The sequence below is a fragment of the Pseudotenacibaculum sp. MALMAid0570 genome, assembly GCF_040151415.1.
Classification (GTDB): Bacteria; Bacteroidota; Bacteroidia; order Flavobacteriales; family Flavobacteriaceae; genus Polaribacter.
Genome location: NZ_JBDKWF010000049.1, coordinates 345,200 through 402,870, shown reverse-complemented (window position 1 = coordinate 402,870; position 57,671 = coordinate 345,200). Strand labels below are relative to the sequence as shown.

General features: G+C 32.8%; 59 protein-coding genes (2 of these 59 running past the window's edge). 17 read left to right on the top strand and 42 right to left on the bottom strand.

The features are described 5' to 3' along the window. From AAON49_RS12210 to queG, 9 genes are all read right to left on the bottom strand, one after another. A protein-coding gene (locus AAON49_RS12210; RefSeq protein WP_349554968.1) for an energy transducer TonB crosses the window boundary here: on the bottom strand, positions 1-175 show its 5' portion. The gene continues 569 nt to the left of window position 1, outside the view; the window shows 175 of its 744 coding nt (coding positions 1-175); its start codon is at positions 173-175; its stop codon lies beyond the left edge, outside the window. 98 nt (positions 176-273) lie between these two features. Then, complete coding sequence (locus tag AAON49_RS12205) at positions 274-993, bottom strand: energy transducer TonB (protein WP_349554966.1); 720 nt, start codon at positions 991-993, stop codon at positions 274-276. A gap of 100 nt (positions 994-1,093) precedes the next feature. After that, complete coding sequence (locus AAON49_RS12200) at positions 1,094-1,813, bottom strand: energy transducer TonB (RefSeq protein WP_349554964.1); 720 nt, start codon at positions 1,811-1,813, stop codon at positions 1,094-1,096. 64 nt (positions 1,814-1,877) lie between these two features. Continuing rightward, positions 1,878-2,264, bottom strand: a complete 387-nt coding sequence (locus AAON49_RS12195; protein WP_349554962.1) for a VanZ family protein — start codon at positions 2,262-2,264, stop codon at positions 1,878-1,880. Further along, positions 2,230-2,610 (bottom strand): glycine cleavage system protein GcvH, encoded by a 381-nt coding sequence (gcvH, locus tag AAON49_RS12190; RefSeq protein ID WP_349554960.1) that lies wholly within the window; start codon positions 2,608-2,610, stop codon positions 2,230-2,232. The genes AAON49_RS12195 and gcvH overlap by 35 nt, the downstream gene beginning before the upstream one ends. 16 nt (positions 2,611-2,626) lie before the next feature. Beyond that, the gene (sov, locus tag AAON49_RS12185) at positions 2,627-9,754 is read right to left on the bottom strand and encodes a T9SS outer membrane translocon Sov/SprA (RefSeq protein WP_502942973.1); all 7,128 of its coding nucleotides are present in this window, start codon (positions 9,752-9,754) and stop codon (positions 2,627-2,629) included. Between the two features lie 4 nt (positions 9,755-9,758). After that, entirely contained in the window at positions 9,759-10,340 is a 582-nt protein-coding gene (gene ruvA / locus AAON49_RS12180; RefSeq protein WP_349554956.1) for a Holliday junction branch migration protein RuvA, read from the bottom strand. 30 nt (positions 10,341-10,370) lie between these two features. Next, entirely contained in the window at positions 10,371-12,650 is a 2,280-nt protein-coding gene (locus tag AAON49_RS12175; RefSeq protein WP_349554954.1) for an NADP-dependent malic enzyme, read from the bottom strand. Between the two features lie 63 nt (positions 12,651-12,713). Beyond that, positions 12,714-13,640, bottom strand: a complete 927-nt coding sequence (gene queG / locus AAON49_RS12170) for a tRNA epoxyqueuosine(34) reductase QueG (protein ID WP_349554952.1) — start codon at positions 13,638-13,640, stop codon at positions 12,714-12,716. Positions 13,641-13,800: 160 nt separating this feature from the next. Between queG and AAON49_RS12165 the strand changes: the two genes are divergently transcribed. Together AAON49_RS12165 and AAON49_RS12160 are read left to right on the top strand one after the other, a co-directional pair. After that, on the top strand, positions 13,801-16,269 hold the full coding sequence (locus AAON49_RS12165) for a DUF5686 and carboxypeptidase regulatory-like domain-containing protein (protein ID WP_349554950.1): 2,469 nt from the start codon (positions 13,801-13,803) through the stop codon (positions 16,267-16,269). A 26-nt stretch (positions 16,270-16,295) separates the two neighbouring features. Beyond that, complete coding sequence (locus AAON49_RS12160) at positions 16,296-16,538, top strand: MoaD/ThiS family protein (RefSeq protein ID WP_349554948.1); 243 nt, start codon at positions 16,296-16,298, stop codon at positions 16,536-16,538. Here AAON49_RS12160 and AAON49_RS12155 read toward each other — a convergent pair. Continuing rightward, the gene (locus AAON49_RS12155) at positions 16,535-16,810 is read right to left on the bottom strand and encodes a DUF3817 domain-containing protein (RefSeq protein ID WP_349554946.1); all 276 of its coding nucleotides are present in this window, start codon (positions 16,808-16,810) and stop codon (positions 16,535-16,537) included. The genes AAON49_RS12160 and AAON49_RS12155 overlap by 4 nt on opposite strands. A gap of 118 nt (positions 16,811-16,928) precedes the next feature. Between AAON49_RS12155 and AAON49_RS12150 the strand changes: the two genes are divergently transcribed. Continuing rightward, complete coding sequence (locus AAON49_RS12150; RefSeq protein WP_349554944.1) at positions 16,929-17,351, top strand: molybdenum cofactor biosynthesis protein MoaE; 423 nt, start codon at positions 16,929-16,931, stop codon at positions 17,349-17,351. Here the strand turns inward: AAON49_RS12150 and AAON49_RS12145 are convergent. The 13 genes from AAON49_RS12145 to rplU all read right to left on the bottom strand — a co-directional run bounded on the left by AAON49_RS12145 (position 17,348) and on the right by rplU (position 26,934). Then, entirely contained in the window at positions 17,348-17,773 is a 426-nt protein-coding gene (locus AAON49_RS12145) for a c-type cytochrome (RefSeq protein ID WP_349554942.1), read from the bottom strand. The two genes, AAON49_RS12150 and AAON49_RS12145, sit on opposite strands and share 4 nt — an antisense overlap. A 1-nt stretch (position 17,774) precedes the next feature. After that, entirely contained in the window at positions 17,775-18,848 is a 1,074-nt protein-coding gene (locus tag AAON49_RS12140) for a ThiF family adenylyltransferase (RefSeq protein ID WP_349554940.1), read from the bottom strand. Positions 18,849-18,859: 11 nt separating this feature from the next. Next, complete coding sequence (gene mobA, locus AAON49_RS12135; RefSeq protein WP_349554938.1) at positions 18,860-19,987, bottom strand: molybdenum cofactor guanylyltransferase; 1,128 nt, start codon at positions 19,985-19,987, stop codon at positions 18,860-18,862. Next, positions 19,980-20,453, bottom strand: a complete 474-nt coding sequence (gene moaC / locus AAON49_RS12130) for a cyclic pyranopterin monophosphate synthase MoaC (protein WP_349554936.1) — start codon at positions 20,451-20,453, stop codon at positions 19,980-19,982. The genes mobA and moaC overlap by 8 nt, the downstream gene beginning before the upstream one ends. A gap of 32 nt (positions 20,454-20,485) precedes the next feature. Continuing rightward, positions 20,486-21,091 (bottom strand): hypothetical protein, encoded by a 606-nt coding sequence (locus tag AAON49_RS12125; protein WP_349554934.1) that lies wholly within the window; start codon positions 21,089-21,091, stop codon positions 20,486-20,488. Positions 21,092-21,105: 14 nt separating this feature from the next. Further along, the gene (locus AAON49_RS12120; protein WP_349554932.1) at positions 21,106-22,341 is read right to left on the bottom strand and encodes a molybdopterin molybdotransferase MoeA; all 1,236 of its coding nucleotides are present in this window, start codon (positions 22,339-22,341) and stop codon (positions 21,106-21,108) included. Between the two features lie 27 nt (positions 22,342-22,368). Further along, positions 22,369-23,364 carry a GTP 3',8-cyclase MoaA gene (gene moaA / locus AAON49_RS12115; RefSeq protein WP_349554930.1) on the bottom strand — a complete coding sequence of 332 codons (996 nt, stop codon included), beginning with the start codon at positions 23,362-23,364 and terminating at the stop codon, positions 22,369-22,371. Beyond that, entirely contained in the window at positions 23,345-23,776 is a 432-nt protein-coding gene (locus tag AAON49_RS12110) for a hypothetical protein (RefSeq protein ID WP_349554928.1), read from the bottom strand. The genes moaA and AAON49_RS12110 overlap by 20 nt, the downstream gene beginning before the upstream one ends. Position 23,777: 1 nt before the next feature. Beyond that, a complete protein-coding gene (locus tag AAON49_RS12105) occupies positions 23,778-24,191 on the bottom strand; it encodes a DUF6691 family protein (protein ID WP_349554926.1) in 414 nt (137 codons plus the stop codon). A gap of 3 nt (positions 24,192-24,194) precedes the next feature. After that, positions 24,195-24,752 (bottom strand): YeeE/YedE family protein, encoded by a 558-nt coding sequence (locus AAON49_RS12100; RefSeq protein ID WP_349554924.1) that lies wholly within the window; start codon positions 24,750-24,752, stop codon positions 24,195-24,197. Continuing rightward, on the bottom strand, positions 24,752-26,005 hold the full coding sequence (locus AAON49_RS12095; protein ID WP_349554922.1) for a 3-deoxy-D-manno-octulosonic acid transferase: 1,254 nt from the start codon (positions 26,003-26,005) through the stop codon (positions 24,752-24,754). Before AAON49_RS12095 ends, AAON49_RS12100 begins: the two co-directional genes overlap by 1 nt. A 77-nt stretch (positions 26,006-26,082) precedes the next feature. Beyond that, entirely contained in the window at positions 26,083-26,343 is a 261-nt protein-coding gene (rpmA, locus tag AAON49_RS12090; RefSeq protein WP_349554920.1) for a 50S ribosomal protein L27, read from the bottom strand. Positions 26,344-26,370: 27 nt separating this feature from the next. Beyond that, positions 26,371-26,934, bottom strand: a complete 564-nt coding sequence (gene rplU, locus AAON49_RS12085) for a 50S ribosomal protein L21 (protein WP_349554918.1) — start codon at positions 26,932-26,934, stop codon at positions 26,371-26,373. 267 nt (positions 26,935-27,201) lie between these two features. Between rplU and AAON49_RS12080 the strand changes: the two genes are divergently transcribed. Together AAON49_RS12080 and AAON49_RS12075 are read left to right on the top strand one after the other, a co-directional pair. Further along, the gene (locus AAON49_RS12080; RefSeq protein ID WP_349554916.1) at positions 27,202-28,521 is read left to right on the top strand and encodes a M16 family metallopeptidase; all 1,320 of its coding nucleotides are present in this window, start codon (positions 27,202-27,204) and stop codon (positions 28,519-28,521) included. Positions 28,522-28,547: 26 nt separating this feature from the next. Beyond that, positions 28,548-30,596 carry a M16 family metallopeptidase gene (locus AAON49_RS12075; protein ID WP_349554914.1) on the top strand — a complete coding sequence of 683 codons (2,049 nt, stop codon included), beginning with the start codon at positions 28,548-28,550 and terminating at the stop codon, positions 30,594-30,596. 53 nt (positions 30,597-30,649) lie between these two features. Here the strand turns inward: AAON49_RS12075 and AAON49_RS12070 are convergent, their stop codons facing one another. Continuing rightward, positions 30,650-31,522 (bottom strand): DMT family transporter, encoded by an 873-nt coding sequence (locus AAON49_RS12070; protein WP_349554912.1) that lies wholly within the window; start codon positions 31,520-31,522, stop codon positions 30,650-30,652. Positions 31,523-31,619: 97 nt separating this feature from the next. Here AAON49_RS12070 and AAON49_RS12065 point away from each other — a divergent pair, with 97 nt between their 5' ends. Both AAON49_RS12065 and AAON49_RS12060 read left to right on the top strand, forming a co-directional pair. Continuing rightward, a complete protein-coding gene (locus AAON49_RS12065; RefSeq protein WP_349554910.1) occupies positions 31,620-31,988 on the top strand; it encodes a heavy-metal-associated domain-containing protein in 369 nt (122 codons plus the stop codon). 89 nt (positions 31,989-32,077) lie between these two features. Beyond that, positions 32,078-33,103: a COX15/CtaA family protein gene (locus AAON49_RS12060; RefSeq protein WP_349554908.1), complete on the top strand. Its 1,026-nt coding sequence runs from the start codon at positions 32,078-32,080 to the stop codon at positions 33,101-33,103. Here the strand turns inward: AAON49_RS12060 and AAON49_RS12055 are convergent. The 5 genes from AAON49_RS12055 to mutY form a co-directional block, all read right to left on the bottom strand. Then, the gene (locus AAON49_RS12055; protein ID WP_349554906.1) at positions 33,092-33,562 is read right to left on the bottom strand and encodes a hypothetical protein; all 471 of its coding nucleotides are present in this window, start codon (positions 33,560-33,562) and stop codon (positions 33,092-33,094) included. The genes AAON49_RS12060 and AAON49_RS12055 overlap by 12 nt on opposite strands. 223 nt (positions 33,563-33,785) lie before the next feature. Beyond that, complete coding sequence (gene gldD / locus AAON49_RS12050; RefSeq protein WP_349554904.1) at positions 33,786-34,337, bottom strand: gliding motility lipoprotein GldD; 552 nt, start codon at positions 34,335-34,337, stop codon at positions 33,786-33,788. Further along, entirely contained in the window at positions 34,330-35,619 is a 1,290-nt protein-coding gene (gene gldE, locus AAON49_RS12045; RefSeq protein WP_349554902.1) for a gliding motility-associated protein GldE, read from the bottom strand. The genes gldD and gldE overlap by 8 nt, the downstream gene beginning before the upstream one ends. A 71-nt stretch (positions 35,620-35,690) precedes the next feature. Next, positions 35,691-36,125 carry a single-stranded DNA-binding protein gene (locus AAON49_RS12040; RefSeq protein ID WP_349554900.1) on the bottom strand — a complete coding sequence of 145 codons (435 nt, stop codon included), beginning with the start codon at positions 36,123-36,125 and terminating at the stop codon, positions 35,691-35,693. A gap of 30 nt (positions 36,126-36,155) precedes the next feature. After that, entirely contained in the window at positions 36,156-37,205 is a 1,050-nt protein-coding gene (gene mutY / locus AAON49_RS12035) for an A/G-specific adenine glycosylase (protein WP_349554898.1), read from the bottom strand. A gap of 131 nt (positions 37,206-37,336) precedes the next feature. Here mutY and AAON49_RS12030 point away from each other — a divergent pair, with 131 nt between their 5' ends. Next, positions 37,337-37,627, top strand: a complete 291-nt coding sequence (locus AAON49_RS12030; RefSeq protein WP_349554896.1) for an HU family DNA-binding protein — start codon at positions 37,337-37,339, stop codon at positions 37,625-37,627. A 299-nt stretch (positions 37,628-37,926) separates the two neighbouring features. Next, positions 37,927-39,453 carry an Rne/Rng family ribonuclease gene (locus tag AAON49_RS12025; protein WP_349554894.1) on the top strand — a complete coding sequence of 509 codons (1,527 nt, stop codon included), beginning with the start codon at positions 37,927-37,929 and terminating at the stop codon, positions 39,451-39,453. Positions 39,454-39,525: 72 nt separating this feature from the next. On the opposite strand, the gene AAON49_RS12020 is transcribed toward AAON49_RS12025, so the two are convergent. The 3 genes from AAON49_RS12020 to uvrC all read right to left on the bottom strand — a co-directional run bounded on the left by AAON49_RS12020 (position 39,526) and on the right by uvrC (position 43,967). Further along, positions 39,526-39,879 (bottom strand): toxin-antitoxin system YwqK family antitoxin, encoded by a 354-nt coding sequence (locus AAON49_RS12020; RefSeq protein ID WP_349554892.1) that lies wholly within the window; start codon positions 39,877-39,879, stop codon positions 39,526-39,528. Between the two features lie 76 nt (positions 39,880-39,955). Continuing rightward, positions 39,956-42,136, bottom strand: coding sequence for a patatin-like phospholipase family protein (locus AAON49_RS12015; RefSeq protein ID WP_349554890.1), 2,181 nt, complete (start codon positions 42,134-42,136; stop codon positions 39,956-39,958). Positions 42,137-42,170: 34 nt separating this feature from the next. Further along, entirely contained in the window at positions 42,171-43,967 is a 1,797-nt protein-coding gene (uvrC, locus tag AAON49_RS12010) for an excinuclease ABC subunit UvrC (RefSeq protein ID WP_349554888.1), read from the bottom strand. Positions 43,968-44,199: 232 nt separating this feature from the next. On the opposite strand from uvrC, the gene AAON49_RS12005 reads away from it, so the two are divergent. The 5 genes from AAON49_RS12005 (at position 44,200) to AAON49_RS11985 (ending at position 47,844) form a co-directional block, all read left to right on the top strand. Then, positions 44,200-44,676, top strand: coding sequence for a hypothetical protein (locus tag AAON49_RS12005; protein WP_349554886.1), 477 nt, complete (start codon positions 44,200-44,202; stop codon positions 44,674-44,676). A gap of 758 nt (positions 44,677-45,434) precedes the next feature. Then, the gene (locus AAON49_RS12000; RefSeq protein ID WP_349554884.1) at positions 45,435-46,190 is read left to right on the top strand and encodes a hypothetical protein; all 756 of its coding nucleotides are present in this window, start codon (positions 45,435-45,437) and stop codon (positions 46,188-46,190) included. A gap of 162 nt (positions 46,191-46,352) precedes the next feature. Continuing rightward, the gene (locus AAON49_RS11995) at positions 46,353-46,667 is read left to right on the top strand and encodes a histidine kinase (protein ID WP_349554882.1); all 315 of its coding nucleotides are present in this window, start codon (positions 46,353-46,355) and stop codon (positions 46,665-46,667) included. Between the two features lie 42 nt (positions 46,668-46,709). Continuing rightward, positions 46,710-47,144: a sensor histidine kinase gene (locus AAON49_RS11990; protein WP_349554880.1), complete on the top strand. Its 435-nt coding sequence runs from the start codon at positions 46,710-46,712 to the stop codon at positions 47,142-47,144. 13 nt (positions 47,145-47,157) lie between these two features. Continuing rightward, positions 47,158-47,844, top strand: coding sequence for a response regulator transcription factor (locus tag AAON49_RS11985; protein ID WP_349554878.1), 687 nt, complete (start codon positions 47,158-47,160; stop codon positions 47,842-47,844). Here AAON49_RS11985 and AAON49_RS11980 read toward each other — a convergent pair. From AAON49_RS11980 to AAON49_RS11950, 7 genes are all read right to left on the bottom strand, one after another. Continuing rightward, on the bottom strand, positions 47,834-48,484 hold the full coding sequence (locus tag AAON49_RS11980; protein WP_349554876.1) for a lipoprotein signal peptidase: 651 nt from the start codon (positions 48,482-48,484) through the stop codon (positions 47,834-47,836). The genes AAON49_RS11985 and AAON49_RS11980 overlap by 11 nt on opposite strands. Positions 48,485-48,524: 40 nt before the next feature. Next, a complete protein-coding gene (locus AAON49_RS11975) occupies positions 48,525-49,175 on the bottom strand; it encodes a hypothetical protein (RefSeq protein WP_349554875.1) in 651 nt (216 codons plus the stop codon). 92 nt (positions 49,176-49,267) lie between these two features. Further along, positions 49,268-49,390, bottom strand: a complete 123-nt coding sequence (locus tag AAON49_RS11970) for a hypothetical protein (RefSeq protein ID WP_349554874.1) — start codon at positions 49,388-49,390, stop codon at positions 49,268-49,270. A gap of 144 nt (positions 49,391-49,534) precedes the next feature. Then, positions 49,535-49,705, bottom strand: a complete 171-nt coding sequence (locus tag AAON49_RS11965) for a hypothetical protein (RefSeq protein WP_349554873.1) — start codon at positions 49,703-49,705, stop codon at positions 49,535-49,537. A 262-nt stretch (positions 49,706-49,967) separates the two neighbouring features. Then, positions 49,968-50,345 carry a TraR/DksA family transcriptional regulator gene (locus tag AAON49_RS11960; RefSeq protein WP_349554871.1) on the bottom strand — a complete coding sequence of 126 codons (378 nt, stop codon included), beginning with the start codon at positions 50,343-50,345 and terminating at the stop codon, positions 49,968-49,970. Positions 50,346-50,349: 4 nt separating this feature from the next. Next, positions 50,350-53,754, bottom strand: a complete 3,405-nt coding sequence (gene ileS / locus AAON49_RS11955) for an isoleucine--tRNA ligase (protein ID WP_349554870.1) — start codon at positions 53,752-53,754, stop codon at positions 50,350-50,352. A gap of 77 nt (positions 53,755-53,831) precedes the next feature. Further along, positions 53,832-54,587 carry a TerB family tellurite resistance protein gene (locus AAON49_RS11950; protein WP_349554869.1) on the bottom strand — a complete coding sequence of 252 codons (756 nt, stop codon included), beginning with the start codon at positions 54,585-54,587 and terminating at the stop codon, positions 53,832-53,834. A gap of 82 nt (positions 54,588-54,669) precedes the next feature. Between AAON49_RS11950 and AAON49_RS11945 the strand changes: the two genes are divergently transcribed. Continuing rightward, positions 54,670-55,080, top strand: coding sequence for a BrxA/BrxB family bacilliredoxin (locus tag AAON49_RS11945; protein ID WP_349554867.1), 411 nt, complete (start codon positions 54,670-54,672; stop codon positions 55,078-55,080). 71 nt (positions 55,081-55,151) lie between these two features. Here AAON49_RS11945 and AAON49_RS11940 read toward each other — a convergent pair whose 3' ends face one another. Genes AAON49_RS11940 through AAON49_RS11930 form a run of 3 tightly spaced genes read right to left on the bottom strand, consistent with a single transcriptional unit; the run spans position 55,152 to position 56,393 of the window. Then, positions 55,152-55,358 carry a helix-turn-helix domain-containing protein gene (locus tag AAON49_RS11940; protein WP_349554866.1) on the bottom strand — a complete coding sequence of 69 codons (207 nt, stop codon included), beginning with the start codon at positions 55,356-55,358 and terminating at the stop codon, positions 55,152-55,154. 4 nt (positions 55,359-55,362) lie between these two features. Further along, complete coding sequence (locus AAON49_RS11935) at positions 55,363-55,869, bottom strand: DUF2975 domain-containing protein (protein WP_349554865.1); 507 nt, start codon at positions 55,867-55,869, stop codon at positions 55,363-55,365. A gap of 2 nt (positions 55,870-55,871) precedes the next feature. Next, on the bottom strand, positions 55,872-56,393 hold the full coding sequence (locus AAON49_RS11930) for a DUF2975 domain-containing protein (RefSeq protein ID WP_349554864.1): 522 nt from the start codon (positions 56,391-56,393) through the stop codon (positions 55,872-55,874). Between the two features lie 96 nt (positions 56,394-56,489). On the opposite strand from AAON49_RS11930, the gene AAON49_RS11925 reads away from it, so the two are divergent. Then, positions 56,490-57,146 (top strand): HD domain-containing protein, encoded by a 657-nt coding sequence (locus AAON49_RS11925; protein WP_349554863.1) that lies wholly within the window; start codon positions 56,490-56,492, stop codon positions 57,144-57,146. 207 nt (positions 57,147-57,353) lie between these two features. Continuing rightward, positions 57,354-57,671: the 5' portion of a peptide deformylase gene (gene def / locus AAON49_RS11920; RefSeq protein WP_349554862.1), read on the top strand. It continues 270 nt past the right edge of the window; only the first 318 of its 588 coding nucleotides appear in the window; the start codon lies at positions 57,354-57,356; its stop codon lies beyond the right edge, outside the window.

Below are 57,671 nucleotides of genomic sequence, written 5' to 3'. Positions count from 1 at the left end.
TATCAAATAATCCATCCATTTCATAAGGCTTTTGCACAATTGCTATTCTTTTTTCGGCAATAATATTCTCTATAAGAACATGCACTATAAAAAGTACAAGTACAAGAGATATTTGCATAAAGATTATCGAATATTTTTCTAATTGTTTTTTAGGATGTTTCTTCTGTGGAATCATAGCTATTTTTTTAATGGTTTATTTCTTTATGAAAACAAATAATATGCCAACAAAAAACCCAACTTAAAAGTTGGGTTTTTAATATTTTAAAATCGTATTTATTCTACTAACACTTTCATTGGTAGTGTATATTTAACTCCTACTGGCTTTCCTCTTTGTTTTCCGGGAGTCATTTTTGGCAACAGGTTGATAATTCTTTTCGCTTCTTTTTCTAACCTTGGGTGTGGCGCCATTACTCTAACATCTACAATATTTCCTTGATGGTCAATCTTAAATAACATTGTAATTCTTTTCTTTCCTGGAGATAGGCCTAATTCATTGGGAAGGTCTGAGTTAAACTTTTTCCCAAAGTGTTTTTGCATTTTTTTATTAAAGCAGTCTTTTAACGCTTCGTTATTTCCAACACACCCAGGAAAAACAGGTACATCTTCAATCACATGAAAAGGCACATCTTCTATGATATCATCATCTGGTTCATCTTCTTCAACAATATCTTCAATTTCTATTGCATCATCTTCATTAATTTCAGTTGTATCTAATATGTCTTCTACAACATCCTCTTCATCATCTACAACTTTTGGTTCTGTTGGAATTTGAGGTTTTGCTTTTGGAACTTCAGGCTCTTTTGGCTTTATAATAGGAGGTTCTATTTCTATAGGGCCTAACATTGTTACATCAGCAAATTCTCCAAAATGACGCTCAAAGGTTTTCTTTTCAATAACTGTATAGGTTATGAATAGTGCCAACACCAAGCCTATTTGCATGAATAATTTACTGTAACTCTCTAAATTGAATTTTGGGTTTTTCTTTACTTGCATTTTTAAGATTTTTAATAGTTCTCTTAGATAATGCAAATTATATGCCAACAAAAAAGCCCAACTTTCTAAGTTGGGCTTTTGATATTCTTTAGGTAGATTTTTATTCTACGTCAATTCTCATTGGAAGTGTATATTTCACACCTACTGGTTTTCCTCTTTGTTTTCCAGGAGTCATTTTAGGAAGTAATTTGATAATTCTAATTGCTTCTTTTTGTAATCTTGGGTGTGGAGCTTTAGCTCTAATATCTACTATATTTCCTTGTCTATCTATTTTGAAAAGCATGATAATTCTTTTCTTTCCAGGTGATAAACCTAATTCATTTGGAAGATCAGAATCAAACTTTTTACCAAAATGCTTTTGCATTTTCTTATTGAAACAAGCTTTCAGTTGTGCTTTGTTTCCTTTACATCCAGGAAATACAGGTACATCTTCAATAATTGTAAAAGGTACATCCTCAATTACTTCTTCTGCTTCTTCTACTTCTTCAATTTCCTCTACTTCTACAGCTTCAGTTTCATCAGTTTCAGTAGATTCGATTACAGTTTCTTCAACTTCCTTCTCATCTTCAACAACTTCAATTTTTTCTGGAGTTGGTGGTGGTGGAGTTTTTGGAATTTCAGGCTCAATACGCTCTGTAATTGGAATTTCTTCTTCTAAATCGGCATTCATTACAACATCACCTAAGTCTCCAAATTGACGATCAAAGGTTTTCTTTTCTATTGCCACATAAGTAATAAAAAGGGCTAAAACCAAACCTAGTTGCATAAACAACTTGCTGTAGTTTTCTAGATTTGCCTTTGGGTTTTTCTTAATTTCCATCTCTGAAAGTTTTTAATAGTTCGCTAATTTAACTAAATTATTATATGATTTACAATATTTAACATTAAATAAGGCGAATTTTTTTTTCGAACAAATGAAATGCTAAAGTTGCTATTATAATCCCTACAGAATTTGCAACTATATCGAGATAACTTGCTGTCCTATAAGGTGTAATAGTTCCTTGTAAAACCTCAATAATTGTGCCGTAAATAAAGCATCCTAATAACACATACCAAACAACAGATATAATATTAACTTTTTTTACAAAAGTGTATAGCCAAGAAAGCGTTAGAAAAAAATACGCAATTGTATGGTAGGTCTTATCTGAAAAAGGGACAGACAACCCTTTAACTGGGACTTTGATAAAGCTCAATACCGTTAAAGTAATTGTAATTAATAAAGCAAAATATATTGCTTTATCCAGCAATAAGCTCTTTATACGCTTCAGCATCTAATAATCCTTCTATTTCAGACTCGTCAGAAATGGCGATTTTAATCATCCATCCATCTCCATAAGGATCTTTGTTAACTAATTCTGGTTCGTCTTCTAATTGTTCGTTAAACTCTACGACTTCACCAGAAAGTGGCATAAACAAATCAGATACAGTTTTAACAGCTTCCACAGAACCAAAGACTTCATCTTTGTCTACATTATCATCAAGAGTGTCTACATCAACATAAACGATGTCTCCTAATTCTCCTTGAGCAAAATCTGTAATTCCCACAGTAGCGGTAGTTCCATCAATTTTAATCCACTCATGGTCTTTTGTATATTTTAAATCAGCTGGAATGTTCATTGTAATAATAGTTTTTTTAGTTTCCTCCTAAATTATATATAAAATTAAATCCTGCGTTTATTGACTGTCTAGGGAATGTTGTTGAAATTGCATATCTAGACGTTTGATGATTGTAATAAAACGACGCTGTTAAATTACTACTTAATCTATAATCTGCCGTTAGTTTTAACGAAAATAATTTTTGCCCACCACTAATTTGGTTGTTATCTTCTGCTACAGATCTTATAAGTGTTATATTATCTCTTAGAGAAAGGTCGGCTCTAAGATTTATATCTCCTTTTAGCGTTTGTTTTTTTCCTGTAAAAGAGGTCTTCATTTTTACATCTTTAAACACATATCCGAATCCAAATATATATTCAGTTCCTTTGATATCTGTTAAAGTACTATTATTGAAATTCATTGTAAGTGTTCGATCTCTTTTTACTTCTCCTTTGAAAGAGAATGAATTTTTCATTTTCATTTCTACTTTTACCAAAGGATTAAACTCATCAATTAATGTTGCAGCTGAAATAAGAAGCTCAGGGTTGTAATTGCCACTTAAAGGATTTACTCCTCCTAAAAGCTCTGTTGTATCGTATTGCAAATTACTTGTATAGTTTGACACTGTATATGAAGATCTATATCCGTGCGTTAAGCTAAAACTGTTAAAGTTCTTTTTAAACCATTTATATTTCATCAACCCAGTATAGCGAATCGTCCAGTTAGGAATTGGGATATCTCTAAATGGGCCCAATTTAACTTTGTTAGGGTCTTTTCCAGAATAAGTAGCAAGAAATGCCGGTAACAATACTTGCTGGCTATTTAGTCCGAAAGCTGTTGGATCTGCAGTTGGGTTTTCTGTAATCAATCTCGCAGCAATTCTATCTCGATTTGCTCTTAACTCTTGAAATAATTGATCTCCGTCTTTAAATGCTGTAGAGAACATCGAGTAACTTGTGCTGAAGTTTCCACTAACAAATGCTGGGATATCAGGGTTTATAATTCCGTTTTGATTATTTAAGTCAATCGGATCTGGAATGATATCTAATTGTTGTGAAAGGTTTCTTGTTCTAATTTTATTTCCAGTAATTTCTATACTGAAGTCTTTTACTGGTTTTAAAGAAAATCCGTAATCTAAATTATTTCTATGCGTTCTGCTATAGGTTTTATCAAAATAATCATCATTTGTTCCTCTTGGATCCACTAACCAACCGCTGTTTAAGGCTCTATTTCTGATGTCTATCTGACTTCCAAAAACAAATCCTATTGATGGCGCTAAACCTCCTCCGAAATTATCTCTTCCTAAAAACCCAACTTCTGGTTCATACCCCGGTAATAGTTGCCCATTGTTTTCTGTATAACTAAGATTTACTGTTTTTACGGATGTTAGTACATCATAAAATCCTTTGAGTATTTTTTGCCCAACTGATTTCTTATCTCTTTTAGAATTAACCTGACCTGGCGCTTTTGGCGCTCCTGGCAATCCTGGATTGGTTGATGATGACTTTTTCTTTACAAATAAGCTCTCTAACTTAAGATCTCTGTAGAGTCTTGACATATTAAAAGACCCAGTTATATTGTGATTGTTTGCATTCTGAATTAAGTTTCCGATCTGATCTCTTATTTGTGAATCTTGAGATGTAGCACTCCAATCAAACTCAGCTGTATAAGCATAGTCTGCAGAAATAAAATTTAAATACGGAATTTTATTTAGCGGGATTCTATAAGTAGTTGTTAGTTTTTGATTGTAATTCGTAGGTCTTCCAATGTTAAAGAAATTATCAAAAATCTCTAGTTCTTCATTACTTCCAAAAGCATCATAGATAAAACTATTTGTTGCATTGAAAGTTACATTTAAAGATTTCGTAAAGTCAAAAGCTACTGTATAATCCCAATCAAACAAGAAACGTCTTTGAGTTAGTTTAGGCTGTGCAGATAACCCTTGTACTAGATTTCTTGATTGTTGCTCATTAAAACTTCTATTAATTCTAGAATTTACCGCAATGTTTTTTGGAATTGGATTAAAGTTTAAATCCTTAATCAATTTTAGATACCTGCTTTTTAAGAGTTTTGTCTTTTTGAAAGGTTCAAAGAATTTTGGCTTAAAATTAAAATTATAAGATGCAGAAGCGGTTACATTTTTATTAACTGCTCTTTCTATGTTGTAATCACGATGTACTTCTTCATTAAAAGCATACGATACAGATAGATTTTCTACATCATAAAACTTCGGTTTTTTTGAAGATTCTGGGTTTCTATTTTTTCTAACATTGATAAAGCTTATGCTTCTTCTTTTGGTATAATCTCTTGAAACATCGGTTCCTCTTGGAGTTCCATCACTTAAGCCTGCTGATTCAACTTCTTTTAATTCTACATCTTGGTATTGAGGATCAAACTTCGGATCGATAAACTGTTCTCCAATGCTATAATTCATCGGAAGTTCTACGCCCCATTTTTTAGGCATCATTTTTCCTAAATTGATGCTGGTTGAAACGTCGTACTGTTTTGATTCATCTAAAGATCTTTGACTTACTCTGTCTTCTACATTTCCAAAACCTACAGTTTGCATTCGACCTGTCATAGAAACGTTAGCAACATCAGCGAAATTAGCATCGGCGCTTACTACAGCTGCCCAACCTCCATCATTATCAAAACCAGAAGAACGTAATTCATTGAACCAAATCTCTGCGCTTTTATCTAAGTTTGAGTTATTGCGAACTCCTAACATTACAGTTCTTATTTGAGACAACGTTGGGTTTCCTTTTACTCTTAGAACTAATTGCGTTGGGTCTGTTGCTCCAGAAGCTGGGTAAAGTTCATTAATAGGCTCATTAGCTACATCTCTAGCTAGTTTTAATTTTCCTAACTGCTCTAAAGTTGCATCTAAATTATTGGCTTCTGGCCATACGTCTAATGGAACTAAACTTCCGTTTGGCGATACTTTTAAAGGAATCTCTAATTGATAAAAGTTATCGTTTAAATCGGTTCCTAAACGAACTATAGCAGACAATTCATCGTCAGTTACACCACCTACTAAAATTGGTTCTGCATGGATAAACATTTTTAATTGTTTGTACCTACGTAAATCAATGCTAATGTTTTTATAAATCGCTCTGATCTTGTTTTGTGGCAGGTTATTTACCTTTAGCGAAACCGATTGTTCATTTTGTTGTTGAACTGTGGTGCTTCCTTGTAATCTTTCTCTTATAATTCCTGGAGGCAATACATATCTACCTTCATTTTGTTCTATATTCACAACCCCCACTTCAAAATCATTCAACTCAGCTTGTGTAAGTTCTTGATCTGGATTTATAGCTGGGTCTAAAGTTCTCGTGTAACGTCTCCAATCTCCACGTACCAAATCTAATTCTCCAAAACGTAATACAACTGGCATTTTAAATTTTGTTAGGTACATTCTGATAAAACGAATACTGTTAAAATCAGAGATGTTATTGATAGGTGTTCCGCTACGGATTGGGATTCTAAATTGATACCAACGAGCTGTTTGCGTTGCTCCGTTGTTTAATGTTACCTGAGTTTCTTTTTGATCTACAATAAAGTTTTGACCAACTACTAAATCATTTCTATTTAAAGATACTTTGTATTCAAAATAGCTCTCAACAGTGTTCATCGTTTGATCTCTATTAATGTCTTCTACATCTGGATATGTTGTAGAGGATGTTGGAAAAGACTCTGTAGATTGATTTAATGTAGGTGAGTTTCCTTGTGTATTGTTAAAGAGTTTATAACGAGTAATAATTGAAGCGTCTATAGCATCTAACTCACTACCTCTATAGTAACGGTAGTTATCTGAGGCTGGATCTTGTAAATTGGCTAGAACTGGCGAAATATTTTGTACTAATGCAAGTTCTTCTGCATCTGTAAAACCATCCAATCCTATATCTTGATTGGTTCTTGAAGCATCGTTCTCATCAAAGGCATAAATAATAGACGGATTTGTAGGAACTTTACCCCAAACTGTAGATGTTGTATTGAGTATAGATCCATCAATAGGGAGTCCATTTTCATACATCTTACGATTGTCTTTTAAAATATCTTCCGAAATATTTCCAAGGTTAAAATATAATTCTCCAACTTGATTTGTAGGATCTTGTGGGTTAACTCCTGTTGGTAATCCTTCTGCGTTAGTGATTGAGTAATTTAAGTAAGGATCCATAACCCAAAATTGGATATACTCAACATTAGCCTGCTCAAAGTTGTTGGTAGTTAAAGGCCTCATAATTCCTGCCCAACGATCTTCTGGGTTTGTAAATGTAGTTGGGTTATTTGGGTCTACAATATTGTTTGTATCAAAATTATAAGGTCCTCTTTCACTTGGAAAATATGCCAAATCTAAAGTTCTTACTAACGTTTGCTGAGTTACATCTAATTCTTGATTTGGGAATAACTCATCAAAGTTTACTTGTCTTGTTTCGTCTCTTGACAATGCATCTGCATCAATATTACCAGGAGTATTTCCAGCTCCATAAAAAATAGGATCTATATTATACCAAGCTAACCTAGCTCTTTGTTCATTATACCTTATGTCATTACTTAAATTTCCATTAAACCCTGGAAAGGTAGGTGTGTCTGGTGTACTTGCCGTATACCATTGCAAAGGAGTAAGTAAGCTAATGGGTATTTGAGATGCTTCAAAATCATCTACATAAGCGGTTGCAGAACCAGTTACATCAATTCCGCTTGGCGATCCCGGAATTAGGTAAGCCATATCTGCTCTTACAGATAGATTTGATGGAACATCTGTATCTACAAAAGGCAGTTTATTTGCCCATTTTGTAAACAAAGGCATTTCTGTTGAGAAATCTAAGTTTAATCCCAACATTGTATTGTTGATTGGTTCTGAACCAAAATTCACCTTTGGAGTTAAAGGTCTTTCGTTAACATTTAAAACGGTTCCTCCTAAAATAAAATTCTCGTTAAATCGGTGTTCTATATCAACACCCATAAACGTTTTTCTCTGTTGATTAAAAACAGAATTATTTTCTGTAGATACTTGAATAGGTATCCCAGAAGATTGTAATCCTGGATCTAAAATCTGTACTTTACCAGCAATATAATCTACTACAAAATCTACTCCTTCTACCAATTGTCTTCCTCCAGCCGTAACTTTTACAGATCCTCTAGGAACATTGTATGCATTTAAAGGAATTCCTGTGCTGTTTTGAGATTTGAAGTATCCCTTTAAAAGGAATTTATCCTTGTTCTGATTGTTGTTCTTTACATTAATTTTGGTATCTAAATATAACTCGTCAAATACAAACGTATCAATGTCTGATTGTGCTGTTAAAGAAGATTCTAATCCGTTACCAAAAGGTTGTGGATCGGGGAATATTACATATCCATTTTCTGAATTTACGGTAATTCCTTCAACATAATCAAAATATCCATCTGGTGTTTGAAATTGCGTTTGATCTAACTTATCCAAGTTCATTACTTGTAATAAAGGAGTATTAGCTATTCCTGTTGTGGCTGCATTCTGTAAGGTGTTAGATGGGATTCCTGTTTGATCATCTCTGTATTGAATTTCAAATCTAAAACCGTTAGGCTCTAATGGGTAGGCTCCTAATGCATATACATTCTTCATCATCAGGTTCCATGTAGGGAATGGTTCAACTCCACCGCTACCATTGGGTCTATTTGTTGTTAAAATTTCACTACGAAGTAATTTTACCGCTAAGTTATCTGGTGCTTCGATTCCATCATTAGAAAATTCTCCAACTTTAAAACTCGCTTGTCCGTTTGAAGCTCCTACAACTGTATATTCGTATGCAACTGCTAAAATTTCACCGTCATTTAATCTTCTATTTAATGAGATAAATCCTAATTGTGGATGCAATGTATACTCGTTTGGGTCTAACTTTCTCGCATTTTGCAACAAGCTATAGTCTGTTCCTTGTTGCATATTAAATGTTGTTAATAATGTATTATCAACAGTTGCTATATCTCTAATTCCATTTGTAGGTGTAAGAACAGATGAAATAATATTAGATTCATTCGTAGGAATGTTAACCCCGTTTACAGAAACAACGTTGTTTGGTGTAATATTAGAATTTACAAGGTTACTAGTTCCTGTTTCTCCAATATCGGCTAAGGCTACAATACTTCTAAAGTCTTCAACAGAAGCATTTCTATTGGTAATCCAAACCTCAATTCTTGTAATATTGATAGGACTACTGATTAATGGATATTGACGTAAGGCTCTGGCATAGTTTTCTCTAAAATATTGTGATAAGAAAAAGTGCCTGTCGTTATCATAATCTGTGGCTCTTAATTCAAATTCTTGAACAGAGGCTCCTCCTTCAGCAGTTACTGTTCTACTTTCAGAGTTTTGCTGAGAGAAAACCGCGGTAATATTCGTTTTCCCAAATTGTAATTTTGTTTTAACCCCAAATAAACTTTGCGATCCGTTAATTAAAGAGTTTTTAATTGGCATGGTTACATTACCTGCTTCAATTCCTTGAATGATATCGTCTTCAGTAGGGGTATATTCTAATTTAATTAGATTTTGAAAATCAAATGTTGATTGTGTATCGTAGTTCGCAGTTAATTTTAGTCGTTCTCCAATTTGAGCTGTAATCCCAGCATTAATTTGCTGATCAAAATCGAAGGTAAAGCTACTTCTATTTTGTTCGGACAATTGTGGATTGTCTGTATTCTGGTAAATAAAACCTAGTTTAAGGTTAATGCTTCCCGTAGGAGTTACTTTAATTTTGTTTCCTCCAAAGACAGATTCAAAGAATTTAGAATTTACATAATATGTTGGAAGCAAATCCTTTTTTGCAGCTGCATTTTTACTATTTCTTGCACTGATTTTACTCTTAAAGTATTCGAGCATATCTCTTTGCAGTCTGTACTTTTTATATTCTTCAGGAGTCATGAAGATTGGAGTTTTGATATAATACTCTCCAACCTTTTCTACAATTACATATTTGTTAAGTTCCTTATCATAAATTACCTCATACTTTGAAGGGTATTTTAAGAGTAAGTTCCCTGTTTGATTGTGATTAAATTTGTATTTAAGATCTATCGAATCCTTTTTTACAGGGACAGAATCTTTCTTAACATTATTTGTTTGCGCTGAAATAAAATTTGTTGAGCAAACAAATAACAAAAAACATATAATGTATTTGTATGATTTAATCAATTGATTATAAACTCTTTAATGCTTTTTTAATTAACAGTTCTACTGTTTCGTCGGGGGATTCTTTTAGAATAGCAGAAACTACCTTGTCTGATTGTTTTCTGTTAAACCCTAAAACTTCTAATGCAGATAACGCTTCTTCTTTGTTGGTATTGTTCGTATGAACAGAAACTTCATCAATTTCAAAGGTCTTTAAGATTTTATCTCTTAAGTCTACTATAACACGTTGCGCTGTTTTGGCTCCAATACCCTTAACAGACTGTATTAAAGCTACATTTTCGGATGCAATGGCATTTTGAATCTCTTCAGAAGTCATTGATGACAGCATTGTTCTTGCAATACTAGGTCCAACTCCAGAGACAGAAATTAACAATCTAAAAACTTCTCGCTCTGTTTTAGTAATGAAACCATACAAGGTATGTGCGTCTTCTCTAATAGAAAGATGAGTGTATAAACGAATGGCTTCTTCATCAGAAAGTGAAGAATAGGTTTGTAATGAAATATGTAATAAATATCCAACTCCTGAGCAGTCTACTACTACATATGTTGGATTTTTCTCAACAAGTCTCCCCCTTATTTGTGTAATCATTTCTCTTTATCAGATTTCTAAAGTAAGAAATTATTTGTTTTGTCTTTGTTTTTGTTGCGCGTCTACTACAGCAACTGCTGCCATATTTACCATTTCATCCACACTAGCGCCTAGTTGTAATATGTGAACAGGTTTTTTAAATCCTAATATAATTGGCCCAATGGACTCAGATCCATCAATTTGTTTTAGCAATTTATAGGTAATATTTGCCGATTCTAAATTTGGAAAAATTAGAACATTTACTTTTTTGCCATTCAACTTAGAGAAAGGAAATTCTTTTGCTAGCATTTCTGGATTTAATGCAAAATCTGCTTGCAGTTCTCCATCTACAACTACATTAGGAAAATGCCTATGTATGTATGATACCGCATCTTGAATTTTCTTAGAACTCTCTGAATTTGATGATCCAAAATTGGAAAACGATAGCATAGCAATATTAGGTTTCATCCCAAACATTTTAGCAATCTTATAGGTCATCTGTGAAATCTTCGCTAAATCTTTTGCTGTAGGATTGATATTGATAGTTGTATCTGCTAAGAACATCGGTCCTCTTTTGGTTAGCATCAAATTTGTTGCTGTTATTCTTGTAACACCTCTATCTTTTCCAATCAACTCTATCATTGGCTTAACAACTGTTGGATAAGGCCTTGCATAACCCGTAATTAAGGCATCTGCTTCTGACTCATTTACCATCATTGCAGCAAAATAATTACGTTCTCGCATCAATTTTCTTGCTTGGAGCAGTGTAATTCCTTTACGTTGTCTTGTTTGCCAATACTTCTCTGCAAAACGATTTCTTCTTTCTTCTTCTTCGTCTGTTTTTGGGTCGATAATAGGAACATCAGCATTAAATCCTAATTCCTGCTTCATTTCTAAAATCACTTCTTTTCTTCCCAATAAAATTGGACGACCAATTCGTTCTTCATGAACTCTTTGAGCTGCTTTTAACACATCTAACTGATCTGCTTCTGCAAAGACAACACTCTTTGGGTTTCTTTTAGCTCTGTTATGAAGTAGTCTGATTTCTTTACTTCCAATTCCTGATCGATCCATTAACTCTTCACGATACTTGTCCCAATCTTCAATTGGTTCAGAAGCTACTCCAGAATCTATTGCTGCTTTGGCAATTGCTGGAGGTATTTCATAAATTAATCTTGGATCAAATGGTTTTGGAATGATATAGTCTTTTCCGAAAGATAGGCTTACCTCATCATACACGATATTTACTTGTTCTGGCACAGATTTCTTAGCTAAATCTGCCAATGCATGAACAGCTGCCATCTTCATTTCTTCATTAATTTTTGTTGCTCTAACATCTAAAGCTCCTCTAAAAATAAAAGGAAACCCTAACACATTATTTACTTGATTAGGATGGTCAGAACGACCAGTAGCCATTACAATATCATCTCTTGTTGCGCAAGCTAAATCGTAGGATATTTCTGGATCTGGATTTGCCATAGCAAATACAATAGGATCTTTTGCCATAGACAACAACATCTCTGGTGTAACAACATTTCCTTTAGACAATCCAATAAACACATCTGCATTTTGCATAGCTTCTTCTAATGTGTTGATGTCTTTTTCTGTTGCAAATTCTTCTTTCTCTGGCGTAAGGTTATCTCTATCTTTTCTAATCACTCCTTTGCTATCGCACATGACGATATTTTCTTTTTTCGCACCGAGTCTTAGGTATAATCGAGTACAGGAAATAGCTGCAGCTCCAGCTCCGTTTACAACGAATTTAGCTTTAGAGATATCTTTCTGAGTAATTTCAATAGCATTTTTTAATGCAGCAGCAGAAATAATTGCTGTTCCGTGCTGATCGTCATGCATAACGGGAATATCTAATTCTTCTTTTAGCCTTCTTTCAATTTCAAATGCTTCAGGAGCTTTAATATCTTCTAGATTAATTCCTCCGAAAGTAGGTGATATTGCCTTTACTGTTTCTACAAATTTATCTACATCTGTTGCATCTACTTCAATATCAAAAACATCAATATCTGCAAAGATTTTAAACAACAGTCCTTTTCCTTCCATTACAGGTTTAGAGGCTTCAGGACCAATATCTCCTAAGCCTAAAACAGCTGTTCCATTTGAGATTACTGCAACAAGATTGCTTTTTGCTGTGTATTTATAAACGTTCTTTTTGTCTTTTGCAATCTCTAAACAAGGCTCTGCTACTCCGGGAGAATACGCTAATGATAAGTCGTGCTGCGTTGCGTATTTCTTAGTAGGAACAACAGCAATCTTACCTGGTTTTGGTTTTGCATGATATAATAGTGCTTCTCTTCTCTTCCTCGAATCACTCATGATTTAGTCGTTAGTTTGTGACTTACAAATATAGGCTTTTCGGCAAAAGATAAACGCTTTATATCAATCTTTTAAAAACTGGATATTTCTAGTAAATCCGCTGAATTTTGTTCTTTTTACTGCTGATTTTTTAAAGACTTTTCTGAAGGTATCTTCTGTAATCTCTTGCCAATCTTTTTTTGTCATCTCTAGCAATTCTTTTTTGGGTTGAAAAAGAGGTTCGGAATGCGCTTTAGAAAAACGATTCCAAGGACAAACATCCTGACAAATATCGCAGCCAAACATCCAATCTTCAAAGGATTTTTTTAATTCGTTGGGAAGATTATCTTTCAACTCTATAGTAAAGTATGAAATGCATTTGCTACCATCAATTGTTGAGTTTGGTAAAATGGCTTCAGTAGGACATGCATCAATGCATCGAGTACATTCACCACAATGATCTGTTGTAAAAGGTTGATCATACACTAACTCTAAATCAAGTATCAACTCAGCTAAAAAGAAAAAAGACCCTTGTTGTTTCTGAATCAGTAAGGTGTGTTTTCCATTCCAGCCCAAACCTGCTTTTTCTGCCCAAGCTCTTTCTAAGACAGGAGCTGAATCTACAAATGCACGACCATTAACCTCTCCTATTTCCTCTTGAATCGAATGCAACAACTCTCTGAGTTTATCTTTAATAACATGATGATAATCTTCTCCGTAAGCATATTTAGAAATATGATATGAATCTTCTCTTTGCTGAACTTCAGGATAGTAATTATAACTTAAAGAAATAACCGATTTAGCCCCGTCTACTAGAAGCGTTGGATCTAATCTTTTATCAAAATGATTCTCCATGTAATACATCTTTCCATGATAATCATTCTGCAACCAAGATTCTAATCGAGGTGCTTCCTTCTCTAAAAATTCGGCTTTAGCAATACCACAATCTAAGAACCCTAAGCGTTTGGCTTCATTTTTGATAAACTGCGAGTATTGTTTTGCTGTGTTCAATAGAAAGATTTATGCTTTCAAAAGTACAGAAAAAACAACCTTTTGTTAAAATATGTTGTCATTACATTTTAAGACTTTATTGTAAGTTGTTTAACAAAACTTAAAGAAGATCGTCTAAATACAAACTCTATGTTTGTCGACTCAACTATTAAACTATCATATGAAAAGAATTATTACCCTAATTATTTTTACAATTACCATTGGAAGCTTTGCTCAGATTAAAGGAAAAGTAACAGATACTGATGGAAATCCGCTTTCTTTCGTAAGCATTTATTTAGATAAAACAGTTACAGGAACTACCTCTAATGACAATGGAGACTATGAATTGGATTTGAAAAAAACTGGAAATTACACCATTGTTTTTCAATTTCTTGGTTATAAGACTCTTAAAAAATCTGTGAATGTTCAAAGTTTTCCTTACACTTTAAACGCAACTTTAGAAGAAGAAAAGGTTGAGTTAGATGAAGTAAAAATATCTACAACTGAAAATCCTGCCAATGCCATTATTAGAAGTGCTATTGATGCTAAGGATAAAAACACCGATAAATTAGCTGAATATACTGCCAGTTTTTATTCAAGAGGTTTATTTAGAGTAAAAAATGCTCCAGAAAAAATCTTAGGTCAAAAATTGGGAGATCTTGGTGGTGGATTGGATTCAACTAGAAGTGGAATTATTTATTTATCTGAAACAATGTCTGAAATTGCTTTTCAGAAAAGACCTCGAAATTTTAAAGAGAAGATTATCGCTTCTAAGGTGAGTGGATCAGATAATGGAATTAGTTTTAACAGAGCAGAAGACGCTACAATAAATTTCTATGACAATGCAGTAAATATTGCTGAAAATAAATTAGTTTCTCCTATAGCTAATGGCGCTTTTGGTTACTACAGATATAAATTAGAAGGAACATTTTATGATAAAAATGGAACTTTAATTAATAAAATTGCTGTAACCCCTAAGCGTGATGGAGATCGAATTTTTAAAGGGTTTATCTACATTGTGGAGGATGATTGGGCTATTTATGGAGTAGATTTAATTACTTCAGGAAAACAAATTGGAATTCCCATGATTGGCGACCTTCGATTCAAGCAAGATTATAATTATGCCGAATCTAACAAAGCTTGGGTATTGATTTCTCAAACCATCGATTTTCAATTTGGATTCTTAGGTTTTAATGTAGATGGTAGATTCTCTGCTGCTTACTCAAAATACAATTTCAATCCTAGCTTTGATAAAGATACTTTTACCAATGTAATCTTAACTTTTGAAAAAGATGCTACAGAAAAAGACTCTGTGTATTGGAATAACTTAAGACCAGTTCCATTAACTATGGAAGAAGTAAAGGACTACACATTAAAAGATAGTATTAAGACTTATCGTAAATCAAAAAAGTATTTAGATTCTATAGATGGAGTGAATAACAAGTTTAAAATCATGTCACTAATCTCTGGTTTCAATTATAGAAACTCACATGAAAAATGGTCTTTTAATTACAGTGGTTTGTTAGATGATGTTTCTTATAATACCGTACAAGGATGGAATCTATCTTCAAGAATTAGCTATTTTAAAAGACAGAACGATAAAGGGAAATGGTGGAATGCTGGAGTTCGTGTTAATTATGGATTCTCTGATAAAGAAGTAAGGCCTGTTTTCTACTTTAATAAGGCTTGGAACAATTTTGAGAGACCTAGATTAAGTATTTCTGGTGGAATTACTACTCCACAATTTAATGGTAGGAATCCGATCTCTCAGATCAACAATACTATTTACTCTTTAGTTAGAGAGCGTAACTATATGAAGATCTACGAAAAAACATATGCGAGAATTGCTTATTCACAAGAAACTGCTAATGGAGTTTATATGAGTTCTTCTTTAGAATACGCCAATAGAAAACCTTTGTTTAACACTACAGATTATGTGATGTTTGGTAGAGATGATGTGTCTTTTCAATCAAACAACCCAATCGATCCTACATCTAACACAGCGCCATTTAATGAGCATAGAATATGGACGTTCAATCTAGGGGCAAATATTGTTTTCGGGCAGAAATATTTGATGTATCCAAACAGTAAATTTGGAGTTGGAAATCCGAACTATCCTTCATTATATCTTGGGTATCGAAAAACTTTTGGAGCCGATAATTCTCAATTCAATTCTGACTTATTCCTAGCTCGATTGCGTCAATACATCTCTTTAGGAAATGTAGGAAATCTTCAATATAACATCCGTTCTGGAATTTTCTTGCAACAAAAAGACATTCCTTTTATGGATTATTTACATGCCAATGGACATCAATTAAATCTTGCTCCAACCAGTTATGTTGATAGCTTTGGTTTATTAGATTACTACACGATGAGCACTAATGACAAATATGCTGAAGCTCATATTCAACATAATTTTAAAGGATTCTTATTAGGTAAAATTCCTTTGATTAATAAGTTGAACTTCCACTTAGTAGCTGGAGCTAAAGGATTGTTTACAGGAGGAAGAAAGCCGTATTCAGAATACTCAGTAGGAATTGATAATATTGGATTTGGAAAATGGAGGTTTTTACGAGTTGACTATGTTCGATCTAACTTTAATGGAATTAAAAATGATGGATTCTTATTTGGAATTACATTATTTGATTAACCCAGAAAAGAAGTATCTTTGATTTCATGAAATTGAAGGTACTTCTTTTTGGAATTTCAACAGATTTGGTTGGAGCGAATTCATTAGATATAGAATTCTCTGAAAACAAATCTGTATTAGAACTTAAAAAAACGCTTCAAGACAAGTTTCCTCAAATGTCTGAATTGAATTCTTATGCTATTGCTGTAAATGAAAGCTATGCAAATGATCATACTCAGCTAAAGGAAAACGATGTTGTTGCTATCATTCCTCCTGTAAGCGGAGGTTAATCTCTCAAGTATTTTTTATCCACGTAAAAAGTTCCGAAAGGAATGATAGATGCCAGCAAAACAATTCCAAAAGTTTTGCCTTTCCACTGCATTTGATCTTTAATTAAATAGGCAATTACAATATAAGCCACAAACAATAACCCATGTGGCATTCCTAATAGTTTTACATATTGAGGATCGTCTTGTAAATATTTGATGGGTGTGGCTACAAACAATAAAAGCAAGTAAGAAGTTCCTTCTAAAAAGCTAATAATTCTGAAAAAAGTTTTCATAAATAGATTTAAAATTGTCATGTTGAGCGCAGTCGAGACCAAAGACCTCTCGATTGCGCTCGAGGTAACATAAATTTGACTGCAAAGATACGGCTCAATTGCCTATTTTTGTAATGTAATGAGCAATACTTCTATAAAAATTACTGCCGAAAAATTAGACTTAAACGAATGTTATACTTTCGTAACTGATGACACTTGTGGAGGAATTGCTGTGTTTGTAGGAACTGTGCGAAATAGCACCCAAAACAAAGAGGTTACTAAACTTGATTTTTCTACGTATAAACCTATGGCGATTAAAGAAATGCAAAAGATTGCCAATCTAGCTTTGGAGAAATTTGAGATCAAAAAAATTGCTATTCATCATGCTGAGGGTTTATTGCAAATAGGAAATGTTCCTGTAATTATTACCGTTTCTGCGCCACATAGAAAAGCTGCATTTGCTGCTTGTCAGTTTGCTATTGACACCTTAAAAGAAACGGTTCCTATCTGGAAAAAAGAACATTTTTCTGATGGAGAAGTTTGGGTGAATGCGCATCCTTAGTCTAAATAATAAAGAATTTTAAAAACCTGTTTTTTAGTTAACTCAAAATTATGATCCATCTGAGAATTATGGTATTCTTTATTGATTTGGATTGCATCTTCATTTTTAGCTTTTAATAATGAATCTTCTTTAGTAATAAAGTTAACCAAGTAGTTTTGTGGGTATCTATCATTTATGTTTCTTAATAGATTTGGTTCTGATTTTTCTCTATGACAAGAAGCACACAAAATTTTAAATAATTTTCTTCCTTCTTTTGCTTTTTCATCTTCTACTACATCCACAACACCACATACAGGAACTAAATCGGATTGAGATGAATTTAATTTCAAAAAATAGTCATAATTAAAAAGAACAATAATCATTACAACTGCCATACCATATGATAGAAGTCTTAACCATCGTAATCTTTTTTGTGATTCCATTCTAGTATGATAATATTCCTCCATCTAAACTCAAGATAGTTGTTTCAGAATATTTTTCTTTTAATTGCTCTGCTGCTTTATAACTAGTAATTCCTCGTTGACAGATCATCACATAGGTTTTGTTTGAGTCAACTTCTAGGGTTTTTATTTCTGAAAGAGGAATAGTTTGATCAACTTCAAAAGGCAATTGTAAATTTGGTAAGACCGCAATTAACTCTAGATTTCTCGACTCTGCAGGAAGTGACAATTTTTGTTTTAATTCTTCAGAGGAAATCAACCAATTTAGATTTTGCACATTACAGGAAGTATCATAATACGTTTCCTTTTTAAAAATAGTTGCAATCTCTTCTTTAGAAATTTTAGATTGCAATTTCATTTTCAACTGAGAGTTTTGCAACACGTTATAAATCAATAATTCGTTGCGCAAAGGCTTTCCAACTCCTGTTACAATCTTTAATACTTCATTTACTTGTGCCATGGCTATCATTCCTACAATGGCATTCAGGATTCCAGCTTCTTCACAATTCGGAACATCGGTATTCATTACTGGGAAAGCGTCTCGTAAGTTCGCAGAATTCTCTCCTAAATTAAAGCTGCTTACATATCCATCAAACTTATACAAAGAACCATACACTAGAGGTTTTCCTTGTAAAATGCTTGCATCGTTCAAAAGGTACTTAGTTGGTAAACTGTCCGTTCCATCAACAATAATATCATACTCAGAAATTATATCAAGAACTTTGGTCTTTGTGAGTGCTTCTGTCGAAAAAGAAACTTCTGTATATGGAGCTCTCAGTTGAATAAACTTCGCTAATGCTTCCGATTTGTATTTCCCTACATCCTCTAATGAATAGTACACTTGACGATGCAGGTTGGTGACATCTACTTTGTCAAAATCTATCAAATGAATTTTCCCAATACCGCTGGAAGCCAAATAGACAGCAATCGGACTTCCCAAACCTCCACAACCTACTACCAAAACTTTCGCATTTTGTAGTTTTTGTTGTCCAACTTCACCAATCTCTGATAAAGTTATTTGACGTTTGAATAAGTCTGATGGATTGATGTTCGACATCGAAATTGAATTTATACAAGTTCTTTTTTTACGGCTTCGTATTCTTCTGGTGTATTTACGTTTCGAATTAAATCATCCTCTACCTCTACAATCTCCACATCGGAATTGATTAGCATTTTACGTGGACACGAATATCCTTGCGCTAAATATTGCAATAAAATTGGATAAGCCTTTGGCTCATAGATGGTAATTAAGGGTTCAGGAAATTGTTTCCCTTTTCCTTTGACAGCGGTAGCAACTTTTGCTGGATTCCTTTTTTCTAATAAAAGTTGAATCAAATCTTTATTTACAAATGGTAAATCTGTAGCTAACACAAACCATGCAGAATTTGGATCTTTTTGAAATGCTGAACAAATGCCTCCAAACGGACCTAAATTGAAAAAGGTGTCGGGAATTTCACTAATCAATTGAGACTTCTCGACTGCGCTCGAAGTGACATTTCTAACCGAATAGAATGTTTCAAAACCTTGATTTTCTAGTAAGTCTTTTACAAATTCTTTTTGAGGTTGTCCATAATATTCTAACTGAGATTTATCTCTTCCCATTCGAGTGCTTTTTCCTCCTGTTAAAACCAATCCTTTGATAGAAGGAATTGTTTTAGAAAGAAGTTTCGAAACGTGTTCAATAATTTTTTCTTCCTCATCAATTCCATAGATTGGAATCTCTTTACAATTGGAAAACTTTTCTTGTAAAGACTCAAAAGGCTCAATATCTTCTGTCAATTTTACAAAGAATTGTACATCAGAAATCTGATTGATTCGTTTGTTGATTGAGGCTTCTTTTTCTGGATCTAACAAAACTATTTGTTGTTCCCCAGCATAATGGTTTCCGTTGATAAACACATAATCAAACTGTGAAAATTGAATGCGTTGAGCGTACTCATTTATTGGCCCAGAAGTTGTGATGCTTAGATTTCCTTCATGGTGAAATGTAAAATCTGAAAGTCGATTTGCTTCGACATCTTTTGCATGAGAAGCATCAAAATAGGCAAGTTTATATTGTGATAGCCTTTGTGATACTTGATGAACCAAATCAGAAATAATGCTGCATTTAGCCCCTAAGATAGATACTTCATTCGGCGCAAAATTTCCATTCTTTCTTCTCGTTAAGTTGGTATGTTTTTGATGTTTTTTAGCCATTCTTAATATCCGATTTCCCTCCTGTTTTTTCCAACAATTTTACTTCTTTGATCACCATTTGCTGCGAAATGGATTTACACATATCATAAATAGTTAAACAAGCAGCTGACGCTCCAGTTAAGGCTTCCATTTCTACTCCAGTCTTCCCTTCAATAGTAACCTTACACAAGACCTCTATATATTCTTTGTCTACAATAACAATGTCTATATCCACACCGTTGATTAATAACGGATGACACATTGGGATGATTTCTGATGTCTTCTTCACTGCTTGAATTCCTGCTATAATAGCTGTTTGAAATACAGGCCCTTTTTTTGTTGTTAATTCTTCATTCCCAAAATGAGAAATCACTTCTTTTCCTAAGAACATACTCGCTTTTGCAATTGCAGTTCTTTTGGTCATTTCTTTTCCAGAAACATCCACCATTTTAGGTTGGTTCTTTTTATTGATGTGTGAAAAACTCATCTATTAGTTTTTAGCTAAATTAATAAGATTTGTTAGAATTCTGATTGAATAAGCTTAGCTAGTTTAATCAAACTAGTTGAATTCTCTTTATTAACTTCTTCATCAAATCTTAGTAGAATACTTTGGTTTTTAAAATCAATATTCAAATTATTATATAATATTAATTCATCTGTTATTGCAACTGACAACAGCCTTTCAAGTTTCTCAGAATTAGTATTAGATTCTAAAACGTATAGATTGTTAAATCTTTTTCTATTTTTTAATTTAATATCAAATCTTAGAAATAAGTTAGCAACTTTTTCATTTATATTATTAGGTCTTATGGTTAAATCAGGAAGAAAAGAGTCAAACTTTATTAAGACAGCATCGTGATAAGTAATTAAATCTGTTTTTATATCTGAGTAGCCTGGCACAGTTCCATTAACTTCAATTTCATGTGAATCTTGGTAAAAAATATGAAAGGTTTCTCTTGGAAAATCCAAAATCTTCCTTACTGATGTTATTTTCAAATATTTCCCATGCAATCCTCTAGAATAATCATTCAAATTAAAATACCTGTTCTGATTTTTCTCAACCTTGAAAATTTTATCTAAGTGAGATAATATTTGCTGTTTCGTCTTATCTTTTTCAGAAGTCATTTTTTGGAAAAAATTTAATTTCTATATCTAAAAAATGAACAGGTATTTCCCTTTTTGAACTCAGTTTGACCTTGAGGCAATTGAATAAAACCATCGGCTTCTACCAAACTTGCCAAATCTCCAGAGCCGTTTCCTTTCACAGGAATGGCTACTAAATGACCGTACTTGATCTCGATTTTTACCTGTAAGAAATAGGTCAATTCAGGTTTAAACACAACATCTTCTCCTAAAATTACTATTTCTTCTTTCATTTCATATCCTGTCGATTTTGCAAACCATGGATAAAAATACGCCAAACAATTCACATAAGTTGAAACTGGATTCCCTGGAAATGCGAAAACAGGCGTATTGTTTTGCTTGTCTTGTTCTGCATCTCGCTCACTCATATTTGAAGGTGCTGAGCGTCCAAACCAGAAAGGTTTTCCTGGACGTTGTGCTACACGATGAAATAACTTTTCAACTCCTAATTCTTCTAGAACCTCAGGAAGAAAATCGAATTTCCCTTTACTTACAGCACCGCTAAATAATAAAGCATCATATTCTTTCAAATAGCCAGCTATCTTTGATTTTAGTTGTTCTTTATCATCTGTAATATGAGCGGTCTCCGCTTTGATATGAAGTTTTTCTAGTAATGAAACTAAGGTAAAAGCATTACTTCTACGAATTTGATGTGCTTCTGGACTTTCGCTTACTTCTACCAATTCGTCACCCGTAGAAACAATCATTACTTTAGGTGTTTTAGCCACTTGTACTGTGGATTTCCCCACGGTGGCAATTACACCAATTTCTGCGGCTGTGATTATTTTATTTTTAGGAATTAAAACATCTCCTTCGTTTCTATCTTTCCCTCTTGTATGAATGTTTTTGCCTTTTTCAAGCGCTTCTAATTGTACAGTAGCCATTAAAGTATCAATCTTTACATCTTCATAGCGAATCACGGTATCTGTATTTTCCGGCAAAACAGCACCAGTCATTACTTCATAACAATTGGCAGCATTGTCCATAATTTCTTGCGGACTTCCAGCTGGTTGAATTCCTTCGATTTTAAAATCGCGAACTCCGTATTCAAAATAACGGTGATTGATGGCAATTCCGTCCATGGCAACGCGATTGAAAGGAGGGAAATCTCTATCGGCAACAATATCTTCTTTGAGTACTCTTCCTACAGATTCTAAAAAAGGAACTTCTTCCACACCAAAATCTTGGGCGTTGTCTAAAATGATTTGTAAGGCTTGTTCTGTTGAAATCATCAACTTTTGTTTATTTATTTGAGATGGTTAACCACCAATGGTAGACATACTTTCTGAAACATTTCCTTGTGTTCGGTTTGCTTCTGCAACAAAACCATTTTCTGGCTTTTCTTTTACCAAAGACAAAAACAAATCTTTTAGGTCTTCATTGCTTGCTCCTTTTCGCAAAAAGTCACGAAGGTTGAAGACTCCATCATCAAACAAGCAGTTTTTAAATGTTCCGGTAGGAGTTACTCGAATGCGATTACAGTCACCACAAATGGTTCTTGTAAATGCAGGAATAATACCCACACTTCCTAGATGTCCATCAACCTTAAAATTTCTGGAAGTTGATGATTTTTCAGAAACGATAGGCTCGACTTCAAACTGAGTTTGTATCTCTTCTAAAATCTTTGCGTAATTCCAATTCTCTTGAATCTCTCGTTGTCCTTTTCCGTTAAATGGCATTTCTTCAATAAATCGAACTGCTACATTTTTGTTTTTGGTAAGTGCTACAAAATCTACAATTTCATCGGTATTAAACCCTGCTTGTACAACTACATTCAGTTTTAAATTGAGGCTGCTTTTTTCCAAGAGCTCGAATGTTTCATAAACTTCTGGGAAAACGTCCCTTCTTGTAATTTGATGAAACTTTTCTTTTTGCAAACTATCAATACTCAAATTGATGTTTTGCACTTTCTCCATACTTTCCAATACTGGAATGTGCTTTGCAATCATCGCGCCATTGGTCGTAATATTAATAGTTTCTAACAAATCGTTAAACGACAACATTTCTAAAAACTCAATAAACTTCTTTCTTACAAATGGCTCTCCTCCTGTTAGACGAACTTTGTTAACTCCTAACTCTGTTAACACACGAACAATACGATACATTTCTTTATAAGTTAACAGGCTTTCTCTTGGCGCAATTTCAATTCCATGTGCTGGCATGCAATATTGACAGCGCAAGTTACAGCGGTCTGTAACCGCTAAACGGACGTAGCTTATTTGTCGTCCAAAATTATCAATCAATTGTTGCTGCATGTGCAAATGGTTTCAAATCTGGATTGTGAATTTTTGCCTTTGCTTCTGGTGACCGAAACACATCCCAACTATAATATATTTTTATTTCTGTTTTAAAATCTTGTAACAAGTGAGGAAATTCTTTCATCAAATCTGAAAAGTTCTCGCTTTTCCCTTCTTGCATATAATGATACATGATTTGCAAAGAAGCATATGTTACAGTAGCGTTAAACTTCATGGTTGCTCCGTATTTGATTGCAAAATCATAAATCTGTTGACACATATTCTGAATGGATTGATCTAATCCATATTTCTTGAGATGGATATAGGCCAAACGCAAATGGGCTTCATGAGAAAAATAGAGCGGTGGAAATTTGCAATCTCTAAATTTCTGCTCGAAAACTTCATCGGTATATCGCTCATGTTTTTCCAATCTAGCTTGGTAATTTTTTTGCTAATAATCCGTATATAAATGCTCCTAAAACGGCTGCTGCTAACACAATTAAAATTGCTACTGCTCCGTGCCCAATCAATACAAATATAGGACCTGGGCAAGCGCCAACTAAGGCCCAACCTAATCCAAAAATACTTCCTCCAATAAAAGTTCTAATAAATCCTTTTTTCTTTTCTTTTACTTTGATTGGGTTTCCTTGAAAATCTTTTATAATGCCTCTTTTGAAGAATTGCATTAAAATAACGCCAATCCCAACAGCTGACCCAATAACTCCATACATATGGAATGATTGAAACTTGAACATTTCATAAATTCTGTACCAAGAAACTACTTCTGACTTACTCAAAATGATTCCAAATACGATTCCGATAATTAAAAACTTAATGTATTTCATAGCTTAAAAGATTAAAGGAAATAAAAACCATGTCATTAATAACCCTCCAGCAAAAAATCCAATTGTTGCCACAAGCGATGGTAATTGCAAGCTACTTAAACCGGTAATTGCATGTCCTGAAGTACACCCTCCAGCATATCGTGTTCCAAAACCAATAAATAATCCTGCAGCTACTAAAATTCCAATTCCTTTTAAAGACAATAAATTATCGGTACTGAAAATTTCAGCGGGTAAGTATTCATTTCCAGCGTTTGCGAAACCTAACTCAGCTAGGTCTTGAACAGTTTGCGGGTTTAAGTCAATAGCTTGTGAAGTCATTAAATACTGACTAGAAATGAACCCTCCGATTATAATTCCAACAACAAAAATCAAGCTCCAAGTTCTCGCTTTCCAGTCGGTTTTAAAATGATCCGAAATTCTTCCTGCACCACCAATAGTACAGATGGTTTCTAAATTGGTAGACACCCCAAAGGCTTTTCCAAAATAGAACAATAAAAATAGCACAAAAGCAATTGCAGGTCCTGCAACATACCATGGCCAAGGTTGTGTTATTACTTCCATTAGTTGTTTATTTTTGTATTGATATAGTTCATAATTTCTTTCGTAGCTCCTTTATTATCTTGAATATATTTTTGATTAATCTTTCCTGTGTTTTTTCTAAAGTTGGTATCCTCTTTTAGCTGATCAAAGACCTCTGAAAATTCTTGCTGGTTTGATACAGAAATACAACCTTTTAGCCGAACTAAATCAACAGCTTCGTTAAACTTGTCATATTCTGGACCTATTACTACAGGAATTCCAAATGTAGCTGGCTCCAAAATATTGTGTAATCCTGTTTTAAAAGCACCTCCTACATATGCAACATCTGCATAAGAATAAATTTTAGTAAGTAGGCCAATCGTATCTATAATAAAAACTTCGTACTCTTTTAATTGTTCTTTCGCATTGGTTATTATAAAGGGTATTTCAGAGTATAAAATTGTTCTTTTCTGAATTGAATTTTTCAATTCTTGAATTGCTTTTTCTTCCATTGTGTGTGGAGCAATAATCAATTTTTGATCATTAGTCTGATTGATATAATTTACTAGCAGCTCTTCATCTTCTTTCCAAGTACTTCCAGCTACTATTGTATATTGATTGTTTTTAAATTCTTGAATAACATCAACAGAATTGTCTTGCTCTAAAATTCTACCCACTCTATCTAGGCGAGTGTCTCCGCAAACAGTTGTATTTGAATAACCAATTGATTCTAGGAGTTCTTTTGACAATTGGTTTTGCACAAAAAAGTGATGAAATGCAGAGAGTGATTTTTTCATCCATTTGCCAGATTTTTTAAAAAAAGGTTGATCTTTTCTAAAGATTCCTGACACCAATATGGTTGTAATGTTCTGATTATTTAATTCATTTAATAGGTTTGGCCAAAATTCATATTTAACAATAATTGCCATTTCTGGATGCACCATTTTAATAAATTTCCTAACTCTCCCTTTGGTATCAAAAGGCAAATAACAAATTATATCAGCAAGGTTATAATTCTTTTGAATTTCATATCCTGATGGAGAAAAGAATGTAACTACAATTTTATGATTTGCATACTTTTTCTTTACCTCTTCTATGATAGGTCTTGCTTGTTCAAACTCTCCCAATGAAGCTGCATGAAACCAAATAACACTGTCTTCTTTCTTTAAAATAGATAGTTTCTCAAAGGTTTCTTTTCTTCCTTGAATGAACAGTTTTATTTTTCCATTAAAAAGCCCATAAACTTTAAGGATGAAAAAGGTAATGTGAGCCGTAAAGTTATATAATGGATTCATCTGTGTAAATGTACAAAATAGCGCATAAAAAAACGCCCAAACAATGTTTGGGCGTTTTCTATATCATTCTTAGTTTCTTAAGCCTCGAAAGGAACTATAGAAACATAAGATTTATTATCTCTTTTCTTTCTGAACTCAACAACACCATCCACTTGCGCGTGTAATGTGTGATCTTTTCCCATGTAAACATTTTCACCTGGGTAATGTTGAGTACCTCTTTGACGAACAATAATGTTTCCTGCGATTGCAGCTTGTCCTCCAAAAATTTTAACTCCTAGTCGTTTCGATTCTGATTCTCTACCGTTCTTCGAACTACCAACTCCTTTTTTATGTGCCATGATCTTATGGTTTTAAAATTGAAATTCTTATTTGCTTAATGCTTCAATTAATTCTGCTTTCTTTAAAGAAGTATATCCTTTGATACCTTTATCTTTAGCTAAAGCTTTTAATTGTGCAACAGTCATAGAACTTAAATCGTTAGATGCTGTTTCTTTTACCTCAGCTTTTGGAGCTTCAGCAGCTTTTGCTTCTTTCTTAGGAGCAGCTTTTGGAGCTTCTACAGCCTTCGCTTCCTTTTTAGGAGCGGCGGCTTTTTTAGCTGTTGTTTTCTTGGCACCAGATGCAGCGATACTTTCAATTTGAATTTCGCTTAAATACTGACGGTGTCCATTTTTCTTTTTGTAACCTTTTCTTCTTTTCTTTTTGAAAACGATTACTTTGTCACCTTTTAAGTGACCTAAAATCTTGGCCGTTACTGCGGCTCCTTCTATAGCTGGGGCGCCAACTGTTACATTCCCTTTATCTTCTACAAGCATTACTTTATCGAAAGTTACTTTAGAACCTTCTTTTTCTTGTAAACGGTGAACGTAAACTTTTTGGTCTTTTGCTACTTTAAACTGTTGCCCTGCTATCTCTACAATTGCGTACATAGTCTATGTTTATATTAGCTTTTTACTTACTATTTGCATCTTCGATACCGAAAATGCGGGTGCAAATATAATCTTTTTTTAAAAGACCACAAGACTTACTTCTCAAAAAAACAAGGTTTTAAACAAAAGAAAAACCGCTAATTCATTAATATTATATACAAATACTTCTTATTTTTGAGAAATAGTTTTACGCCTCTACCTTTTCTTGTAACGAAACTAACAAAGGTTCGTCAAACTAACTGTCTTTATAAAATTAAACTATAATCAATGAAAAGAAGTATTTTAACACTGACTTCAGTGTTTTTATTAGCATTTTCTTCATCTGCACAAAAAGTTGAGTTTGAAGAATATGACTTAGACAATGGGATGCATGTTATTTTGCATCAAGATAATTCTGCTCCAGTAGTAATTACCTCTGTTATGTATCATGTAGGAGCTAAAGATGAGCAGCCTAACAGAACTGGAATGGCTCACTTTTTTGAGCATCTTTTGTTTGAAGGAACAAAGAATATTGGGAAAGGTGAGTGGTTTAAAATTGTTTCATCTAATGGAGGAAACAACAATGCCAATACTACCGATGATAGAACTTACTATTATGAAGTTTTTCCTTCTAACAAATTAGAACTCGGTTTGTGGATGGAATCAGAAAGGTTATTACACCCTATTATCAAACAAGAAGGTGTAGATACTCAAAACGAAGTAGTAAAGGAAGAGAAAAGATTACGTGTAGACAATCAGCCATATTCTAGATTATTAGAGAACGTTAAGGTTCATATGTTTAAAAAGCATCCTTATAAAGGAACTACTATTGGAAAGATGGAGCACTTAGATGCTGCAACTTTAGAAGAGTTTTTGGCTTTTAACAAAAAATTCTACATTCCTAACAATGCTACATTAGTTGTTGCTGGTGATTTTGATGTGAAGTCAACAAAAAAGTTAATCAAAGATTATTTTGGCCCTATCCCAAGAGGAAAAGATATCGAGAGAAACTTCCCTAAAGAAGATCCTATCACTAAAACGATTACTGCTAAAGCTTACGATCCAAATATTCAGATCCCTGCAATTGTAGCTGCCTATAGGACTCCTTCTATGAAAACTAGAGATTCTAGAGTTTTAGATATGATTTCTACTTATTTAAGCGGTGGTAGAAGTTCTGTTTTGTATAAAAAGTTGGTAGATCAACAAAAGAAAGCATTGGCTGTACAAGCAGTTAATTTAAGCCAAGAAGATTATGGAACTTACGCTTTGTTTGCTCTTCCACAAGGAAGTAACAAAGTTCAGGACCTTCTAAAAGAAATGGATGCTGAAATCGTTAAAATCCAAACAGATTTAATTTCAGAAAAGGACTATCAAAAATTACAAAATCAGTTTGAAAACAGATTTGTTAGCTCTAACTCTAGCGTACAAGGAATTGCAAACTCTTTGGCTAGATATAATGTTTTGTATGGTGATACGAATTTGATTAATACTGAAATTGATATTTACAGATCTATTACCAGAGAAGAAATTAGGGAGATTGCTAAGAAATATTTAAATCCTAATCAAAGGTTGGTTTTAGAATATTTACCAGAATCACAAAAGAAATAACACAAAAGACTTAAAGATATAGAATTATGAAAACAAAAATTTTATCAATCATAGCCATTTTAGCAATGTCTTTTGCTGTTAATGCTCAAATTGATCGATCAAAAATGCCAAAACCTGGACCTGCTCCTAAGGTAAAACTAGGAAAGGCTGAAAAATTTAAACTAAAGAATGGTTTGACGGTGATTATGGTAGAAAACCACAAATTACCAAGAGCTTCTGCTAGCTTGACCATAGATAATTATCCAAGATTGGAAGGAGATAAAGCAGGAGTAACATCAATGATGGGAAGCCTTCTAGGAAGAGGAACAGCTAATATTTCTAAAGACGATTTTAATGAGAAAATCGACTTTTTAGGAGCCAATGTGTCCTTTTCAAGTGGCGGCGCTTCAGCTTCATCTTTGATTAAATACTTTCCTGAAATTTTAGGTTTGATGGCTGACGGTGTTAAAAACTCTGTGTTTTCTCAAGAGGAATTTGACAAAGAAGTGAAAGTTACTTTAGATAATATCAAGTCTGGAGAAAAAAGTGTTACCGGAGCCGCTCGTAGAGTAGAAAGAGTTCTTACTTATGGTAAGAATCATCCTTTTGGAGAATTTATCTCTAAAGAAAGTGTAAACAACATTACTTTAGAAGATGTAAAAAAAGAGTACAATACTTATTACAGACCAAACAATGCCTATTTAATCATTATTGGAGATATCAATCCAAAGAAGACCAAAAAGATGGTCAAAAAATTATTTGGAGATTGGAACAAAGGTACTATCCCTTCTTACACCATGCCTGAGGTGAAAAATGTTGAAACCACTGAAATCAACTTTATAAATATGCCGAATGCTGTTCAATCTGAGATAGCTGTAATCAACACTGTAGATTTAACCTTAGGTGACGATGACTATTTTGCTGCCTTACTAGCAAATCAAATTCTTGGTGGTGGAGGAACTGCAAGATTATTCCAAAATTTAAGAGAAGATAAAGCGTATACTTATGGTTCTTATTCTAGTATTTCTCAAAATAGATATGTAGGAAGATTTTCCGCTACTGCTAGTGTAAGAAATATGGTAACTGATAGTTCTGTTGTTGAGTTAATGAAAGAGATCAACACAATTCGTTACAAAAAAGTAACTGAAAAAGAATTAAAAGATGCTAAAGAACAATATATTGGAAGTTTTGTAATTAATGCGCAAAGACCAGCTTCTGCTGCTACTTATGCTCTTGAAAAAGAAATTTACAATCTGCCTGATAATTTCTACGAAACATATTTAGCAAAAATAAATGCAGTTACTATAGATGATCTTCAAAATGCTGCTATCAAGTATTTCAGAGGTGATAAAGCTAGAATTGTAATTACTGGAAAAGCTATTGATGTTTTAAAGAACCTAGAGAAAAATCCAAACTACAACATCAAGTATTTTGACAAGTATGGAAACTCAACTGAAAAGCCAGAAATGAGCTTACCAATCCCTGCTGGATTAACAGCTTCTAAGGTAATAGACAACTATGTAGCTGCTATTGGTGGTAAAGAAAAAGTAGATGCTGTAAAAACAATGATGTTTGTCTACAAAGCTACTATTCAAGGAAACGAATTAGAGCTGACTAGAAAAATCATGGGACCTAACAAAGAATCTAATGTGATTACTTTTGGAGGTCAGGTTTTCCAAAAGCAAGTTTTTAATGGAGAAACAGGATATGCTGTTCAACAAGGAAGAAAACAAGATTTAGCTGGTGAAGAGTTAGAAAATGCGAAAGCAAAAATGCTCCCATTTGAAGATATGGCTTACAAAAAAGGAAAGTTAGACAGAATAGAATCTATTGATGGAGAGAATGTGTACATCATTAAATATAAAGATGTAGAGATTTTTTATAGCGTAAAAACTGGTTTGAAATTGAAATCAACAAGAACAGTTAAAGGACCTCAAGGAGAAGTTAAAGTCCCTTCTGATTATTCTGATTATAAAGAAGTGAATGGGATTTTAATTCCACATAAATTCGATCAAGGAATGGGAAGATTTACTCTTAACTTTGAACTAAAAGAAGTAAAAATAAACGAAGGAGTTACTGAGAAAGATTTCGAGTAATTTTTTAGTTGATCATATACAAAAGAGTCAAGATTTTATGTCTTGGCTCTTTTTTATTTGGCTTTATTCACCATATAAACTCCAAACATAATAATAGCTCCTCCCAACAATTGAAGAAAACTAAGCTGCTCGCCATCAACAATTCCCCAAATAACAGCTACTATTGGAATCAAATATGTTACAGAGGCTGAAAAAACAGGTGTAGAGATTTGTACCAATCGATTGAACATTACTTTGGCAATTCCGGTTCCAATAACAGATAATAAGGTAATATACCCTAGCGCCGACATAGATTCATCATTCCATTCAAAATCTACATGAAAATCTGTGAAAAATAACACTAACAATGCCGGAATAATTAACAACAAAAAATTTCCTGTTGTAATAGCTAAAGCGCTAAGGTCGTTTAAATACTTTTTTACAATATTCACATTAAACGCATATCCAACAGAAGAAATAATTACCAAAGAAGCATACCAATAATTCTGATCTGGATTTAAATGTGCTCCTTTTAAAATAAGAATTGTTGTTCCAACCAACCCTATTAAAATTCCAAATAATTGCTTTCGCTTAAAGGCGAATCCAAAAACAATTGCGCCCACAATAAAAGTGTTAAATGGTGTTAGAGAATTTAATATCGCAGAAATTGAACTATCTATTCTAGTAATTGCATAAGCAAATAAAAAGGAAGGGAAAAAAGTTCCTAAAAGGGCGGTGTATAAAATATACTTCCAATGTTTCTTTTGAATTAACTTTAAGCTCTTAAATCCTATAAGCAATAAAAAGACTGCTGTTATAAGCATTCTTAACGATCCAATCTGAATAGGGGTTAATCCTAATAAAGATTTTTTAATTAAGATAAATGAACTCCCCCAAACAATTGCTAGGACAATTAGATAGAGCCATTTTCTTTGTTGGTTACTCATAGTTGATGTTAAAGTCATAGCAAAAGTCCGATAATTCTTCCAATATCAATCATTTATTACATAAATTTGCATAATCTAAGTATAATCAAAAGTAATCATGAAAATTCGCCATATTTTAATCGCTGTCATAGCAATGACTTTCACACTTTCTTCTTGCAAAAAGGAGGTTGAAAAAACTGAGAAAAATGATATTAAAAAAGAAGCTGCCATAGCGAAAATGGAAACCGTTTCTTTAAATATTTCTGGAATGACATGCGAAATTGGATGTGCTAAAACAATTCAATCTAAGTTATCTAAAAAAGAAGGTGTTGCTTCTGCAAAAGTTGTTTTTACTGATAGTTTAGCAACTATTAAGTATGATGCTAACACAACTTCAAAAGAAGATTTAATCAAGTTTATTGATGGAATTGCCGGAGGTGATTTATACACTGCAAAGGAATCTGAAAATACAACATCAAAAAAGTAGTTTTTGATGTATTTATAAACGAAAGGCTTCTGGTTTCAGGAGCCTTTTTTAGTTGTTTTTGAGTTATCTTTGCATAAATCTTTCTAAGGATGAAAAAACGCTTTCCTCTTTTTGTTAAAATCACTTTAATTGCCATTTATCTTATCTTTTTAGCTGGCGCTATAGTTAGAATGACTGGATCAGGAATGGGTTGTCCAGATTGGCCCAAATGTTTTGGATATTACATTCCTCCAACTTCTGAAGACCAAATTACTTGGAAACCGAATGCTTCCTTTAAAAAAGGAATGATTATCATTAAAGATGAAGCTCTTTTTGTTGCTGAAAAAGAAGTGAAAACTACATCTGAATTCAATAATGAGAATTGGGAAAAATACACCAAACATGATTATGCAAAATTTAATAAATTCCATACTTGGACAGAATACATCAATCGTTTAACATCTGTTCTTGCTGGAATTCCACTTCTACTAATGTTTATTGGCTCCTTTCTGTTTTGGAAAAGCAACAAGAAAATTACTTTATTATCCGTTGGTGTTTTTCTCTTATTTGCTTTTGAAGCTTGGCTAGGAAAAACGGTAGTAGACACAAATTTAACTCCTGTAATTATAACTCTTCATATGGCAGTTGGCCTAGTTATTATAGCTCTATTACTCCAGTTACGCTTCATAACTACTGAGAAGAATCGAATATATAACTACAACTCTTTGTTTCATAAACTATTAATTATTTCTGTTGTTTTCTCTTTAATTCAGATTGTTATGGGAACTCAAGTCAGACAGTTTATTGATGAGCAAGTAAAACTCTTTGGGTTTGAAAACAAAGAGTATAGTTTAATGGATCCTAATTTTAAGTTTTACTTTCACCGATCGTTTACAATTGCAATAGTTTTAGTGAATTTTGCTATGTTTTACCTGAATCAAGTAAAAGGCCTAGGATATAAATTGGTAAATTGGATTCTTGTTTTACTATTCTTAGAAACCATTACTGGCATTTTAATGTATTATGCAGATTTTCCAATAGGTACACAAGCAGTTCATTTACTATCTGGAGCACTTCTTTTTGGAGTCCAGTTTTATTTGTGGTTACAGAGTAGAAAAACAACATTAATTTCTTAAAGAATCATTTAGATAATATTTATTGTAATCTAACCCTTCTTTTTTTAAAAATTCATGTTTCTTTTTCATTCTAGCATAGTAAATACTATCTACATGTTTTTCAATGATTTCAATCTTCTTTGGAGTCAAATCATTGGCAACTCCTCCTTCCCAGTAAAAATTGATTTTTGGGTTTTTTGTCAGAACTTTTACTTTAACTGGAGCTCCTATACCTCTATAAATTAAGGGAAGGTTAATTTTTTCAGCAAACCCTTTATAATAAGTTGTATCATTAATGAAATAATGATAGTGAACATTAAGTCCTGCTTCTCCAGAAAAAAAATCTGCATCAGGATTTATATTAATTATAACACCAGTTACCTCGTAAAATTCATCTGGATTAAAATCTTCATATTTCTTATTGTTACAAGAAAAAGCTAAGGCAATTGCAATAAAAAAGAATACATGGGTTTTTTTCATAACATAAATGTAATAAAAAGTGACGGAGCGAAACCTACAAAGGTTTACACTCCGCCACAGGGAATATAAAATACTTACTTCTTTTTCTATATATGTTGCTCTTAAAAAGAGTTATTCTGTATTAATGATAATTAAGATCGGTCTCAGAAACCGACTGACTAACTTACATTAATAAGTAAGATTATAAGTGAGTAGAAATACCTGATTTAAAAAGTGAAGACAATTACTCTTTCCACTCTAAAGTTTCCATTAAATGAAGAATATCTTTTTTAATGTGGCTTACAGCAGGTAAAACAGAATCGTAGTTTGGTTTGGTTCTAAAATACAGTGCGCCTTTGATAAAGTTTTTGGTGCTATCGGTAATATGAAATTGTATTTGAGAAGCTGCATTTCCTGTAATCTCATTCAACGTCCCATATACTTTTTTAGTTTCATCGATATAATTATTAGAAGAGATCGTTTCTGCTTTTACAGTATGCTTTACAACTAGTTTTTCAGATTCTTGTATTAACTCTCTTAAATTGCCTTCAATCTTTCTATAAGTAATATCTAAAGATGCTTTCAGTTCTGGGTACTCAATCTTTAACCAGTTTTTAGGCTCATCTTTAATAGTTGCATTCTTGGGCACTTCAAAAGAATATGGTCTTTGTAATATTAGTTTTGTGTATACAGCTTTTTTGTATTGTAGACTTAAAAAAGCTTTAGGTTTTGGAAGAGTTTCTCCTCCACAAGAAACTAAAATGAAAAATAAAAATAAGACTGTTAGTTTACGCATTGAGGTGTCTTGTTACTTTTAGTTGTTTGATTCTTTTTCTATCTAATGCTTCTATGGTAAACGTATAATTGTCAAATTTTATTTTCTCACCTGTTTTAGGAAACTTTCCCGATATTTCTAGAATAAACCCTGCAATGGTTTCTGACTCACCTTTTTCTTCTTCGAATTTCTCTTCATCTTCATCTTCTAGAATCTTACAGAAATCTTTAATTGTTATTTTTCCATCAAAGATATAATTGTTATCATCTATCTTAGAATATGCTAAATCATCATCGTCAAACTCATCGTTAATATCTCCAACAATTTCTTCAATTACATCTTCTAAGGTTACAATACCACTGGTTCCTCCGTATTCATCAACAACAATTGCAAGGTGATTTTTCTTTTCTCTAAAATCGGCCAATAAATCATCTAGTTTTTTATTCTCAGGAACAAAGAAAGGTTCTCTTAATAATTTTTGCCATTTGAAATTGCTCTTGTTCAGATGCGCTAGTAAGTCTTTAGCATATAAAACACCAACAATATTGTCTATAGAATCGTGATAAACAGGATTTCTAGAATATCCATTCTTTAATATTTTCTTCATTACCTCGTCATAAGGTTCTTCATCAGACAAAGCAAAAATATCAATCCTTGGCTTCATAATTTGAACAGTATCTGTACTTCCAAAGCTTACGATTCCTTCTAATATTTTTTGTTCATCTTTTGTGGTGGCATCATCAGAAGTAAGTTCTAATGCCTGAGATAAAGTTTCAACTGAGAAATTTGAATTCTTATTTCCTAGTCTTCTTTCTATAACTCCTGTAAGGTTAGTAAGCAGATAGCTTAAAGGCGAAAAAACTATGTTTAAAACCTTGATAGGCCTTGCCATAAAACTTGAAAATTTCAAAGATTTTCTAGAAGCATATACCTTAGGAAGCACCTCTCCAAAAAGTAATATTAAAAATGTAATGAGCCCAACTTCGATACCAAACTTCACATAATCGGATTTTATTTTAATAAAATTCCAATCAATAGATAAATCTCCACTTAGAAATTTATCTCCTAATAATGCAAATAATAAAACCGCAAGAATATTGATAAAATTATTTGCTATGAGTATAGTAGCCAGTAATTTTTTGGGTTTTTCTAATAGTTTAACAATTAAACTTTCTCCTTTAGATTCTTCAGAAAGTTTGTTTAGGTCGGTTTGAGACAATGAGAAAAAAGCAACTTCTGTTCCTGATATTAAAGCAGAACTTAATAACAATAAAAGCAAAGCAGTAATCTCAATGATTTCCATCGTGCCAATTGTATTTAGAAAAATAAGAAAAGGTTCAGGATCAGGGTCCAAATTCTAGAGTTTAGTTCAACTTAAAATGGTAAATCATCATCCTCATCAGCAACTACAGATTTTGGTGGTTCTGGCGCTTTCGGTTGACTGGTATTTTGAGGAGATGGAGCTCCTGTTTCATTTTTTGAAGACAAAAAGGTCATATTATTAACGTGTATTTCTGTAGTATAACGCTTTTGCCCTTCTTGCTCCCATTGACGTGTTTTGATTCGTCCTTCGCAATATACCTTATCTCCTTTTGACAGGTATTTTTCACATGTTTCAGCAAGCTTATTTCGTACAACAATATTGTGCCATTCTGTAGTAGTTACTTTTTCTCCAGTTTGTCTATTGGTATAACTTTCATTTGTCGCTATAGGAAATCTGCCTATAGAATTACCTCCTTCGAAATAATTCATCTTCACAGCATCTCCTAAATGACCTATTAAAATAACTTTATTGATTGTTCCTGACATAGCTTGGAATTGATTATCTACTCAAATGTACTAAAAATTTTGATGCAATTTGTAGTTGAATTTATCTAAGAAATTAGAAATTAAAACCGGAACAGGATATTCATTTATTTTACGCCAAGAAGTATTTGTATTGGGATGTGTTTTAACTCCAACAATCCAAAATTTAGTATACAAGTGTTGATGTGAAAGTTTATGAACTATTGGGTTTTCATTAAACAATTTAATCATGCAATCTGAAAACACCTTGGTTTCAAATTCTTCCAAACCAACAATCGTATCCAGTTCTTTTTTTGTTTCTATTAAAGGAAATTGATAAAGTCCTTGCCAAATTCCTTTTCCTTTTCTTTCTTCAATAATTGTATCTCCCTTTTCGGTTACAAAAACCAAATAGTTAAAAAACCTATTCTTAATTTTTATCTTCTTTTCTTTCACAGGCAGTTCTTTGATTCTTTTTTTCTCAAAAGCTACACAGCTAGAACTCAAAGGACATATAGAACAATCAGGATTTTGAGGTTTGCATTGTAATGAACCAAAATCCATAATGGCTTGATTGTACACTCCGGGCTGATTTTTATCAATCAAAGACTGAGCTAAGGTTTTAAACTCTTTGATTCCTTTTGTACTATTAATAGGAAGATGATTCCCAAAATATCTGGCCAGCACTCTATAAACGTTCCCATCAACCACAGCCGTTGCTTCGTTAAAACAAATAGATGCAATGGCAGAAGCAGTATAATCTCCAACACCTTTTAGTTTAATAAGTTCTTTATAAGTACTTGGGAAAACACCTTTTAATTCTTTAGCAATGTATTTTGCGGTAAAATGTAGGTTTCTGGCTCTTGAATAATAACCCAACCCTTGCCACATTTTTAGTACTGTAGATTCATCTGCATTTGCTAGATGATTTACTGTTGGAAATTCTTCTGAAAATTTCAGATAATAACTCATCCCTTGAGCAACTCGCGTTTGTTGCAGCATAATTTCTGACAGCCAAACCAAATATGGGTCATTTGTTTTCCGCCAAGGCAGGTCTCGATTTTTTTGTAAATACCAGTAAATTAATGTGTTAGATAATTTCATCAAGAATTTTTACAAATGCAAACTTACATCTTAAAATTGATATAAATTTGTTCGAATCTTTTCACGGAATCGATTAATTATCATATATTTGCCTCCGCATTTTTAGAAAATAATAACTTAAATTTAATAACATGACGAAAGCAGATATTGTATCGAAAATCTCGGACAAATCAGGAATTGAAAAAGCAGATGTATTAGCAACCGTAGAAGCATTCATGACAGAGGTTAAAGATGCATTGGAAAATGGCGATAACGTATATTTAAGAGGTTTTGGTAGTTTTATTATCAAAACTAGAGCAGAAAAAACAGGAAGAAACATTTCTAAGAACACTACCATTAAGATTCCAGCTCACAATATCCCAGCTTTTAAGCCAGCTAAGACTTTCACTGAAGGTGTAAAGAACAAAGTGGTTGTAAAGTAATTAATACGAACCTAAATCGTAAGATTTAAAAAACATTAGACAATTATGCCAAGTGGTAAAAAAAGAAAGAGATCAAAAATCTCTACACACAAACGCAAGAAAAGAGCTAGAGCAAACAGACATAAGAAAAAGTAAGGTCTGACCCTTACTTTTTCTTTTTAGCATCTAGCCAAAAAACGTTCATTGAAATAGAGGTTTACATTCTGCAAAAAGCAGGAGGCCTCGTATGGTATTTAAAAAATACCTGTAAAATAATCCATCGTACAGCATGTTGCTGTATGGTATAAAACCATTTCAGTATGAAAACAGAATTAATTATTCGTTCGAATTCATCTGATATTGATTTTGCCTTACTAAAAGATGGAAAACTTATAGAACTTAACAAAGAAACAAGTGACAACAAATTTTCTGTTGGCGATATTTTTTTAGCCAAAATAGGAAAAGTGTTGCCTGGTTTGAATGCTTCCTTTGTGAATGTTGGATATCCAAAAGACGGATTCCTTCATTATCATGATTTAGGTGCTCAAGTACAATCTTTGAATAAGTTTATTAAGAAAGTAAGCACAGGTAAGTATAAAGAATTCACTTTAAAGAACTTTCGTTTTGAGAAAGACATTCACAAAGACGGAAGTATTAATGATGTACTAAAATCAGGTCAAAATTTATTAGTACAGATTGTAAAAGAACCTATTTCTACCAAAGGCCCTCGATTAAGCTCTGAGCTTTCAATTGCGGGAAGATTTTTGGTACTTGTTCCTTTTTCTGATAGAATTTCGGTGTCGCAAAAAATCGCAGACCCAAAGGAAAAGGATCGATTAAAAAGATTAGCTAAGAGCATCAGACCTAAAGGGTTTGGTGTTATTTTAAGAACTGTTGCTGAAGGTAAAAAAGTAGCAGAACTGGATAAAGACTTACAAAACTCGTTAGACCGTTGGAAAACAATGTGCAAGCGCATTGCAAATACCAATACTCCAACCAAAGTGTTAAGCGAGTTAAACAGAGCATCTTCTATACTAAGAGATGTGATGAACGATTCTTTTACAAACATCGTTACAAACGACGAAACTCTTAAATTAGAAATTAAAGAGTATTTACAAGAGATTTATCCTGAAAAGGAAAACATTGTAAAGCTTCATAGATCTAAAGTTCCAATTTTTGAAAAATACGGAATAGAGCGCCAAATAAAAACATCTTTTGGTAAAACAGTCTCTATGAGTAGAGGAGCCTATTTAGTAATAGAACATACTGAAGCATTACATGTAATTGATGTAAATAGTGGTAATCGTTCTAACAAAGCGGGTACACAAGAAGAAACTGCATTAGAAGTAAACCTAATTGCTGCCACAGAAATTGCAAGACAATTGCAATTGAGAGATATGGGAGGGATTATTGTGGTTGATTTTATTGATATGCATAGTCCTGAAAATAGGAACAAATTGTATCAGCATTTGAAAGAGCAAATGTCTTTTGATAGAACAAAACACAAGATATTACCGCCAAGTAAGTTTGGACTAGTACAGATAACTCGACAAAGAGTTCGACCTGAATTAAGTATTAAAACAACAGAACCAAACCCAAACGTGAATGGAGAAGTAGAAGCTCCTATTGTACTGGTTGATAAAATAGAAGTTGAATTAGAAAGAATTAACTCTAATCCAAAAAACAAAAAGATAGAATTGAACGTGCATCCTTTTGTTGCTTCTTATTTAACCAAAGGAATATCATCTATTCGTTTTAGATGGTATTTAAAACACAAAAAGTGGATTAACATTATACCTAGAGATGCTTACCGTTATTTACAGTACAAATTTAAAGTACGTAAGTAAGGCATTTGTATATCAAAACAAAAACCCGCATTGTTTCCAATGCGGGTTTTTTATTGTTATAATACTTATAATTTATTGTTTGCTAATAGCTATTTTGACGTCTTCTTCCCAAGCACTTACCGAAGCAACCACATTGTTATCATAACTTATTTGACGTAATTTATTGTTTTTCCATTGAACCCAAGTACCAACTTTTTTCCCTTCATTGTAATATCCTATAGCAACTCTGTTTCCTTTCTGATCAAACTCTGTCCATTTTCCTGTTAACTTTTGATTCTTAAAAAAACCTTTTTTATGAACAGATCCATCAGCAAAATAATATGTTGCTTCTACCAAATCTCCCACAGCTTTATAGGTTGGTTGGTTGTCTTGAGCTTGCACTAAGCATACTGCAAATAAACAAGCAATGGCTAAAACTTTTCTCATGTTTTTTAGGGTTTTGTTAAACAAATATACTTAAAAGTTTACGTTAAACAAACCTTTAATTAACATTAAATTAACATTAGAACCAAAACCCTAAATTGAATAACCAGTGTTTATTGTTGTTCTCTGGAGACCAACTGTATTTGATCTCAATAGGACCTAATATAGTATCTATACTGTATCCTAAAGCATACCCAGATAAAACATCTTCAAATAAATCTCTTCCATCACTAAAAACGTTTCCGTCTACTCTTGCATAATTTGCTATGAATGTTGCATAGTGATTGCTTGCCACTTTATATCGCAATAAAAATTCTGACCTTAAAAATGACTTATCAGAAATCTCAGCAAACTCATACCCATAAAAAGGCTTGAAAGTGTTGATGTAATTTTGATTATATCCTCCTAAATAGAAATCGAAAACTGTAGACGTAGGATTCTCAAAAGTAAATCCAGCATCGTTGGTGTATTGAAATGTAATTGTATCCCAAAAAGTTGTAGCAAAACCTAATCTTCCTCCAAGCTGAACAAAGGGTTTAAAATTATTTAGATAATCTGAAGACCAAGCATACCATTTTGCTCCTACATCTGCATAAAAGCCTCTAGTAGGGAAAGATCTATCATCATAAGTGTCTAACTTTAAATACGAAGAGAAGTTTATATAATTGCTATTGTCAAATGTAGTTTTACTGCTGGTTTGTGAACTTAATGTTTCTGTAGTAATCTTTAGTTTTTTAAATTCTGCTCCAAATCCTAATGCGAATTTTCTGCTAAAAGTAGTTTGTAGAAATATCTCATTCGTAAAATCTGTATAATTCAGATCAATTTCATTGATGTTTGGATTATCGTCTGTGCTAAACGGAGTATTCGTTTTAAAATGATTGTATCTAGATTTCAAACCATAACTTGTATAAAATCCGTTGTCTACAAAATAGTTTAGGTTATATCGAATTCTATCTCCCACAATCATATCTAAGGAGAGTTCGTCGTTTTTAATCAGCAGCCTTTTATGGGTGTAATTTGCCAAAATAGCAGATTGATACAACTCATCATAATGTGCTCCTAATCGAACATTAGACTGCTGTTTATTTTCTATCACATAAAAATGCAATTTGTTGCCTATTACCTTATAATCAATACGATCATAATTATCTGTGGAGGCTAAGAAACTAATTCTTTTGTTCAACTCTTTTCTATTGATTTCATCTCCAATTCTGATCTTTAATTTTCCACGAACATATGCCGGTGTATAATTTTCAGTCCCAAAAACCTTAATCTCTTCTATAACAAAAGGATTATCTTCTTTAACTAAAACTGGTCTTTTTTTCCTCTCAGATTGAAGCTTTGCAATACTATCGAAAGTGCTACTGTATTTTTTACCTGCAATATGTCCTTGCTTCATAATTCCTTTACTCTTATCAAAATCTACAACTGTAAAAGCAGAAATATCTGGTTTTATATATACATCGCAATCTTCCCTTCCTTTTTTGCTTTGTTCGTAAATATCATAACTCACAATTTGATTTAAAATCGTGATCACAGAATTCAATCGGTCTCTTTTAATCAACTCACTTTGTACATCAACTCCTATAATTATATCTACTCCTTTTGTTTTCATAATATCTGAAGGGAAATTATTAGCAATTCCTCCGTCCAACAGCAAATGTCCTTTCATTTCTACAGGATTCAACAAAGTAGGGAACGATCCGCTAGACCTTAACGCCAATGGAAGAGAACCGTTTTCAAGCAGTACCATTTTTCCTGTTTCTGCATCAGTAGCCACGCAAAAAAATGGAATAGGAAGTTTTTTAAAATCTGTGATTGTATCTACATGTGATAAAATATAATTAAAGAGGTTTAGCACATTTTGCCCTTTAGAAACAGCTCTAGGCAAACCAATTCCTTTCTTGTTTACAGGCAACATAATGGCATGCTTTTCTCCAAACTCTTTTTCAAAATAAGGTTTTGAATTTCTTGGCAAAACGTCTTGTAATATATCTTGTAAGTTGATAGAATTAACAATCTTTTCTATTTGTTCACCTGAGTATCCCGCCGCATATAAACCTCCAATAATGGCGCCCATACTTGTTCCTCCAATATAATCTATCTGTAAACCTGCTTTGTCTATTTCTTTTAAAATCCCAATATGGGCTAATCCTTTAGCACCACCTCCACTTAGTACCAAACCTACTTTTGGTTGCTTTTCTTGAGCGAAAAACACCATTGGAAATAACAATAAAACGACGAGTATATTTCTCATCTTTTTCTTTTTTATGAAGCGCCTCTGTGAGACTTTATTTTTTGGGAGAATTGTAGTACCGAAATATCTTTTGAGCTCTAGAATCGCCAATAACCTCTTTCAGTTCTTCAAATGTAGCATTTTTTACACGCTTGGCTGATTTAAATTTACGTAATAAAGTTGTAATGGTTTGTTTCCCTACATCTGGAATTTGTTCTAATTCTGATTGTATAGCGCTTTTGCTTCTTTTATTTCTGTGGAATGTAATTCCAAAACGATGGGCTTCGTTTCGTAAATGCTGAATAATCTTTAAAGTCTCAGATTTCTTATCAAGATACATTGGAATAGAATCTCCTGGATAATAAATTTCTTCTAATCGTTTTGCAATTCCTATAATTGCAATCTTACCTCGCAACCCTAATCTATCTAGACTTTTTAATGCTGATGATAATTGTCCTTTTCCTCCGTCAATCACAATTAATTGAGGTAAAGGCTCGTCTTCAGCTTGTAATCTTTTATAACGGCGATATACAACTTCTTCCATTGATGCAAAATCATCTGGACCCTCAACTGTTTTTATATTGAAATGACGGTATTCTTTCTTGTTTGGTTTCCCGTCTCTAAAGACAACACAAGCAGCAACAGGATTGCTTCCTTGAATGTTTGAATTATCAAAGCATTCTATATGTCTTGGCTCTTCAGATAAGCGTAAATCTTTTTGCATCTGAGTCATGATTCGTTTTACATGACGATCTGGATCTACAATCTTAATCTGTTTAAATTGTTCTTGCCTGTAATATTTTGCATTGCGTTCAGAGAGTTCTACAATTCGTTTTTTATCACCTAACTTGGGAATAGTTACTTTAAAATTATCGCCTAAATCTACTTCAAAAGGCACATAAATCTCCTTAGAAACAGAGTTAAATCGTTGTCTGATTTCAACAATGGCCAGTTCTAAAATTTCCTTATCAGACTCATCTAACTTCTTTTTAATTTCTGTAGTGTGCGACTGAATAATGGCTCCGTTAGCAATTTTAAAAAAGTTGACATAGCCGTAACTTTCATCAGAGACAATAGAAAAAACATCTACATTATTGATGGACGGATTAACGATGGTTGATTTTGCTTGGTAATTAGATAAAAGGTCTACTTTTTCCTTAATTTTCTGCGCTTCTTCAAATTCCATTTTCTCAGAAAAAGACAACATCAATTTTTGAAATGCTTCTAAACTTTGTTTAAAGTTTCCTTTAATGATGTTTCTAATTGCCTTAATGGTTTCATTGTAACTGGTTTCTGTTTGTAAATTTTCACAAGGGCCTAAACAATTTCCTAAATGATATTCTAAACAGACTTTATATTTGCCAGCATCAATCTTCTCTTGAGCAAGATCATAAGTGCAGGTTCTTAAAGGGTATAATTCTCTAATAAGATCTAACAAGGCTTTTACTGTTCTTACATTGGTATACGGACCAAAATATTCTGATCCGTCTTTTATCACATTCCGAGTCATAAACACTCTAGGAAAGCGTTCTTTTTTGATGCAAATCCACGGATAGGTTTTGTCATCTTTTAACATGATGTTATACCGTGGCTGATACTTCTTTATTAAATTGTTTTCTAAAAGCAACGCATCTGTTTCCGAATTCACTACAATATGCTGAATGCTTGCAATTTTTTTAACCAAAATTCTAGTTTTGGCGTTTTCATGGTTCTTTGTAAAGTAAGAAGCAACGCGTTTTTTTAGATTCTTTGCTTTACCAACATACAGAATCTTGTCATCCTTATCATAGTACTGATATACTCCAGGAGAATTTGGCAAGGTTTTAATTTGTACTTCTAAAGATGTTGGCATAAAACGAAAATACCATTTTTATAGAAATGAAATATCATCTTATAACAAAAGAAATATAGTTAGTTGATAAAGAAATAATTAGGTTTTCGTATCCCCTTTTTTGGGTAGCCATAAATGGTTAGGTAAAAATACCTGTTTTTTGTTGGTGTTTTTTTGAGGTAGAAACAACTGTTTAAAAAATTCTATTTTTAGGCGTCCTTGACAAATATGTCTAACTAAAATTTTAAAAACAATGGGGAAAAAAAACAATCAGATATCGTTAAAAAAAGCGATTAAATGGACCGAACGTTGGAGGGAAAAATGTCCTAACAACTGTAAAGCATTTTCAATTCCAGTACAAGATATGGTAGCTGTGCTAAAAGAAATTGGTGTCATACAAGAGGCTGGAAATACTGGATTATATGTAATTGACGAAAAAACACCAAACGGAGTACGAACTTATATGGCTATAGATCCTGCTTTAGAAGGTGAACCTGGAGGAGGTGAAAAAATTATCTTGGTAGGTACAGAACCACAAATAGATTTTGACCAAAAGAAAGTTGTACAAAGAGATATCATTAATGGTAAACTGGATAATAAAGGTCCTTTTGTAGATCCTAAAAATTCTTTATTAGGTGAGGATGAAATCGATACAGGAATCTATGATTTTTCTCAACCTTGTCCTAATTTTTGTGATTTTGAAAGTCCTTTAGCCAATGGACATATTTAGATAAATGGTTATACCTAAAATCATAGTTTATCTAGGATACCTTATACTACTTGTTAATGTAATTGCCTTTTTTTCGAAAAAGAAAAAAAACAAAGAGTATAAGGTATTTTCAATATACTTACTTACAACATTTATTATTCAGGTTGTAGGAGCTTCGTTAGCAGAAAACAAAATAGACAACTTATTTTTATCACATTATTATTTCATAAGTCAATTTGTTTTTCTGAGTATCTTCTATAGTATTATTTTGAATGGGAAAAAGATTAAAATAGGCGTTAAATTTATTTTTTCTTTGGTTCTTATTACTTTGAGCATTAATTACATTCTTGAGCCCTCTATTTATTATCAATTCAGTCTGCTTGAAGTAACTCTTTGCTCAATTCCTATCGTAATATATTCTTTGGTTTATTTTTTTCAATCATTAGATTCCAATAATAAGAAGTACCTATACATAGCCTCTGGAACTTTTGCTTATCTCTTGTGTAGTACCTTAATTTTTCTCTCTGGGAATTATGTTTCTCCTACTAAGACTTTTTGGTATCAATTTATTTGGATTATGAATGTTTCATTATATGCCATCTATCAATCTCTCATTTTCATCGAATGGTATAAGAACTTTCGTAAAAAAGAAGTTTCTTCTTAATGAGATAACTTCTCTTGCCAAGGTGTAATTATGAAGGCAACTTATAATCAAATACTTAAATCACGTATTTATTTTTTTTAGTACCTTAGCGTTCCAACTAATTCAACTACAACCCATGACAACTAAAAAGTTCTTTCTGGTATGCTTTGCCATGATAGCTTTTATAGCTTGTTCTGAAGATGAAAGTGACGTTACAGATAACGGCCCTATAACTTCTTTTGAGATTACTAGAAATTGGCAAAATAGCACACTTACTAGTGATTTCCTTAACAACCAAAAACAAATATCACATTACAATTTTGACAAAAAGAACATTGCCAACGCGTTAAGGGTTCCTAGTATTGTTAATTTTCGTTTTGTCTTAGGTTTGCTTCAAAACGAGTTGCAAATTACTATGGTAGGTGTAGATGAAGAAGGTAATGAAATTCTAAAAATCTATTCGATTCCTCACAAAACTTCAAGATATCAAGAAGCTATAGATGAGCTGAAAGATAGTCCGTATGTATATTCTAACGAACGTTTGAATACTCCTATTATTGGGAACCACTTATTGCAATATGCTGATGTGTATGAGTATATTTCTAAATGGCAAGGAGCTTTAGAGTCTGGAAACATACATGGCGCAATCAAAAACAAAGGAACTCGTTACCGATATTTTAGTCTTAAAAAAGAAGTAGTAGCTGAAATGATTGCAAAAACCAGAATAGACTGTATTGCCTTATTCTTGGGAATTAATGCAGATAATAAAATGACTACTGTTTTTCTACAAAAAGACATTTTTAAAAACCTGATTCTTTACAACAAAAATCACCCTATAAAAAGCGGAGAAGCTTTTGATTTTACTCAACCTTGTCCTGATAATTGTGACTAAAAGGTTTGTTGTAACTAAATAGCTCAAAACATTTTAAATTATGTTTATATCTACTGGTTGTGAAAAACAGGTATAAGTACCTATTTTTTTAACCTATGTTAAGAGATTTCTGAAAATCTTTCACCGTTTTTTGTATCTTCGATTTCATCAATAGCCTCCCTCATGGAAAAACTGTTTTCTGAAGAAAATCAGATAGTTACAATTGTAATCATTGGTGTATTACTGTTACTTTTAATGGCGGTTGCATTACTATTGTTCTTCTTTTTCTCAAGAAAGAAAATTGTTGAAAAAGAATTGGAGAAAAAAGAGCTGGAAATAGAGCATCAAAAGGAAATTATTCATGCAACTATTCTCACTCAGGAAAAAGAGCGAAAACGTATTGCGCAAGATTTGCATGATGATATTAGCTCTAAATTAAATGTCATCTTATTGAATTCTAATTTTCTTATTGATGGTGAACTTTCTCCTGAAGAGTAAACCAAAGTAAATGAAAACATTATAAAAGTAACCAATAAAACCTTGGGGAATGCCCGTAAGATTGCACATGATTTGTTACCTCCAATTTTAGAGAAATTTGGATTAGAGTCTGCTATTGAAGAATTGGTTGATGAATACAACATGAGTAAGAAGGTTAACATAAAGTCAAACATAGAATACCCAAAAGGTGAATTGGATAAAACTCAAGAGTTACATGTTTTTCGTGTTTTTCAGGAACTCATTAACAATTCTGTTCGGCATGGAAAATCTAAAAATATCGCTTTAGATTTTGTTAAGAATAAAGAAGACATTTCTATAGATTATAAAGACGATGGAGTTGGATTTAGTCAGGAAATTATAGATCAGAAGAAAGGTCTTGGAATGAAGAATATAGAAAGTCGTGTTGAATTACTCAACGGTGAATTGATTATACAAAGTGCTATTGATGAAGGAATTAAAGTTTCAATAATTTTTTAAAAACTCCCGACATATGAAAAATAAAATTCAAATTGTTATTGCTGACGACGAGCAGTTATTCCGAAAAGGAATGAGGTTTTTGCTAGAGCGAGATGAAGCCTTTGAAATTCTCTTTGAAGCAGGAGATGGTCAAGAATTAGTTGATCGTTTAAAAATATCAGAAGAGAAACCAGATATTATTTTAATGGACTTGAAAATGCCAAATTTAAATGGTGTTGAAGCTACAAAAGTTGTTCATAAAGATTATCCTGATGTGAAAATTATTGCCTTAACAAGCTATGGAGGAAAGACTTTTATCATAAATATGATTGATGTTGGAGCTTCTTCTTATTTGTTGAAGAACACAAGTCCTAAAGATGTGATTTTTACCATCAAAGAGGTTTACGAGAAAGGGTTTTATTATGATGAAACTGTAATGAAAATGATTCATGAAAATCTTTTATCGTCTAGCGGTAAAAAAATAAGAAGCGATTTAGACAAGAAATTGTTGTCTAAAAGAGAGATTGAAGTATTAGAACTTATTTGTGGTGAATATACTACTAATGAAATTGCCGAAAAGTTGTTTATCAGCCCAAGAACCGTAGATGGTCATAGAAACAATTTATTACTAAAAACAGGATCTAAAAATGTAGCTGGGCTAGTAATTTATGGAATTCAGAAAAAACTAATCGAGCTTTCTTCTTCAGATTTTAATCTGTAGTAAGTTTTTCAGTCTTTTTTGTGCCTTCAGCTGTTGATTTTTCTTCTTTAGGAAATGCTTTTTTATTAAAGATAAATAGCAAAACAACCCCCACAGTAATGTAGGAATCTGCAGGATTAAAAATATAGTTAAAGAACCTGAAGAAGTCTCCTCCTACAAAAGGTATCCAATCCGGCAAATTACCTTCCCAAATAGGAAAATAGAACATGTCTACCACTTTTCCATAAAACAAACTTCCATAAGGATCGTCTGCAAATAGGGTTGCCACACTGTGTTGAGGAGTATTAAAAATAACTCCGTAAAAAACAGAATCAATAATATTTCCTACAGCACCAGCAAATATCAATGCCACAGCAATCACAACAATGTTGGGCATTTTCTTTTTTATGATACTCATCAACCAGTAAACAATTCCTGCAACAGCCACCAATCTAAACAGTGTTAAAAAGAGTTTTCCAGCACTTCCGCCAAATTCAAACCCCATGGCCATGCCATTATTTTCAACAAAATGGATTCTGAACCAATCAAAAACTTTTACCTCTTCTCCTAAAACAAAATGTGTCTTGATATAGATTTTGACAATCTGATCGATTAAAATGGCTAATGCGATTGTAAGTATGGCTATTCTTTTCTTAGACATGTTTAAAAAATTGTGCTCACAAAAATAAGAATATTATTGACTACAGTTGTTCTGTTAACACAACATTGGCATTGATAGATCTAACAACAAGTTTATCTGCTTTTTTTATCTTCTTTCTAAAAGGCGACTTTTGGACTTCTTCATCTAGAGATATCTTTCCTTTTCTGGTTTTTATATCTAGAGCATTTTTTTGAATTGTAGCGAAAACAGTTCCAGTAAATAGTTCTACTTCTGTAATTCCTTTGATTCCCTCAATTCTTACATTTCCTTTATCTATTAAGATTCTTAAGATACCTTTATAACCTTTTGTTTGAATATCTATTGTTTCTCCGTAAATGGTTACTTTTTTATTCTTGGGTATTTTTACAATAGCGCTAACATTACTTGGTGGCGCTAAAGGAAATTGATTGATTTTGTTTGTTAGTGGATTATCAATTTTCAGCTCTGTTTTAATACTTAAAACGCAATTATAGTCGTTGCATTTAAAATCGTCTATTACACCTAATCCATCAACATCAGAGATAATCATTTCTAGTTGACCTGAATCTGATTCTTCAATTACAAGGTTATCTATTCCATCTGTTTTTACTTCAACATAAGGCGCATTACTCTTGATTGTTCTAACAATCTTTTGTTGAGCCGTAGAAACAATTGTGAAAAGAAAAAAAAGTAAAAAAGTAGTGTACTTCATAGCACAAAGGTATCGTAAAAAACATCACGATTCCCTTAATAGAAATATAAAAAGCTAACTAATATCTGGTTAGCATTTAGATATTTGATTAATCAAATATCTACATTGTCTGTATTGTGGTATACTAGCGCAAAATATGCGACTAAAATTACAAACACCAATACTAATATTTGCCAAACCATAATTCCTGATGCGGCATCAACAGCTAATTCCATCTAATAAAAATTTAATTTAATTACCCCTAATCAAATAAGTGACTGAAAGATATAAAGTATAAGAATGCTCGTCAATCCCCGAAAAACATGAATTTTAAATCTCCCCATAAATGGGGATAAGAAAGAAATAGAGGTTCTAAATTATTACTCTTCTGAATTCATGTTTTTCTCCATGAATTTTATTTTAAGGTCTAAGTATTTAGAAATTTTCTTGTAGATCTTTAATAATAAAAAGAACACCAAGATAACTGCTACCAATGCTAGAATTTGCCAGATGAATAAACCTAAGCTAAAATTGTCGATAGTTTGTCCCACAGCATTTTTTTATAGATCGTCAGATCTGTTATTAACATATTTTCGTTTTACATCTACATACTTACTGTATTTGTAGTAGAGTCGGATGAATAGAAATATAACCATGAACAAAATGACCATATTAATATACACAATGGCAATCCCCAGGTAGTCCATTTAGATAATAATAATTTGAGTTTAGTGTGGTAAATATAGGATTATTTTAATTCTTGTTATTGTAAAGTTATCGTATAAAAAAAGCTTCCAAGTAGGAAGCTCTTATTTATTGTCGTCTTTTTGCCTCTATACTGAGGGTAGCATGGGGCACTAATTTTAGTCGTTCTTTTTGAATTAACTTACCTGTAACTCTGCATATACCGTATGTTTTATTTTCAATACGAATCAAAGCGTTTTTTAAGTCACGAATAAATTTTTCTTGACGAATTGCCAATTGAACATTTGCTTCTTTACTCATAGTTTCAGATCCTTCTTCAAAGGATTTGAATTGAGGGGAAGTATCATCAGTTCCATTATTACTACCGTTCATGTAGGAGCTTTTTAGCAAGGCTAAATCTTCGTTTGCGCGGTCTATTTTCTTTTGGATGATTTCTTTAAACTCTTGTAAGTCATCATCAGAATATCTGGTTTTCAACTCTGCCATAATCTTACATTTTTTGTATTAGTATTTTACTTTTAATTCCGTCAAATTCTACATCAATTCCATCAGAAATGGCGTCGGCAAACATCAACTCACTTGTTAATGTTTCTGCCATAATGTAGTCTTTATTATTATATACTGACTGTTCTAATGTATCAAACTTTAAAACTGTTAGTTTTATTTTATCTGTTACTTCAAATCCTGAATCTTTTCTTGCATTTTGAATTCTATTGACCAATTCTCTAGCAATTCCTTCTTCTTTCAATTCATCGGAAATCGTAACATCGAGGGCTACTGTTAGCGCACCTTCGTTAGCCACTAACCATCCTTCAATATCTTTAGAAGATATTTCTACATCAGCGAGCTCCAAGGTAATGATTTTTCCGTCAAGTTCAACAGGTATTTTACCCTCTTTTTCAACTTTTGCAATGTCTTCTTTTGTAAAGTTTTGTATCGCATTGGAAATCAACTTCATGTCTTTTCCAAACTTAGGACCTAACACTTTAAAGTTCGGTTTGATCTGCTTTACCAGAATATCAGCTGCATCATCTAAGAGTTCTATTTCCTTAATATTTACCTCGTGTTTGATGAGGTCTGCAACTGCTAAGATTTCTTCCTTTTGTTGATTGCTGTCCACCGGAATCATAATCTTTTGCAGTGGCTGACGTACTTTAATTTTCTCTTTAGCTCTTAAAGACAATACCAAAGAAGAGATGGTTTGTGCATTTTCCATCTTACGCTCTAAAGTCTTGTCTATAAAGGAGACGTCAAACTCAGGAAATTGTGACAAGTGTATGCTTTCAAAATTTTCTTTCCCAGTTACAGAATTTAAATCTTTATACAACTGATCCATATAAAATGGCGCAATTGGAGCTCCTAGTTTGGCAATGGTTACCATACACGTATATAACGTTTGATAAGCCGATATTTTATCTTGTTGATAATCTCCTTTCCAAAATCTTCTTCTGCTCAATCTTACATACCAGTTACTCAAATAATCTTGAGTGAAATCTGAAATTGCTCTTGCTGCTCTTGTAGGTTCGTATTCTGCATAGAACTTATCTACCTTTTCTATTAGAGTATGTAACTCTGATAAAATCCAACGATCTAATTCTGGTCTTTCTGCTAAAGGAACATCTGCTTCTTTGTATGAGAATCCATCAATGTTTGTATATAATGAAAAGAAAGAATAGGTGTTGTATAAAGTTCCAAAAAACTTACGCTTTACTTCTTCTATTCCATCGATGTCAAACTTCAAATTATCCCAAGGATTTGCATTGGCAATCATATACCAACGTGTAGCATCTGCTCCATAGGTTTCTAAAGTATCAAACGGATCTGTTGCATTTCCAAGACGCTTAGACATCTTTTGTCCGTTTTTATCTAATACCAACCCGTTAGAAACTACATTTTTGTAGGCTACAGAATCAAAAACCATAGTTCCAATAGCATGTAGTGTATAGAACCATCCACGAGTTTGATCTACTCCTTCAGCAATAAAATCTGCTGGGAACGATTTGTTTTCATCAATTAAGTCTTTGTTTTCAAAAGGGTAGTGCCATTGTGCATAAGGCATGGATCCTGAATCGAACCACACATCAATCAAATCGCTTTCTCGTTGCATTGGTTTTCCTGATGGAGACACCAAAACAATTTGATCTACTATGTTTTTATGTAAATCGATGGTTGCATAATTCTCATCAGACATGTTTCCTACTTCAAATGCAGCAAAAATATCTTCAGATAGCACACCTGCATCTACAGACTTCTTTATTTCTGTTTTTAATTCTTCAACAGAGCCAATACAAATTTCTTCTTTTTTGTCTTCTGTTCTCCAGATAGGCAATGGAATTCCCCAATAACGAGAACGTGATAAATTCCAATCGTTTGCATTTGCCAACCAGTTTCCAAAACGTCCTTCTCCAGTTGATTTTGGTTTCCAATTTATGGTTGAATTTAATTCATGCATACGATCCTTTACATCGGTAACTTTGATAAACCATGAGTCTAAAGGATAATATAGAATTGGTTTGTCGGTTCTCCAGCAATTTGGATAACTGTGCTTGTATTTTTCTACCTTAAAAGCTTTGTTTTCAATCTTAAGCTTGATAGCAAGTTCTACATCTACCGATTTTTCTGGTACTTCTCCCTCAGCATAGTATTCATTCTTTACATATTTTCCTGCAAACTCTCCCAATTCTGGTCTGAATTTTCCTTGTAAATCTACCAAAGGAACTAAATTGCCATTTTCATCTTTCACCAACATTGGTGGAATCTCTGGAGTTGCCTGTTTAGCAACCAAAGCATCATCTGCCCCAAAGGTTGGCGCAGTATGTACAATTCCTGTTCCATCTTCTGTGGTTACAAAATCACCAGAAATCACTCGAAATGCATCTTGTGGATTGTCATTGGGTAGCACAAAATCTAACAACTGCTCATAGCGAATTCCTACCAAGTCTTTTCCTACAAATTCTTTGACAACAAAGAATGGAATCTTCTTATCTTCCTTGCTATAATTTGCTAATTCAGAACGATTTTCTGCTTGTTGATATTTTCCAGTGAATTGTTTTCCAACTAAATTCTTAGCTAATACAACTTTAACAGGTTCAAAAGTATATTGGTTGAATGTATCAACCAACACATAGTCTATCTTTGGCCCTACAGTTAATGCTGTATTACTTGGCAAAGTCCATGGAGTAGTTGTCCATGCTAAAAAATGAACAGTTCCCTCTCCTTGTAAAAACTCTGGTAAGGTTTCACTAATGGTTTTAAATTGGGCAACCACTGTTGTATCAGTAACATCTTGATAGGTTCCTGGTTGATTTAACTCATGAGAGCTTAAACCAGTTCCTGCTTTTGGTGAATAAGGTTGGATTGTATATCCTTTGTACAACAAATCTTTGGAATAGATTTGTTTTAATAGCCACCAAACGCTTTCCATATATTTAGGGTCGTAAGTAATATATGGGTCATCCATATTTACCCAATATCCCATTTTCTGGGTAAGGTCGTTCCAGATATCTGTATAACGCATCACAGCTTTTCTACAAGCTGCATTGTATTCTTCTACAGAAATTGTTTTTCCAATATCTTCTTTTGTGATTCCTAGTTCTTTCTCTACTCCTAATTCTATAGGAAGTCCGTGAGTATCCCAGCCCGCTTTACGCTTTACTTGGAAACCCTTCATAGTTTTGTAGCGAGGAAAAATATCTTTAATTGCTCTTGCCAATACGTGATGAACTCCAGGTAAACCATTGGCTGATGGAGGTCCTTCAAAGAATACGTATGGTGGTTTTCCTTCACGGGTAGAGATACTTTTCTCAAAGATGTTATTCTCTTCCCAATATTGAAGTATTTCTTTGGCTACATTCGGTAAGTTAAGTCCTTTATATTCAGGAAACTTTGCACTCATAAATCACAAATTCTAATAAGAATGCGAAAATACATATTTTCCTGTAAACCTATACGCTGAACCCCTAAAAATAAAGCTTAAGAAAGCCCTCTTTCTTTTTTTATGGACTCGTATGCAGATTGAATTTTTTGAAATTTTTCTTGGGCTCCCTTCAAATGCTCTTTGCCCAATCCTTGTAATTTATCTGGATGGTACTTTTTAGCCATTTTTCTGTAGGCTTTTTTCACTTCATCATCAGATGCAGATTTATCAATTTCTAAGATCTTATAAGCGCTATCTGTAGAGTTATAAAACATAGCTTTGATGGACTCAAAATCGTATTGATTGATATACAAATACCCAGCTATTTTTCTAATTTCATCAACCTCTACTTGAGAAACATGTTCATCTGCTTTTGCTATTCCAAATAAGAAATGAATAAGTTGTAATCTAGAAGAATGAGGCATATTTTGACGAATCTGAATACAGACTTGTCTAGCAGAAATTTGCTTTTTAATAATTCCTTTAAATAATTTAAAAGCACTGTTTGCTCTTTCTTTTCCATACATTCCAACAAACTGAGAACGAACAAAATTCAATTCTCTCTGATCTATTTTTCCATCAGATTTTATAACAATTGCAGATAGTACTAGTAAACTAATTTCGAAATCTCCAGACTGTGTATTGCTGGGTCTGTTTGAATATTCTTGCTGAAAAGTTCTACGATCTCTTTCAAAATCTTCTTTTGAATAGGCATCAATAACACTTCCAGCCACAAAACCAATTACGGCCCCAATAGGTCCTCCTGAAACAAAGCCAATTCCGGCTCCTAACCATTTTGAAAAACTAGACATTTTTTAAATTTATGAAGACCAAAGATAAGGAATCATATTGCTTTTTTATCGTTATCTTTGTACTCTAAATTTTTTTAAAATTATGTATCCGGAAGAATTAGTAAAACCAATGCGTGAAGAACTAACAAATAATGGTTTTTCGGCTTTATATACTGCTGAAGATGTAGATAATGCTTTGGCAAAAAAGGGAACAACTTTAGTAATGGTAAACTCTGTTTGTGGGTGTGCTGCTGGTACTGCAAGACCAGGAACTTTAGCTTCTTTAGAATTTGACAAAAGACCTGAGAATTTAACTACTGTTTTTGCTGGCGTTGATAAAGAATCTACTGCAAAAGCTAGAGAACACATGATTCCTTTTCCTCCTTCATCACCGGCTGTGGCTTTATTTAAGGATGGAGAATTGGTACACATGTTAGAGCGTCATCATATTGAAGGAAGGTCTGCTCAAATGATTGCTCAGAATTTGGTAGCTGCTTACGACGAGTTCTGCTAAAAACTTGACACAAGACATTCTTGAATTATAAGAAAAGATAAAACCGCTTCTGTTGAAGCGGTTTTTAGTTTTTAGTCTTCTATATATTCTAAAATATCTGCAGGTTGACATTCTAACACTTTGCAAATAGCTTCTAAGGTTGAAAAACGAACTGCCTTTGCTTTTCCTGATTTTAAAATAGACAGGTTAGCTGTAGTGATTCCTATTGCCTCTGCTAAATCTTTGCTCTTCATCTTTCGTTTGGCCAACATTACATCTAAGTTTACTCGAATTGCCATATGGTTAGATTGTTAGATCGTTTTCCAACTTTAGACCTTGTGCTTTTGCTAAAACTTTGCTTATAAGTAATAAAAATACACCTATAATGATTGATAGTATTGCTAGAGTTATCGATATTTTATTTGCGGGAAATACCATTCTTTGAAAAGTTAAGAATAATGAAATAATTGCTATGCAAAAATTAACAACACCAGAGAATAATACAAAATGCCCTGATCTTTCAATAAGAGTTATGATTGGTTGTGAAAAATAGTTAGACAATTCTCTTTCTTTTAGAATCCTCATAATAAAAAACACTCCTGTGCAAAAACTTAACATTCCTATGATAGAGGCTATTGCTAATAATTTCTCTCGTATTGAAACATTAAAGAATTTAGGGTAAAATGATTTTGACAAAAAAATATTTTTCTCTAGTACTACATCAGAGATGTTAAATACAATATTTCCTATCATGATAAATGTCATAAGTCCAAAAAGTAAGTATAATAGTATTTTTAATTTCTGTATCATGTCTAAATTGTTAAATCGTTTTCTGATTGAATTTCAATTCCTCTTTTTAAAATTTGAGCGAAAATAAATATCACTCCCGCAAGAAAAATAAAATCACTTGAGAACAAATCCATTGGTAAACCATTCTTTTTAGCAATGTGTCTTACTTGCGCATTGTGTAAAATTGCTACAATCCAGATACTTAAAATACTATAACTTATTTTCTCCATTAACTGATGAACTGTTACATTAAACGGATTTTTTAAATCCAGTTTCCCTAATAATTTTGCTACCAAAAGAGCTACATATGCTTCTGAAGCATAAAGAAATACTTTGTAGCTAACTATAAAACTATATTGTACAAAACTGAATTCTCTGTAGCTAGACAAATCTAATCCTCCAAATAAATTTTTTGCAGCTTCCTCATTGTTTATACTGATAAAATAGGTAGTTATAATTGTTCCGACCTTTATTAATAGCCCTATAAAAACAATCCATGAAACATAGTTCATGATTTTTAGCAGCTGATCTGTTTTATTTTTCATTTTTATAATGTTTCTGATTACAAATATATAAAAATTATCGTAAAACAATAATTTTTTATTAAAAAGCAATAATATTATGTTTGGTATCTTCGCATTATGAATCAGGATCTTATTATTAAAAACACCATCAATTTTGTCAAAAAGACCTTAAAAAATGCTGAAGGTGGACACGATTGGTTTCACATAGAGCGTGTCTATAAAAACGCATTACTAATTGCAAAAGGAGAACAGGTTAATGAATTCATTATTTCTTTAGGTGCTTTGTTACATGACATTGCTGATGCTAAATTTTACGATGGAGATGAGTCTGTTGGACCTAAAAAAGCACGATCTTTTTTAGAGGAACAAAATGTTGAGGAAGAGATTATAGTACATATAGAGAATATTATCAAACACATCTCTTTTAAATCGAGTTTAGGTTCTGGAAAAACATTTAGATCTCCTGAATTATCTGTAGTTCAAGATGCCGATCGTTTGGATGCTATTGGCGCAATAGGAATTGCTCGTTGTTTTAATTATGGCGGATTTAAAAATCGTACTTTATACGATCCTGAAATTGCTCCAAATCTAAACATGACTAAAGAAGAATATAAAAAATCAACCGCACCTACCATTAATCATTTTTATGAAAAACTCTTGTTATTGAGAGATAGAATGAACACAAAAACAGGAAGGAGAATTGCTGAAGAAAGGCATTTATATATGGAAGGTTTCTTAAACCAGTTTTTTGATGAATGGAATGGGGTTAGATAGTAATGAGTAATGAGTATTGAGTAATGAGTAATGAGTAATGAGTAATGAAGTATACAAAGTCAGACAATACTATTAACGCTTAGACTTTTTAAATACATCTTAAATTCTTTCTTCTTCTAAGTATTTCTAACTTTTCTCTTTTCTCCTTTAACTTTATCCTTCGAACTTTGTACTTTTGCCGTGAATTATTAGAATTTATAAAACCTTATGATTTTACCTGTTGTAGCTTACGGTGATCCTGTATTGAGAAAAGTAGCAAAAGAGATTGATGCTAATTATCCTGATTTGGATAAATTAATCGCCAATATGAAGCAAACAATGTACAATGCTTCAGGTGTTGGTATTGCTGCTCCTCAAATAGGAAAGTCTATTCGACTATTTGTAATTGATGCTACTCCTTTTGCTGAAGATGAAGATCTTACCCAACAAGAGAGAGATCAATTAAAGGATTTCAACAAGGTATTTATTAACCCTAAAGTGATTAAAGAAGAAGGTGATGAATGGGCTTTTAGTGAAGGTTGCTTG

Excerpts from the sequence above, each read along its gene's own strand:
- AAON49_RS12205 (WP_349554966.1), bottom strand. The coding sequence starts at position 993 with ATGCAAGTAAAGAAAAACCCAAAATTCAATTTAGAGAGTTACAGTAAA.
- AAON49_RS12200 (WP_349554964.1), bottom strand. The coding sequence starts at position 1,813 with ATGGAAATTAAGAAAAACCCAAAGGCAAATCTAGAAAACTACAGCAAG.
- AAON49_RS12195 (WP_349554962.1), bottom strand. The coding sequence starts at position 2,264 with ATGCTGAAGCGTATAAAGAGCTTATTGCTGGATAAAGCAATATATTTT.
- gcvH (WP_349554960.1), bottom strand. The coding sequence starts at position 2,610 with ATGAACATTCCAGCTGATTTAAAATATACAAAAGACCATGAGTGGATT.
- ruvA (WP_349554956.1), bottom strand. The coding sequence starts at position 10,340 with ATGATTACACAAATAAGGGGGAGACTTGTTGAGAAAAATCCAACATAT.
- AAON49_RS12175 (WP_349554954.1), bottom strand. The coding sequence starts at position 12,650 with ATGAGTGATTCGAGGAAGAGAAGAGAAGCACTATTATATCATGCAAAA.
- AAON49_RS12165 (WP_349554950.1), top strand. The coding sequence starts at position 13,801 with ATGAAAAGAATTATTACCCTAATTATTTTTACAATTACCATTGGAAGC.
- AAON49_RS12160 (WP_349554948.1), top strand. The coding sequence starts at position 16,296 with ATGAAATTGAAGGTACTTCTTTTTGGAATTTCAACAGATTTGGTTGGA.
- AAON49_RS12155 (WP_349554946.1), bottom strand. The coding sequence starts at position 16,810 with ATGAAAACTTTTTTCAGAATTATTAGCTTTTTAGAAGGAACTTCTTAC.
- AAON49_RS12150 (WP_349554944.1), top strand. The coding sequence starts at position 16,929 with ATGAGCAATACTTCTATAAAAATTACTGCCGAAAAATTAGACTTAAAC.
- AAON49_RS12145 (WP_349554942.1), bottom strand. The coding sequence starts at position 17,773 with ATGGAATCACAAAAAAGATTACGATGGTTAAGACTTCTATCATATGGT.
- AAON49_RS12140 (WP_349554940.1), bottom strand. The coding sequence starts at position 18,848 with ATGTCGAACATCAATCCATCAGACTTATTCAAACGTCAAATAACTTTA.
- mobA (WP_349554938.1), bottom strand. The coding sequence starts at position 19,987 with ATGGCTAAAAAACATCAAAAACATACCAACTTAACGAGAAGAAAGAAT.
- moaC (WP_349554936.1), bottom strand. The coding sequence starts at position 20,453 with ATGAGTTTTTCACACATCAATAAAAAGAACCAACCTAAAATGGTGGAT.
- AAON49_RS12125 (WP_349554934.1), bottom strand. The coding sequence starts at position 21,091 with ATGACTTCTGAAAAAGATAAGACGAAACAGCAAATATTATCTCACTTA.
- AAON49_RS12120 (WP_349554932.1), bottom strand. The coding sequence starts at position 22,341 with ATGATTTCAACAGAACAAGCCTTACAAATCATTTTAGACAACGCCCAA.
- moaA (WP_349554930.1), bottom strand. The coding sequence starts at position 23,364 with ATGCAGCAACAATTGATTGATAATTTTGGACGACAAATAAGCTACGTC.
- AAON49_RS12105 (WP_349554926.1), bottom strand. The coding sequence starts at position 24,191 with ATGAAATACATTAAGTTTTTAATTATCGGAATCGTATTTGGAATCATT.
- AAON49_RS12100 (WP_349554924.1), bottom strand. The coding sequence starts at position 24,752 with ATGGAAGTAATAACACAACCTTGGCCATGGTATGTTGCAGGACCTGCA.
- AAON49_RS12095 (WP_349554922.1), bottom strand. The coding sequence starts at position 26,005 with ATGAATCCATTATATAACTTTACGGCTCACATTACCTTTTTCATCCTT.
- rpmA (WP_349554920.1), bottom strand. The coding sequence starts at position 26,343 with ATGGCACATAAAAAAGGAGTTGGTAGTTCGAAGAACGGTAGAGAATCA.
- rplU (WP_349554918.1), bottom strand. The coding sequence starts at position 26,934 with ATGTACGCAATTGTAGAGATAGCAGGGCAACAGTTTAAAGTAGCAAAA.
- AAON49_RS12080 (WP_349554916.1), top strand. The coding sequence starts at position 27,202 with ATGAAAAGAAGTATTTTAACACTGACTTCAGTGTTTTTATTAGCATTT.
- AAON49_RS12075 (WP_349554914.1), top strand. The coding sequence starts at position 28,548 with ATGAAAACAAAAATTTTATCAATCATAGCCATTTTAGCAATGTCTTTT.
- AAON49_RS12070 (WP_349554912.1), bottom strand. The coding sequence starts at position 31,522 with ATGAGTAACCAACAAAGAAAATGGCTCTATCTAATTGTCCTAGCAATT.
- AAON49_RS12065 (WP_349554910.1), top strand. The coding sequence starts at position 31,620 with ATGAAAATTCGCCATATTTTAATCGCTGTCATAGCAATGACTTTCACA.
- AAON49_RS12060 (WP_349554908.1), top strand. The coding sequence starts at position 32,078 with ATGAAAAAACGCTTTCCTCTTTTTGTTAAAATCACTTTAATTGCCATT.
- AAON49_RS12055 (WP_349554906.1), bottom strand. The coding sequence starts at position 33,562 with ATGAAAAAAACCCATGTATTCTTTTTTATTGCAATTGCCTTAGCTTTT.
- gldD (WP_349554904.1), bottom strand. The coding sequence starts at position 34,337 with ATGCGTAAACTAACAGTCTTATTTTTATTTTTCATTTTAGTTTCTTGT.
- gldE (WP_349554902.1), bottom strand. The coding sequence starts at position 35,619 with ATGGAAATCATTGAGATTACTGCTTTGCTTTTATTGTTATTAAGTTCT.
- AAON49_RS12040 (WP_349554900.1), bottom strand. The coding sequence starts at position 36,125 with ATGTCAGGAACAATCAATAAAGTTATTTTAATAGGTCATTTAGGAGAT.
- mutY (WP_349554898.1), bottom strand. The coding sequence starts at position 37,205 with ATGAAATTATCTAACACATTAATTTACTGGTATTTACAAAAAAATCGA.
- AAON49_RS12030 (WP_349554896.1), top strand. The coding sequence starts at position 37,337 with ATGACGAAAGCAGATATTGTATCGAAAATCTCGGACAAATCAGGAATT.
- AAON49_RS12025 (WP_349554894.1), top strand. The coding sequence starts at position 37,927 with ATGAAAACAGAATTAATTATTCGTTCGAATTCATCTGATATTGATTTT.
- AAON49_RS12020 (WP_349554892.1), bottom strand. The coding sequence starts at position 39,879 with ATGAGAAAAGTTTTAGCCATTGCTTGTTTATTTGCAGTATGCTTAGTG.
- AAON49_RS12015 (WP_349554890.1), bottom strand. The coding sequence starts at position 42,136 with ATGAGAAATATACTCGTCGTTTTATTGTTATTTCCAATGGTGTTTTTC.
- uvrC (WP_349554888.1), bottom strand. The coding sequence starts at position 43,967 with ATGCCAACATCTTTAGAAGTACAAATTAAAACCTTGCCAAATTCTCCT.
- AAON49_RS12005 (WP_349554886.1), top strand. The coding sequence starts at position 44,200 with ATGGGGAAAAAAAACAATCAGATATCGTTAAAAAAAGCGATTAAATGG.
- AAON49_RS12000 (WP_349554884.1), top strand. The coding sequence starts at position 45,435 with ATGACAACTAAAAAGTTCTTTCTGGTATGCTTTGCCATGATAGCTTTT.
- AAON49_RS11995 (WP_349554882.1), top strand. The coding sequence starts at position 46,353 with ATGGAAAAACTGTTTTCTGAAGAAAATCAGATAGTTACAATTGTAATC.
- AAON49_RS11985 (WP_349554878.1), top strand. The coding sequence starts at position 47,158 with ATGAAAAATAAAATTCAAATTGTTATTGCTGACGACGAGCAGTTATTC.
- AAON49_RS11980 (WP_349554876.1), bottom strand. The coding sequence starts at position 48,484 with ATGTCTAAGAAAAGAATAGCCATACTTACAATCGCATTAGCCATTTTA.
- AAON49_RS11975 (WP_349554875.1), bottom strand. The coding sequence starts at position 49,175 with ATGAAGTACACTACTTTTTTACTTTTTTTTCTTTTCACAATTGTTTCT.
- AAON49_RS11970 (WP_349554874.1), bottom strand. The coding sequence starts at position 49,390 with ATGGAATTAGCTGTTGATGCCGCATCAGGAATTATGGTTTGGCAAATA.
- AAON49_RS11960 (WP_349554871.1), bottom strand. The coding sequence starts at position 50,345 with ATGGCAGAGTTGAAAACCAGATATTCTGATGATGACTTACAAGAGTTT.
- ileS (WP_349554870.1), bottom strand. The coding sequence starts at position 53,754 with ATGAGTGCAAAGTTTCCTGAATATAAAGGACTTAACTTACCGAATGTA.
- AAON49_RS11950 (WP_349554869.1), bottom strand. The coding sequence starts at position 54,587 with ATGTCTAGTTTTTCAAAATGGTTAGGAGCCGGAATTGGCTTTGTTTCA.
- AAON49_RS11945 (WP_349554867.1), top strand. The coding sequence starts at position 54,670 with ATGTATCCGGAAGAATTAGTAAAACCAATGCGTGAAGAACTAACAAAT.
- AAON49_RS11940 (WP_349554866.1), bottom strand. The coding sequence starts at position 55,358 with ATGGCAATTCGAGTAAACTTAGATGTAATGTTGGCCAAACGAAAGATG.
- AAON49_RS11935 (WP_349554865.1), bottom strand. The coding sequence starts at position 55,869 with ATGATACAGAAATTAAAAATACTATTATACTTACTTTTTGGACTTATG.
- AAON49_RS11930 (WP_349554864.1), bottom strand. The coding sequence starts at position 56,393 with ATGAAAAATAAAACAGATCAGCTGCTAAAAATCATGAACTATGTTTCA.
- AAON49_RS11925 (WP_349554863.1), top strand. The coding sequence starts at position 56,490 with ATGAATCAGGATCTTATTATTAAAAACACCATCAATTTTGTCAAAAAG.